This window comes from Curtobacterium sp. VKM Ac-2852, from assembly GCF_013205045.1.
Classification (GTDB): domain Bacteria; phylum Actinomycetota; class Actinomycetes; order Actinomycetales; family Microbacteriaceae; genus Curtobacterium; species Curtobacterium flaccumfaciens.
Map to the genome: position 1 here is coordinate 226,531 of NZ_JABMLI010000004.1, position 55,328 is coordinate 281,858.

Here is a 55,328-nt window from a genome sequence, read left to right on the forward strand (position 1 = left end):
TCGGCGCGTGCGGGGTCCCAGTCGGGGCCGGTGTTCCGCAGGCCCAGGGGTTCGGTGATCGACTCGCGCACGAAGTCGTTGTACGACTGCCCGGACACCGCGGCGATGACCAGGCCGAGCAGGGAGTAGCCGAGGTTCGAGTAGTTGAACGACGAGCCGGTCGGCACCTTCTGGCCCCGGTCGAGCACGAGCGCCAGGAGTTCCTGCTCGTCGGGGAACGGGCGGAGCAGGGACCAGTAGTCGCCGTCGTGTCCGTCGCGGATGACGCCGGCGCCCATCTCCATGAGCTCGCGCAGGGTGGCGTCGGCGAGCGGCGAGCCGCCGTCGACCAGTGCCGGGACGTACGTGCCGACGGTGTCGTCGAGCCGGAGCGACCCGCGCTCGGCGAGCTGCAGCAGGGCCGTCGCGGTGAAGGTCTTCGAGTGCGAGGCGATGCGGAACAGGTCGGTGGTGGTCAGGCGACGCCCGGCCTCGACGTCGGCGTAGCCCCAGGCCTCGTCGAACAGGACCTCGCCGCCGTACCCGACGGCGACCTGCACGCCGGGCACCCGCAGCTGCCACACCTTGTACGACACCCACTCACGGATGTAGGGCAGGGTCTTCCGGTACGCGGAGAGGGTGTCGGTCACGGTGGTCCTTTCGAAGGGCGGTGGTTCGAGTCTGGCGCGTCGGTCGCGACGGTGCCCGCCGCGACGCGGCGTGTGCCGTGCCGGTCAGCGCCGACGTGGGTCGAGCGCGGCGCGCAGCGTGTCGCCGAGCGCGATGACGGCGAGCACGGTCACGGCGAGGAACGCCGCCGGGGCGATGAGCATGTGCGGGGCCCGGAGGAACTGCGACGTCGCCGCGGACAGCTGCAGCCCCCACGAGATCGCCGGACGCTCCAGCCCGATACCGAGGTAGGTCAGCGACGACTCGGACACGATGACCCCGCCGACGGTGATGGTGGCGAGCACGAGCAGCGGCGAGATCGACGACGGCAGCACGTACCGGGTGGTGATCCGCCACGTCGACAACCCCATCGTCCGGGCGGCGAGCACGAACTCGGCGCCCCGGACGCTGCGGACGCTCGACCGCACGAGCCGGGCCATCGTCGGCCACCCGAACAGGGCGAGCACGAGCGACACGGTGAGCACCGACCGCTCCCCCACGCTGTTCAGCACGACGACGGCTCCGAGCAGGAACGGGAACCCGAGGAACACGTCGGTGAGCCGGGCGAGGACGGCGTCGACCCACCCGCCGACCATGCCCGCGACGGTCCCGACGACGACCGCGACCATGCCGGCGAGCAGGGTCGTGAGCACCGCGACGGCGATCGACGACCGGGTGCCCCAGACGACGTTCGCGTACACGTCGCAGCCCTGCAGGTCGAAGCCGAACGGGTGCCCGGCGGTCGGTGACGCCCCGCTCCGGCCGAGGTCGCACACCCGCGGGTCGCCGTGGCCGAACAGGCCGGCGAACAGCTGCGGGAACGCCGCGATGAGCAGGACCACCACGAGCACCGACGCGGGCACCCAGAACCCCGGCGTCCGTGCGGCGGCGAGCAGTGGCCGGCGCCGGACCCCGACGACGGGTTCGACGGTGGCGCCGAGGGCTTCGGTGGTCATCGGGAGGCTCCTGTCCGGACGCGCGGGTCGAGGGCGGCGTGCAGCAGGTCGACGAGCACGCTCGTGACGAGGAACACCAGGATGAGGGCGGTCGAGATGCCGACGACGACGGCACCCTCGTGCGAGCGGATGCCCTGGAACAGCAGGTTCCCGACGCCCGGCAGGTTGAAGATGCCCTCGATGATGACGGTGCCGCCCATCAGGTAGCCGAGGTCGGTCGCCAGGTAGGTGGCGGTGGGGATGAGCGAGTTCCGCAGCACGTGCACACCCACGATCCGGCCCGGCGCGAGCCCCTTGGCGCGGGCTGTCCGCACGTAGTCGGCGTCGAGTGTCTCGATCATCGAGGTCCGGGTGAGCCGGGACACCGCGGCCAGGCCGAACAGGGCGATCACGAACGCCGGCAGGACGTACGCGGTCGGCCACCCGGCGGTGACGCCCGCGACCGGGAACCAGTGCAGCCGCACCGAGAACACCAGCTGCAGGGCCACGCCGAGCACGAACACGGGGACCGCGCCGACGACGATGGTACCGACGAGCACCGTCTTGTCCAGCACGGTGCCGCGCCTGAGCGCCGAGACCACGCCGAGCCCGATGCCGAGGACGATCTCGAGCGCCCACGCGCTCAGCGCCAGCGTGATCGTCACCGGCCACCGCGAGGCCATCTGCTCGCCCACGGACTGCCCGTTGAAGTCGGTGCCGAAGTCACCCCGGAACAGGCCGCCCAGGTACTGCACGTACTGCAGCCACAGCGGCTGGTCCAGGTGGTACTCCGCCCGCAGCGCCCGCACGACCGAGTCGGTGAGGGGGCGCTCGCCGCCGAGCGCCTTGATCGGGTCGCCGGGCAGCGCGAACGTCATCGCGTAGATGAGGAAGGTCACCCCGAGGAACACGATGACCAGGCCGCCGAGTCGGCGACCGACGGCGAGCGTCGGACGCATCACGCGCCTCCCGAGACGGCCGCCGACACCGGACGGGAGGCGCGGGTCGGGTCCGTCACGTGCGCCGCGCAGGCGAGGATCGCCCCGTACTGCACGCCCACGAGCTTCCCCACCGGGATCGGCTGCGCACCCGTCGACGCGTCCGCCTGCCAGCGCGCGTAGCGCTCGGCCAAGCGGTCGCGGAGCCGCCGGAGCGGCGCGGACGCCGTACCGGCGGTCGTCTCCGCCTCGACGGCGCGCAGGAGCATGCCGCCGTAGCGCAGGCGGAAGCAGCGGACGAGGTCCTCGCAGCCGAAGCGCTCCGCGACGGTGGCCGTCCGGTCCGACGGTTCCCGTTCGGCACGGCGGCGGTCGGTGTCCGCCATCCCGACGAGCATCGGCACGAACGCCCGGGAGGCCTCGACGAACGGGGACGGGATCGAGAGCATCGGCGACGCCTCGTCGAGGAACGCCTGCAGTTCCACACCCGAGGCACCGAGCTCGTCCGCGCACCGACGCAGCAGGTCGGCGTACGACTCGTCGGTCGGGGTCGGGTCGTCGGCGTCGGGGTGGCTCCAGTACGGCAGCTCGGCCACCATGCAGAGGGCCCCGTGCCGCATCGCCCACGCCGCGCTCGATCCGCCGTGGATGTGCTCGCCGGGGTCGACGCCGAGTTCCTCGAGGTAGGCGTACGCCGTCTCGATGCCGTCCATCGCGAACACCGCCGGGGCGAGCTCCCGCAGGTACGGGGACTCCGGCTCCCCGGTGTCGAGCGGCAGCCCGAGTGCGGCCGGCACCGCGTGCAGCGTGTCGACGACGTCGGGCAGGTCCTCGGACAGGTAGTAGTAGACGCCGCCCATCTCGCCGTTGTGCAGGCTCACGAGCAGGTCCGGCTCGGTGTCGTCGATGAGCCGCATGAACGCGAGCGTCTCGGGCAGCACCTGGTCGAAGTACACCGACTTGTAGCTGTTCGGGAACGTCCACTCGACCTGGCTGTCCGGGGCCGGCCGGTAGAAGTGCCGCGAGTAGAACACGCGGTCGTGCGGGTCGTGGAACCACGCCTCGTTGAGCCGCATGCCGTCCGGATCGATCGTCGGGACGATGTGCCAGGTGACGTCGAGCCCGGCCACCCGCTCGTCACCGAGGGCCGTCTCGGCGAGGTGCAGCACCGTCCACGAGCCGATCGGCTCGTTCGGGTGCACCCCGCCGACCACGACGGCCGCGTGCGACCCGGTGCCGATGCGGTAGCTGTGCAGGGGTTCGCCGAGGCGGCTCGTGCCGATCCGGGTGACCGTGACCCGGTCGGGGTGCGCCGCGGCGAGCGCGGCGAACCGGGCGTGCAGGTCGTCGACGAGCGGGAAGCCGTCGCGGTCGGGGACGTCGCGGACCAGGTCGAGGACGGTGTGCTGCTCCATGCCCCGCCCTACTTCACGGCGATCTGCGCGATCACGGGGCTGCCCGCCACCGCCGGCAGCTTCGCGATCTTGTCGCTCGTGACGTACGAGTACTTGTCGAAGAAGGTCGGGACGATCGGGAAGTCCTGCAGGACCGCCTCCTGCGTCTTCGTGTAGTACCCGTTCGCCTCGTCCTGCGACCCCGCGGAGTCGGCCTTCGCGAGCAGCGAGTCGACGTCGTCGGACTGGTAGTAGCCGGTGCACGGGGAGCAGCCGCCGGCCGTGGTGAACAGCGCGCGGAGCGTGTTCTGCTGGCTGATGTAAAGCGCGCCCCAGTGGCCGAAGTGCGGGCCGGCGACGGTCTTGTCCGTGAGCTCCGAGTAGTAGGACGCCCAGTCGGTGGTGGCCTTCGCCTCGGCGTCGACGCCCAGGTTCTGCCGGATCTGGTTGGCGTACGCCTCGTACAGGGAGTCGAGGCCGGTGCCGCCCGGGTAGACGAGCGTCATGGTGCCGTCGAACCCGCCGGCGCTGGCGAGGAGCTTCTTCGCCGCTGCCGGGTCGAACTCGCAGGCGTCGCGGCAGATGCCCTCCTCGGTGCCGGACATCGACGGTGGGGTCAGCGCGGTGGCCGGGTCGTACAGGCCGCCGTAGATCGCGTCGTTGACCTCGTCACGGTCGATCGACATCGAGATCGCGCGGCGCACGTCGGGGTCGGAGTACCGGTCGTCCCACAGCGGGAACCCGAGGTAGTCGATGCCGGGGGCGTCGAAGGAGTGCAGGCGATCGCCGAAGTCGGCCTTCGCGCTCGTCATCTTGTCGGCCGGCAGGAACAGCACGTCGGCGTTGCCGGCCAGGACGTCGGTGTACGCGGTGTTCATGTCGGAGTAGCTGCGGAAGGTCACCTCGTCGGTGGCGGGCTTCGTGCCCTCGTAGTCCTTCCAGGACGTGACGGTGAACTCCTGGTCCGCCTTCCACGCCTTCGTCATCTCGTACGGGCCGTTGCCGATCGGCTTCTTGTCGTACGCCTTCAGGTCGTCGTACGCGGCCTCGGGCATCGGGTAGAACGCCGTCTGGGCCTGGCTGAGCTGCAGGGGGAACTGGCTGTCCGCGTGGGTGAGCGTGACCGTGAAGGTGTCCTTGCCGGTGACCTTGAGCCCCGACATCTCCTTGGTCTTCGGGGTGCCCTTCGCCGGGTTGAGGTCGGTGTACCCGACGATCCCGGCGAGCTGACCGCTGTTCTCCCACGCGTTCGGGCCGTAGGCGACGTGGTTCCAGGCCTTCACGTAGCTCTCCGGCGTGACGGCCTCGCCGTTCTGGAACGTCCAGCCGTCCCGCAGCGTGATCGTCCAGGTGGTGGCGTCGTCGCTCTCGACGCTCTTCGCCGCGACGTCGTGCAGGTCACCGTCGGCGTCGGTCTGGGTCAGCGGCGCGAAGACGCTCATCACCTGGTCGAAGGCCACGGTCTGCCGTCCCGGGGTCAGGTGGTCGGGCTCGCCGGTCGCGTAGACCAGGCTCGAGGGAGCGTCGTCATCGGCCGCGCCGCCCGCCGAACAGCCGGTCGCCACCAGTGCCAAGGTTGCCGCCGCGGCCAGCGCGGCGATCGTCCTGCGTCGCATGATCTCTCCTCGATCGGGTGCGGCCGGATCCCTGCCCGGTCGTCGTGGTGGGAAAGCTAGGACGGTTCGAATCCCGACCACAAGACTTCTTTCAATGCGCTCTGAGAGTTTTACCGCGCAGAAACACTGACGAAACGACGCCCGTCGCGCGACCGGGCCCGTTGTGCCACGCTCGGAACATGCGCCACACACCGCACTTCCTGATGACCGACGTCGACGAGGTCCGACGCCTCATCACCGGGAACCCGTGGGCGACGATCGTGTCCCACACCGCGGCCGGGCTGGTCGCCTCGCACTACCCGGTGCTGCTCGAGGCCCCCGGCCCCGACGACGACCCGGACGCCCTCGTGCTGGTGTCCCACGTCGGCCGTCCCGACGAGGTCGCGCACGAACTCGGACGGCACGAGGTCCTCGTCGTGTTCCAGGGCCCGCACGGCTACGTCTCCCCCGCCTGGTACCCGCCGGAGCAGTTCGTGCCCACCTGGAACCACGTCACCGCCCACGTCTGGGGCACCCCCGAGATCCTGTCCGACGACGAGAACTTCCGGGTCCTCGGCGAACTCGTCGACCACTTCGAGCACGTCATGCCCTCGCCCGTGTCGTTGCAGATCGACGAGGAGACCGCCCGCCGGATGGCCAAGGGCACCGTCGGCATCCGGATCCGCGTCACCCGGTTCGACGCCCGCGCCAAGCTGTCGCAGAACAAGGCTCCCGAGGTGATCGACCGCATCGTCGCCGGGCTGCGGGGCGACGGCCCCTACGCGTCGCCGGCGCTCGCCGACGAGATCGAGCGGGTCCGGCCGGTCCCGTCCCCGACGAACGGCCTGGAGGCACGGTGACGGACATCCTGCTCCGCACCGTCCGCAGGGTGGGCACCTCCGGTGCCCCTGCCGACGTCCGCATCGTCGACGGCCGGGTCACCGAGATCGCGCCGACCGGCACGCTCGACCCCACGAGCGTCGACACCGACGTGGTCGAGGCCGCCGGCGCCTGGCTCGGCCCGGGGCTCCGCGACCACCACACGCACTTCGACCAGTGGGCGCTCGTCCGCCGCCGTGTCGACGTCACCGGCTGCGACTCCGCCGAGGCGACCGCCGACCTGCTCGCCGCCATCGCGCGGGCGGGCGTGACGGACCGCGTCCTGGTCGGACACGGCTACCGCGACGGGATGTGGCCGCGCCCGGCACGACGCGAGCTGCTCGACCGTGCCGCACCGGGCCTCCCGGTCGTCGTGATCAGCGCGGACCTGCACGCGGTGTGGTGCAACGCACTCGCGGTCGCGCACTTCTCGGTTGCTGTCGGCCGCCCGCTCGAGGCGGGCGAGGACGGGGTCCTGCGCGAGCAGGACGCGTTCGACGTGACCGGTGCCCTGTCGCAGGTGCCGGACGACCTGCTCGACGCCTACGTGGCGGACGCTGCCGAAGCCGCGGCGGCCCGCGGGGTGACGGGCGTGGTCGACCTCGAGATGCGCTTCGGGCTCGACCGCTGGCGCCGCCGGATCCACGCCGGCACCGACGCGATCCGGGTCGCGTCCGGGGTGTACCCGGCCGAGCTCGACGAGGCCATCGCCCGGGGGCTGCGCACCGGCGACGTGGTCGACGGCACGCGGGGCCTGCTCACGATGGGGCCGTTCAAGGTGGTCACGGACGGGTCGCTCGGCACCCGGACCGCCGCCATGACCGACGGCTCCGGCGTGCTCGCCTGGCCGTTCGAGGAGCTCGTCGCGATCACCCGCCGTGCCGTCGACGCCGGACTCGTCCCTGCGATCCACGCGATCGGCGACCGTGCGAACACCCTGGCGCTCGACGTCTTCGAGACCGTCGGGGCCCGCGGCACGATCGAGCACGCGCAGTTGCTCGTCGACACCGACGTCGACCGGTTCGCCCGGCTCGGGGTCGCCGCGTCCGTGCAGCCCGAACACGCCATGGACGACCGGGACATCGCAGACCGGCACTGGGCCGGACACACCGACCGTGCCTTCGCCTTCGCGTCGCTCGCTCGGGCCGGAGCGCGCCTGCTGCTCGGGTCGGACGCTCCGGTGGCGCCGCTCGACCCGTGGGTGTCGATGGCGGCGGCCGTCGGGCGGGACCGCGACGGGCGGGACCCGTGGCACCCGGCCGAACGGCTCTCGGCGCTCGTCGCCTGGCAGGGGTCGACCGACGGGCGGGTCGGGGTGTCCGTCGGTGACGTGGCGGACCTGGTGCTCGTCGAGTCCGATCCGCTGGCGGCGCCCTCCGCCGCACTGCGCGGCATGCGGGTGCTCGGGACGGCCGTGGCCGGGCGGTTCACGTACCGGGAGCTGTGACCAGGAGGGCGGGCGGCTGCGCCTGTGCCCCGTGTGCTACTTCTGGTCCTTCGGGCACCAGTAGAGCTTCCGGCCGGCCATGTCGGCCATCCGGATCTCGGTGCCGCACACCCGGCACGGCTCGCCCTGCCGGTGGTAGACCCAGTGCCGGTCCTTGCGTGACCGCAGGGCCTTCTTGTGGTCGGCCGCGGACAGGTCGTCCATCGTCATCATCAGGCCGTCGCGGACGCCGTCGTGCAGCAGCTTCGACCAGTCGGCCCAGAGCGCCTTGGCCTGCTTGACGGTGATCTTCTTGCCGGGCTTGTACGGGTCGATGCGCTGCCGGAACAGCAGCTCGGCGCGGTAGATGTTGCCGATGCCGGCCACGACGGACTGGTCCATGAGCAGCTGCCCGATCGCGACGTTCCGACGGCGGACGTTGTCGACGAAGGTCTTCTCCGCCTCGGGCCCGTCGTCGTTCATCGGGTCGGGGCCGAGCTTGTCGAGCGCGCGCTGCACCTCGGCCGGGGTCTCCACGACGCACGCGGTCGGGCCGCGCAGGTCGGCGACGGTGTCCTCGGTGAGGATCCGCACCCGGACCTGGCCCACCGGGTCCGGCGGGAAGGACTCGATCGGGTCCTCCGCCTTCTCCTGCTCGGCCATCCGGTAGCGGGCGAGCCGCGGTGCGCCGATCGAGCTGAGCGACTCTTCGCGGTCGTCGTCGTCGGACAGCGCCTCGGCGGTGGAGATCACGCCCGCGAAGTCCCACGCCCCGTACAGCCCGAGGTGGACGCGGAGGAACAGGTCGCCCTCGAACTCCAGGAACATCTGCTTCGCCACCGCACGCGCGGCGATCATGCGCTTGCCGTCGAGCTGCGCGGCCCCGGCGGCGAAGCGACCCTGGGGGCTCGACACCTCGCAGCGCTTGCCGACGAAGTGCCGGGTGAACTGGTTGGCGATGCGGTGGACGGAGTGACCCTCGGGCATGACTACCGTTCTACCCGGTACCCCTGACGGGCCGGACTACGCGTCGATCTGGCGGCCGGCGATCAGCCCGGTGGTCTCGTACTCGGCGAGCTGGGCGATGCGGCGGGCGTGGCGCTCCTCGCCGGAGAACGGCTCGGCGATGAACAGGTCGACGAACCGGATCGCCTCGTCCTCGGTGTGCTGACGTGCGCCGATGGAGATGACGTTGGCGTCGTTGTGCTGACGGGCGAGCAGCGCGGTCGACTCGTTCCAGACGAGCGCGGCACGGATGCCCTCGACCTTGTTCGCGGCGATCTGCTCACCGTTGCCGGAACCGCCGAAGACGACACCGAGCGCCTGGACACCGGCGCGCTGGTCCTGCACCACGGCGTGCGCGGCGTTGATGCAGAACGAGGGGTAGTCGTCGAGCGCGTCGTACTCGGTCGGACCGTGGTCCACCACCTCGTGCCCGGCTTCGGTCAGGTGGGTTGCGAGGGTCTTGTTGAACTCGAGGCCGGCGTGGTCCGTTCCGAGGTGGATGCGCATGGAACCGATCCTATTCCTGCGACTCCGGGCCCCGGACCACCACGGACTACGGCGCACGGACCACCACGACGAGGTACCGGGTGGGGTCCTCACCCGGGTTGCGGTAGACGACGTCGGCGGGGTCGCCGAGCTCGATCCGGTCCCCCGCCGCCAGGCGCGTCGGCTCGCCGCCGACGACGACCTCGAGCACGCCGTCGACGACCCAGATGCAGTGCCGCAGGAAGGCGTAGGCGGACGCCGGGTAGGCCACCTCGCGGCCGGCCGGGAGGCGCACCTCGGTGACGTCGGCGGGGAACGTCGCGCTCGAGACCGGACGGCGGCGGTACCCGGTGTCGGGATCGGTCCAGGAATCGGCGGTCGCGCCGCGCTGGACCCCGCGCGCCTCATCGGGGTCCGTCACCCTGGGCACCTCGTGCTCCAGGGCATCGTCGAGGAGCTGCGAGATCGTCAGGCCGAAGGCACCGGACAGACGACCGAGGATCGTCGCGGTGGGGCTGGAGACCCCGCGCTCGACGCGGTTGATCATCGCGCGGGAGACGCCGGACTCCTCGGCGAGCTCGGTGAGGCTCCACTTCCGCTCGGTGCGGAGCCGCTGGAGGCGTTCACCGAGCGCCCGCTGCTCGGCGACCGAGGTGTCGTCGGCGCCGGTTGCGGGATCGGGGTGCTCGTCGTCTACGATGTGAGACATGACGACAGCATATGCGACGAACGGGGTCGTGATCCGCGACTGCACCCCGACCGACCTCGACGTCGTGCACGCCCTGCACGTCGACGCCGTCCTGCACTCCACCGCCATCTGGCAGGAGGTGCCGCACCCCCGCTCGTACTTCGACGCGTGGCTCGCCGAGCGCCAGGCGGACGGGTACCCGGTGATCGTCGCCGAGGTCGACGGGCAGGTCGCCGGCTACGCCACGTACTCGCAGTGGCGGCCGCACCAGGGCTACCGGCTGACCGTCGAGCACAGCGTCTACGTCGTCGAGTCTTTCCGCGGTCGGGGCATCGCGACGGCGCTGATGGCCGAGCTGGTCGCACGCGCCACCGCCGAGGGGCGGCACGTGATGATGGCCGGCATCTGCAGCACCAACACGGGGTCGATCGCCCTGCACGAGCGCCTCGGCTTCACCACCGTGGCGGTCGTGCCCGAGGTCGGTCGGAAGTTCGATCGGTGGCTCGACCTGACGCTCATGCAGCTGTCGCTGGCCTGACCTGCGCCGATCACCCCGCGCCGATCACCCTTCGCCGGGCATCGGGATCTCGAGCGGCGGCGGTGACGGTCGGAACGGCGGCGCGGTGTCACCGTGCGCGATCGGACGGTGATCGGCGAACCATGCGTACGCGACCGCTTCGTCGGATTCGGCCGGGCTCTCGTCGAGGCAGTCGTTGCACCGCGCGTGCCAGCCGGCCTCGTCGTGCCAACGGTGTGGATGACCCTTGGCGACCCAGTCCGGCGACCACTTCACGTCGAAGGCGTACACGATCTCAGCGGCGATCCCCCACGCGAGGTTCTTGAGTGCATCGTCGCCGATGCCCTTGTCCCACGAGAGCCAGCCGTTGCGGAGTTCCTCGAAGACGTTGTCCGCGAGCAGCTCGTGGTTCTTGTCGCCCCACTCGTCGCTCGAGGACCGCACGACGACCGCGGGCACGCTCGGGGTCGTCGCCGGCCCAGCATCGCTCGCCCGGTCGTCCCTGGCCTGGTCGGCGCTGTGGGTCCGCGCGTACCGCTCGCCGTCCGTCGTGTTCATCAGCCAGACCGAGTTCGCGAGGTCACCGTCGGACTCGCCGGCCTGGGGTGCACCGACGTAGCGGTCCCGAACGGTCGCGATCCGCTCCGCGACTCTCCGCTCGGGTTCGACGAACGCAAGCTCCGAACCGGCACGGACGAACATCCCGCTCGTCAGGAGACCCCGGCGGAGGCCGATCTCGACGGACCGAAGCGCCATCGCCCGGGCTCGGGTGGCGTCGGGTTCGTGGTCGGTTCGCACCATGCGGTGCAGCGCGCGGAGGTCGGTCGCGCAGCCGTTCCGATTGAACTCCGTCAGCTCGAGGAGCAGCTGTTCCTCAGGCGTCCGCGGCGATGGTTCGGCGCTCGGTGCGAGACCGTCATCGTGGCGGACGCTCCGTCGCTGCACGCGCGGGTCCTCGGCGTCAGCGGGCGGGACGACGTCGATGTACGCCTCGTGCCCGGGGAGGGGTTCACGCATCGCGGCGACGGAGCCGTCCGGCATGGAGCGGACTTCCTCTGCGGGGAAGGGGACGTACTCGAGGCCGGCGTCAGACAACGATCTCGTCTCCGTGTTCTTCGATGACGTTGCCGTCCTCGTCCCAGATGCCGTCATCCCGTGCGAAGGGGTCCAGACCGGCGGCGATCCGTCGGGCACGCTCGGCTTCGAACAGGGCATCTCCCTTCGGCGTGTCCATGATGTAGCAATCCCAGAACGGGACCTCGACGTCGCCCGGCTCGAGCGTGTAGACAGCAGCTACTCGTTCGACGATCTCGTCAGGCGTGCCCTGCCACTCGTCCCAGCCGGCACGTCCGGGCCCGTCCGGCTCGTACGTGCCGACGGACACGAGTCCCTCGGCGAGGAGACGTCGAAGGTTGTCGAGTACCCATTCGCGCGTCTCCTCGCGGGGACGATGTCGTTCGATCTCGAACGTCGATGCCCAGCCCCAGAGGTTCTCGCCCGTTCCGTTGTAGGTCGTCGCAAGGACGTAGTAGGTCAGTTCGTTCATTCGAATCCCTCTGGTTTTGCGTCATCGGGCAGTAGCAGGGCAGTGGCTCCTGCATCGCCGCGATGGAGCCGTCCGGGAGCGCACGGACTTCCTCTGCAAACAGGGCAACGTACTCAAGTCCGGCGTCAGACAACGATCTCATCGCCGTGTTCTTCGATCACGTTGCCGTCCTCGTCCCAGACCGAACGAAGTCGCGGGACAGTGTCCTCACCCGCGAGCTCGCGCCGCGATCGCTCTCGTTCGTACAGCTGCGCACCGGTGTCCGTCCGCATCAGGTAGCAGGCCCAGTACTGCACCTCGTCAGGAGCGAGATCGACCATGTAGATCGACGCGACTCTGTCGACGACGGCTTCGACGCTCCCGGTCCACGTCTCCCAGTCGGCACGCCCACCACCGTTCTCCTGGTAGTCGCCGACACACACGAGATCACGCTCGAGCAAGCGGGCGAGTACGTCGAGGAGCCACTCACGAGTCTCGTTCAAAGGCCGATGGCGTCGCTTCTCGATGTTGCCGGTCCACGCCCAGAGGTTCTCGCCGGTCCCGTCCTGAACGGACGCCAGGCAGAAGGAGGTGAACTCGTTCATCAACATCATCCTTCCGGCATCGCGTCGTCGGGCAGGTCAGGACATGGAGCCGTGCGGCATTGCACGGACTTCCTCAGCAGGGAAGGGGACGTACTCGAGGCCAGTGTCAGAAAACGATCTCGTCCCCGTGCTCCTCGATCACGTTGCCGTCCGCGTCCCAGATCCCTCCGAAGTGGTCGTCGACATGCGCCCAAGGATCTTGCCCAGCGGCCTCTCGTCGCGCTTCCTCCGCCTCGAACATGGCCACCCCGTGTGGCGTTCCCGTCACCAAGAGGTTCCACACCGTGTCGGAGCGCCCGTATCGCGCCGCTGCCCGTTCAACGAGCTCAGCGACGTCACCGCTCCAGTTCGACCACACGCCTCTGCCCGCGGCGTCGGCTTCGATCGACCCGAGGCCGACCAAGTCCGCTTGGAGCAGGTCCCGGAGGTAACCGAGGACTCGACCCTGCACGATCTCCTCCGCCTCGTGCGTCCTCTCGGCGATACCGATGTGCCACCCGTACAGTTCCGAGCCGACCTCATCGGACACATCAGCGAGTAGTTGGTATGTCAGCTCGTTCAACGGTGTTCCTCCGGTAGGTCGTGTCGTGGAGATCCCTTGGGCAGGTGGATCTTGTACTTGCTCTTCCCACCGGCGTTGATCTCGATGGTGGGTCCGCCTGACTGACTGTCTGGACGCCACTGCACCCGAGAGCCGTCAGGGAGTTCAACCGAGGTCGAATCAGGAGCTCCGCCGTCCATGGGTCTGCCCCCACGGGTGAGCTCCTTCCAGATGTCGACGAGTTCCTCCGGGGTGTCAACCTCGCCTACAGGTTTCTTCTTCGGCACCCGGCCGTACTTCCGCGCGTGTTTGATGGCTTCCGCGCCGGTCATCGGCCCGACCACGTCCGTCATGATCCCGGCGCCACCCGCGACCTCGCGGGGCTTGCCCGTGAGCGGATCGTGCGTCCAGGCCCACGCGTCCTGGTCCGCCTGCGCCATACGCTGCCGCATGGCATCGGCCGGGGTCTGCTGCTTCGTGTCCCCGCTGAGGCCGAACAGGATGCCCAGCAGCCCGAGCGCCGACAGTCCGCCGACGGCGCTGCCGGTACCGGCAGCGGTCCCACCAGCAGCGCCGAGCCACGGCCACGGGAACTGGAAGGGTGCGGAGGGGAAGCCCGGAAGCGGCATCGGCGCCACGAGGCTCGCGGTGCGCACGTCGGTCTCATCCCCGGCGAGGCCGGCGGTCGAGTCACCGCCGGTGATGGCACGGATCTGCGAAGCGAGTCGCCGCTGCCAGTCTCGCCACTGTTCGTTCCAGTCCGAGACCGCTGCCCGGAGCGTCGCGTCCTCGGCAGCGAGGCCGGGGATCTTGTCCCACGACGTGCTCGAGTCCGGCGGCTCGGGCAACGCGGCGTCGTGACGTTCGACCGCGGCGTGGAGCCCGCCGGCGAACGACGCGATCCGCTCGATCAGTGCGGCTCGTCGCGTCTGGAGCTCGGCGAAGTCGAAGGATGCCCGATCGACGACTTCGTGCAGGCGCTCGGCGCTCTCGGCGAGCTCGGTCGCGACGGCGGTCGACCGGTGGGTCATGGCGGGCATCGCTGTGCTGACGCCGGCCATCTCGAACACCGCCGGCATGGTGGACCAGGAGTGCTCTCCGTCCGATGCGGCGCTCCGCACATCGCCGGAGGCATGTCGGAGGTCATCGGCGGCGGCCAGTACGGCACCCATGTCGAAACGTATCTCGTCGAGCGACGCCGCCGAGACCACGCCGCTCATCCCTGCACCGCGTGATCGGCGGTGCTCGCCATCTGACCGTCCGCTTCGTCGACGGCGGCGAGCGCGATCGTCCCAACCGCGCTGACCGCCTGGAGGTGCGTGCCGATCCTCGACGCTGTCTCGGTGCGCCCCGACGCGAACGACCCCAGCGCCGCTGCGATCTCCGGCGATCCGCTCGCCGCTTCGGCGAGCGCGTCGAGCGCTCGCGTGACCTCGCCCGCACGTCGGCTCACGCCGGATGCCGCCGTGCGCACGTTCGCCACGGTCCTCGCGGACGCCGCGCGGTCGACGCGGTACGACTCCCCCATGTGGATCCCCATCCCCTGATACTTCACCGGCCGGAAGTGACCGTAGCAGGGACTGGAGGCGCGGTGCCAGCCCGCGCCGCGCCTCCAGTCCGTCAGTCCGTGGTGTCGAAGATCGGGCCGACGGTGCGCGAGCGCTTGAGCTCGAAGAACGCGGGGACCTTCGCGACGGCGACGACGCCGTCCCACAGGTCGAGCGCCTCCTGGCCCTTGGGGGCCGGGGAGATGACCGGTCCGAAGAACGCGGTGCCCTCGACGGCGATGACCGGCGTGCCGACGTCCTGTCCGACACGGTCGATGCCGTCCTGGTGGCTGGCGCGCACGGCGGCGTCGACCTCGTCGGTCCAGGCGTACTCGAGCAGGTCGGCGTCCAGGCCGAGCTCCGCGAGCACGGCGGGGACGACCTGCTCGGGGTCGGACTCCTGGCGGTGGTGGATGTGCTCGCCGAGGGCGTCGTAGAGCGGCTTGACGACGTCCTGTCCGAGCCGGAGCTTCGCCGCCGTGACGATGCGCGGGTAGACCTGGCCGGCGTGCAGGCGCTCCTTGTAGCTGTCCGGCACGTCCTGGTCCTCGTTGAGGACGAACAGGCTCATCACCTTCCACGTCACGTCGAGGTCGCGGTGCTCGGCGACCTCACCCACCCAGCGGCTCGTCATCCAGGCCCAGGGGCAGTTCGGGTCGAACCAGAACTCCACGGCGGTGCGCTCGGTGGTGGGGTCGGTCGGGTTGTCCACAGTCGTCTCGGTCACGATCCGAGCGTACGCGGCGTCGCTAGGCTGGAGCCCATCGTCCCGCCGGCGCACGACGCCGTCCGGGGCCCCGTACGCGGACACCGATCGTCCGCGTCCCCAGCGAAGATGGAGCGTTGCGTGCCCGGAGAGAACCTCACCCGAATCGAAGCCCAGGAGCGCGCGGCCGTCGTCGCCGTGCAGACGTACGACGTCGAGCTCGACCTGACCCGCGGTGCCGACAGCTTCGGCAGCACCACGCGGGTGCGCTTCACCGCCACCGCCGGCGCATCGACCTTCATCGACGCCATCACGAAGACCGTGCACTCGATCACGCTGAACGGCACGGCGCTCGACGTCGCCGCGGTGAACGACGGCGTGCGCATCCAGCTCGACGACCTGCAGGAGCAGAACGAGCTCGTGGTCGTCAGCGACGCGCTGTACACGAACACCGGTGAAGGCCTGCACCGCTTCGTCGACCCGGTGGACGACGAGGTGTACCTGTACTCCCAGTTCGAGGTCCCCGACTCCCGCCGCATGTTCGCGGTGTTCGAGCAGCCCGACCTGAAGGCCGAGTTCTCCTTCACCGTGACGGCGCCGTCGCGGTGGCAGGTCGTCTCGAACTCCCCGACTCCGGAGCCGCACGTCGACGGCGACGTCGCGACGTGGGCCTTCCCGCCCACCGCGCGCATCTCGAGCTACATCACCGCGCTCGTCGCCGGCCCGTACGAGGTCGTGCGCGACGAGCTGACCAGCCGCGACGGCCGGACGATCCCGCTCGGTGTGTTCGCGCGCAAGTCGCTCGCCTCGTACCTCGACCCCGAGTACGTGTTCGACATCACGAAGAAGGGCTTCGCGTACTTCGAGGAGAAGTTCGACGTCGCCTACCCCTTCGACAAGTACGACCAGCTGTTCGTGCCGGAGTTCAACGCCGGTGCGATGGAGAACGCCGGCGCGGTCACCTTCACCGAGACCTACGTGTTCCGGTCGAAGGTCACCGACGCCATCAAGGAGCGCCGGGTCGTCACGATCCTGCACGAGCTCGCCCACATGTGGTTCGGCGACCTGGTCACCATGAAGTGGTGGAACGACCTGTGGCTCAACGAGTCCTTCGCCGAGTGGGCCTCCACGATCGCCACGGCCGAGGCCACCGAGTGGACCGAGGCCTGGACCACGTTCCAGGCGATGGAGAAGTCCTGGGCCTACCGCCAGGACCAGCTCCCCTCGACGCACCCGATCGTCGCGACGATCAACGACCTCGAAGACGTCCAGGTCAACTTCGACGGCATCACCTACGCGAAGGGCGGCTCGGTCCTCAAGCAGCTCGTCGCCTGGGTCGGCATCGACGCGTTCTTCGCGGGTGTCTCCGCGTACTTCAAGAAGCACCACCACTCAAACACCGAGCTCCGCGACCTGCTCGTCGAGCTCGAGGCGACGAGCGGCCGTGAGCTGACCGAGTGGTCGAAGCTCTGGCTCGAGACCGCGGGCGTCAACACCCTGCGTCCCGAGATCGAGACCGACGAGTCCGGCGTCATCACGTCGTTCACCGTCCTGCAGGAAGCCCCCGCCGACTACCCGACGCTGCGCCCGCACCGTCTGGCGATCGGCGTGTACGCCTTCCGGAACGACGAGTCCGCGCCGTTCGGCGCCGACACGGCCTCCGCCGGCGGCAAGCTCGAGCGGGTCCACCGCGTCGAGATCGACGTCGACGGTGCCCGCACCGAGGTGCCCGAGCTCGTCGGCGTCCAGCGCGGCGACCTCGTGCTGCTGAACGACGACGACCTGGCCTACGCCAAGATCCGTCTCGACGAGCACTCCCGGCGCACCGCGATCGAGCACCTCGCGTCGATCGCGAACCCGCTCGCCCGCTCGATCGTCTGGGGTTCCGTGTGGGACGCCACGCGCGACGCCGAGTCCCCGGCCAGCGACTACGTCCGCCTCGTGCTGGGCAACATCGCGACCGAGACCGAGTCGACGACCATCCGCACGACGCTCTCGCAGCTGCTGCTCACCGCACGCAACTACGTGGCACCGGGCTCGGTCGAGGCCACGGTCCGCACCGTCGGCGACACGCTCTGGCAGCTCGCGTCCTCGGCCGAGGCCGGCTCGGACGCGCAGTTCCAGTTCGTGAAGTTCTTCGCGCAGATCCCGTCCACGCCCGAGCACGTCGCGACCCTGCAGGGTCTCCGCGACGGATCGGTCACGCTCCAGGGCCTCGAGATCGACACGGACCTGCGCTGGGAGCTGCTCGAGGGCCTCGTGCTCGCGGGTGCTGCGGACAACGCCGAGATCGACGCCGAGCTCGCCGCGGACAAGACCGCGTCGGGCGAGCAGGCCGCGGCCCGCGCCCGGGCGACGATCCCCACGGCCGAGGGCAAGCTGGCGGCGTTCTCGTCGCTGGTCGACTCGTCCGAGCTGCCGAACGCCATCGTGCGCCAGACCACGGTCGGGTTCCAGCACGTGAACAGCCCGGTGCTGCTCGAGGGCCTCGTACCGAAGTACTTCGAGGTGCTCACGCGCATCTGGGCCGAGCGCAGCTACCACATGGCGGACACCATCGTCTCGGGCCTCTACCCGGCGCCGCTCGCGTCGGCCGAGCTCCGGGACGCCGCCGCCGCGTGGCTCGAGGAGCACCCGGAGACGCCGGCGCTGCGCCGCATCGTGTCCGAGAGCCTCGCGGGCACCGAGCGCGCGCTCCGGGTCCAGGCCGCCGACGCCTGACCCCTGCTCTGATCCGGCGGGGTCTTGGTGTTCCTCCAGGGACGCCGAGGCCCCGCCGCTTAGCATCGACCGGATATGAACTTGGCTGCAGCAGACACCACCGACGTCCCGAAGTGGGCGTCCAACACCTTCACCCAGTTCGTCGACGCGTGGTACATCCCGATCACGATCGTCCTCACGATCCTCGGGGCGATCCTGGTGCGTCTGTTCCTGCGCCGGGTGATCAAGCAGGTCGTCGACCGGGTCGTGAACGGCGTCAAGAAGCGCCAGGGCGCTGAGGACACCCAGGCGCTCATCGCCTCACCCGTGCAGACCGCCCGGGTCGTGCAGCGGACCCGGACACTGGGCAGTGTGCTCGAGAACCTGGCGACGGTCATCGTCGTCGTCATCGCGCTGGCGATCATCATCCCGGTCGCGATCCCGAATGCCGCAGTCGGCATCGTCGGCGGGGCATCGCTCGTCGCAGCGGGTCTCGCCGTCGGCGCCCAGTCGATCGTCAAGGACCTGCTGTCCGGCGTCTTCATGATCCTCGAGGACCAGGCCGGCGTCGGTGACGTCGTCGACACCGGTCAGGCCACGGGCGTCGTCGAGAACGTCGGGCTGCGCGTCATGCAGATCCGCGACGTGAACGGGATCCTGTGGTTCGTGCCGAACGGCCAGATCCTGCGCGTCGGCAACCTGTCGCAGGGCTGGTCGCGCGTGCTCGTCGACATCACCGTGCCCTACGACACCGACATCGATGCCGTGCAGGACGCCCTGCTCAAGGCCGCCGTCACGATGTCGCAGGAGTCCCGCTGGCGGCAGCGGATCGTCGAGAAGCCCGAGATCTGGGGGCTGCAGTCGATCACCGATGCTGGCATGGTCTTCCGCCTGGTCGTGAAGACCCGCGCGTCCGAGCTCGACGTCGTCGGCCGGGAGCTCCGCACCCGCCTGAAGCACGCCGTCGACGAACTCGGCATCACCCTGCCCGCGATGGCGATGATCATGCCCGAGGGCTGGGAGAACGCCACCTCGATCAACGGCTTGCGCACCGTCCGGACCCAGCCGACGCCGGCGCCCACGAAGCCCCGGCGGACCAAGCGCAACATCCTCGGGCAGCCGATCCGCACGGATGACCCCGACAGCGGGAAGGCCCCCCGATGACCGACCCCACACCCCCGAGCGGCACGGGCGGGCCCGGAGCGCGCGGCTCGCTCGGCATGCCCGGCTCCCCCGGCATGCCAGGCTCGGTCGGCGTCCCGGCGCAGCCGATCACCCTGCGCGTCGGCGAGCACGGCGCTTCGGCCACGGGGTCGCTGTACGAGCGGATCGGCGGTGCCCCCACCTTCGACCGGCTCGTCCGGCGCTTCTACGAAGGCGTGCAGCAGGACGAGGTCATCTGGCCGATGTACCCGGCCGACGACCTCGAGGGTGCGATCTGGCGCCTCTCCGCCTTCCTCCAGCAGTACTGGGGCGGCCCGGGCACCTACAGCGAACAGCGCGGGCACCCCCGCCTGCGGATGCGGCACAACCCGTTCCGGATCACCTCCGAGGCCCGGGAACGCTGGCTCCACCACATGCACGACGCGGTCGAGTCGCTCGAGCTCGCGCCCCTCGACGAAGCCGAGCTCTGGGGCTACCTCGACCGCGCCGCCCACGCGATGACGAACACCTTCGACTGAAGCGCGCCCGGCGCGACGCCGGCGCGGTGGACACCGCCCGTGGCGGACGGGAGGCCCGTGGCGGCGCCGCCACGGGCCTCCCGTCCGCCGGTCCCCGCGTTCTCGTGCCCGCGGGACGCCGTCGTCTTCGGACAGCGCGTCTCAGCGCACGTACGAGCCGGAGGTGAGGTCCTCGACCAGGGACGGCCGCGACGGACGCCAGCCGAAGGCCGACCGGGCGTGTGCGCCGGACGCCTCCTGGTGCAGCAGCAGGGCGTCGGCGTAGTTCTGTCCGAGCCGATCCCGGCTCGCGTCGGCGCTCTCGGCGACGACCGGTGCACCGTGGGCCCCGGCTTCGGCGACCTGACGGACGGTCGGGTTGTCCCCGGTCGCGGCGACGATGTACCCGTCGGGCTCGCCGCGGTGCAGCGCGAGGACGTAGAGCTCGCCGAGGTCGTCGACGTGCACCGTCGTCCACCGCTGGGAGCCGTCGCCCACCAGCCGCACCGGCTGCTCGCCGTCGCTGACGAACATCGCCGGGATGCCGGCGCCGCGCCCGTACACGATGCCGGGGGCGACGATGGTGCTCCGCACGTCGCTCGCCCGCAGCAGGGCCTCGTTCGGTCCGCGCCAGGCGGTCAACGCCGGCGGGTCGATCGGCGACTGCTCGGAGATGTCCGTCGAGTCGCCGAAGGTGAAGATCCCACCGGTGTGCACGAACGGCTTCGGGGTGCCGGCCAGCGCGCCGATCGCGGTGCGGATGAAGACCGGGTCGACGCCGGGCGACGATGCCGTGTGGACCACACCGTCGTTCTCGTGCAGCAGCCGTTCGACGACGTCGGTGTCGGTGACGTCGCCGACCAGGGCCCGGCCACCGGCGTCACGGACGTGCTGGGCCTTCTCGTCGGACCGGACGAGCGCGGTGACCTCGTCGCCGTGGGCCACGAGGGAGCGGAGGACGGAGGAGCCGATGTAGCCGGACGCGCCGGTGAGGAAGACGTGCATGCGGCCAGCCAACCACGGCGGCCGGGCGGCGTCGCCGTAGCCGTCGGCGGCGTCGGCGTCGTCGTCGCTAGGAGGTCAGGGTCCAGGCGCGGCGTTTCACGAGCACGTGGCCGCGCGAGGTCGTGAGTCGGCTCCACGGACCCGTCTCGAACAGGCGGACCGGGTCGTGCCCGAGGAACCCGAGGCTCTCGCCTGCGAAGCCCGCACCGGCGGGCAGGTGTTCGACGCCCGGGACCGGTCGGCCCCAGACCTCGGCACGGATCCGCCGGACGATGGCCTCGCCCGAGTTGGACGGCACCGCGTCGGCGACCTCGGCGATGCCGTCGCGGGTGGCCCGGCGGAGGAGTTCCGGGGAGACGTCCGGCAGCGGGACCCATCCACCACGGGGCGGGGAGATGGCCGCCCACGTCACGGTGTGCACCTCGTGCGGCAGCTCGACCTCGATCGGGGTGGCCCGCGTCGGGTCGGCACCCTCGGCGTGTTCGGCGTCCTGCGCCTCGGCCAGCAGGCGGAGGCGCTCGAGGAGCGACTGCAGCGGGACCACGGTGTCGATCGACGCGGGCTCGGTGAGCGAGAACGTGCGGAGCCCGAGCACCGTCGGCAGTTCGTCGAGCAGCCCGAGCGGGTAGAGGATCGCCGTGTAGACGGCCAGGACGCCGGAGTCGGCGATGAGCCGGACCGAGCCGTCCTCGATCCGAGCGGCACGTCCGAGGTACGTGCGGAGGTCACCGAGTGAGGCGGCGTCGGGAAGCGTGAACGAGTTGCCCATGTCGTCCTCGATCCTACCGGCCATCGGCGCCGCGCAGCCTGGGCACGACGACCTGCGACGGCGGCGGGCAGCCGTTCGTAGACTGCACAGCGTGAACGGCGAACCCGACTTCCTGCGGACCCTGCGACTCGAGGACACCGGCGCGAGCACGGGCGAGACGATCCTGACCGGTGCCAGCCACTGGTCCCCCGGCGGACGGGTGTTCGGCGGCCAGGTCCTGGCGCAGTGCATCGTCGCCGCGCAGCGCACGATCGAGGGACGCGACGTCCACTCGATGCACGGCTACTTCCTGCGGCCCGGCGACATCGACGTGCCGATCACCTTCGGCGTCGAGCGCATCCACGACGGCCGGTCGTTCGCGGCCCGTCGCGTGCAGGCCTACCAGCGGGGTGTCCCGATCTTCTCGATGATCGCGTCGTTCCAGGTGCCGGACACCGGCATCGAGCACCAGGACCCGTACCCGGTGGACACCCCGGACCCGGAGTCCCTGCCGTCGGCCGCGTCGATCCTGTCCGCGATCGACCACCCGGTCGCACGCGCCTGGGCCGCGCGGTCCATCGACCTGCGACACGTCGAGGGACCGGTGTTCGTCGACGTGCAGGGCGAGCACGTGCCGCACCAGGCGGTCTGGTTCCGGGTGCAGGGCGACCTGCCGGAGGACCCGGCGCTCCACCGTGCGGTGCTCGGGTACGCGAGCGACCTGTCGATCCTCGAGCCGATCATGCGGCGGCACGGCGTCGCCTGGGGCACCCCGGGGGTCAAGAGCGCGAGCCTCGACCACGCCATGTGGTGGCACCGCGACGGTCGCGCCGACGAGTGGATCCTGTACACGCAGGAGTCCCCGAGCGCGCAGGGCGGCCGGGGACTCGCGTTCGGCCGGATGTTCTCCCGTGACGGCAAGCTTCTGGCCACCGTCGCCCAGGAGGGCATGATGCGGGTGCCTACGGCCGGCTGAACTGCACCGGTTCCTCGAGGTAGCGCTCGCACGCGGCACGCTCGGTGTCGGTCAGCCGACGCGGACGGTTCGTCGCCGCGTCGACCATCACGAGCGCCGTCGTCGCCCGGGTGTACAGGACAGCCGGGTGCTGCCCCGCCGGCGACCAGACCTCGTACGAGACGTCGATGCTCGCACCCCCGAGCCGCCCGATCCACATCTGGATGTCGAGCGGCTGACGGAGGTACGGGATGGACTCCAGGTACTCGAGGCGCTGACCGGCGATCACCGTCATGGTGCCCGAACCGGGCCGACCGTCGATGATCGGCTCGGGCAGGTCGCCGTCCGGGTCCTCACCCGGGTCTGCACCCCAGAACCCCACGATGCGCGCTTCTTCGAGCAGGCGCAGCATCGCGGAGTTGTTGACGTGGCCGTAGGCGTCGATGTCGCTCCACCGCATGCGGATGGGAGCGTGCAGTCTCGCCACGAGGGTCAGTCGCGGGTGAGCTTGCGGTACGTCGCGCGCCCGGGCTTCGCGGCATCGGCGCCGAGGCGCTCGATCTTGTTCTCCTCGTAGGCCTCGAAGTTGCCCTCGAACCAGTACCAGTTCGGCGTGCCGTCTTCGTTGAGGCCCTCCCACGCCAGGATGTGCGTGGCGATGCGGTCGAGGAACCACCGGTCGTGGGTGATGACCACGGCGCAACCGGGGTACTCGAGCAGGGCGTTCTCGAGGCTGCCGAGCGTCTCGACGTCCAGGTCGTTGGTCGGCTCGTCGAGGAGCAGCAGGTTGCCGCCCTGCTTGAGCGTCAGCGCCAGGTTCAGACGGTTGCGCTCACCACCGGACAGGATGCCGGCGCGCTTCTGCTGGTCCGGGCCCTTGAACCCGAACTGCGACACGTAGGCGCGGGACGGGATCTCGGTCTTGCCGACCTGGATGTAGTCGAGTCCGTCGGACACGACCTCCCACAGGTTCTTGTTCGGGTCGATGCCGCCGCGGGTCTGGTCGACGTAGGAGATCTGGACGGTGTCACCGATCTTCAGCGTGCCGCCATCGAGGGGCTCGAGGCCGACGATCGTCTTGAAGAGCGTGGTCTTGCCGACGCCGTTCGGGCCGATGACGCCGACGATGCCGTTGCGCGGCAGCGTGAACGACAGGTCGCCGATGATGACACGCTCACCGAACTGCTTGCGCAGGTGCTCGGCGTCGATGACCTGCGAACCCAGACGCGGACCGACCGGGATGACGATCTCCTCGAAGTCGAGCTTGCGGGTGCGCTCGGCCTCGGTGACCATCTCCTCGTAGCGGGCGAGACGGGCCTTCGACTTCGCCTGACGGCCCTTGGTGTTGCTCCGGACCCAGTCGAGCTCCGAGGACAGGCGCTTCGCGAGCTTGGCGTCCTTCTTGCCCTGGACCTCGAGGCGAGCGCGCTTCTTCTCGAGGTAGGTCGAGTAGTTGCCCTCGTACGGGTACAGGCGGCCACGGTCGACCTCGGCGATCCACTCGGCGACGTGGTCGAGGAAGTACCGGTCGTGGGTCACGGCGAGGACGGCACCGTGGTACTGCTGCAGGTGCTGCTCGAGCCAGAGCACGCTCTCGGCGTCGAGGTGGTTGGTGGGCTCGTCGAGGAGGAGCAGGTCGGGCTTCTGGAGAAGCAGCTTGCAGAGCGCGACGCGGCGCTTCTCACCACCGGACAGGTGCGTGACGAGTTCGTCCCCCGGGGGGCACTGCAGCGCGGCCATGGCCTGCTCGAGCTGGGAGTCGAGGTCCCACGCGTCAGCGGCGTCGATGTCTTCCTGCAGCGTGCCCATCTCGGCCAGGAGCGCGTCGAAGTCGGCGTCCGGCTCGGCCATGAGCGCCGAGATCTCGTTGAAGCGTGCGAGCTTGCCGTGGATCTCGCCCACGCCTTCCTGCACGTTCTCGAGCACGGTCTTGCTCTCGTCGAGCTCCGGCTCCTGCATGAGGATGCCGACGCTGAAGCCCGGCGTGAGCTTCGCCTCGCCGTTGGACGGCTGGTCGAGACCCGCCATGATCTTCAGGATCGTCGACTTGCCAGCACCGTTCGGTCCGACGACGCCGATCTTGGCGCCGGGGAGGAACGACATCGTGACGTCGTCGAGGATCAGCTTGTCGCCGACCGCCTTGCGGGCGCGGACCATCTGGTAGATGTACTCAGCCATATCTCGATGAGTCTACTGAACCCGGCCCGCTGCCGGAACGCGCACAAGGGGTGTTGCATCGGCACTCTTCGACGTACGGTTGCCTCGCCTTCCACCAGAGGCCTCGTCGTCCACACGGAGATCAGGATCAGGGACATGCCCACAACACGAATCCGCCGGCTCGCACTCCCCCTCGTCGGAGCGGTCGCACTCGCGGTCGGTCTCGTCGCACCCACCGGCGCGACGGCATCGGCAGCCACCGTCGCCCCGCACGGCACTCCGCTGGTCGAGTACACCGCCAACATCACCGAGGGCGGGGCCGGCACCGGGTACTCCTCGTACATCAACGTGCACGACGCCTACAACAACGCGTTCTCCGTGGGGATCCAGTCCGACAAGGGGTCCACCGTGAGCAAGGGTGCGCCGCGGTTCATCTGGGAGCGCGTGCAGAACGGCAAGTTCACGTACGGCTACCTCGGCCCGGCGACCCACAACGTGACCCCGGTCGGACTCCGCTTCTACCCGAACAACGTCGGGACCTTCTTCGCGAACGGCCACACGATCGCGGCGGTCGGCCTGAACCTGAAGGGGCGCCTGTTCTTCAACGTCGAGGGGAACGGCCGCCTGAACGGCGACGTCGTCCACTCGTCGATGCGCAACGTGAAGATCACGGTGCGCAACAAGCCCGGCGTGAGCGGTCTGCAGGGCACGTGGAACATGAACTTCTCGTTCCACGGCCTGAAGGCACGCCAGGTCAACTCGCCGGCGGTCCAGGGAGCGACGTTCTGGGTGGACGGCCGTGTGAGCGGCCTGCCGAAGGGCGGCAACTGGGACACGACCGAAGTGGCGGGCATCGGCATGATCACCCAGCGCTGGTGACCGTCGGATACTGATCCGCGCGACAGGCATCACGCGGCCGTGCGTTCGTGCTCCTCGGGTGCGTCCAGGGCGCGCAGGCCGTCGACCTGACCGGCGTCGTCGTCGAGATCGTGGTCGTGTTCGTCGTCCCGATCGACGTGGTCGGGCTCGACGTGATCGACCGACTCCTCGCCGTCCGCCCGGGCCTGGTCGTGCCCAGGAGCCGACCCGGCCTCGTCCGGGGTCGGGCCGCGCACCTCGCCCGTACGGGGGTCGACGTCAGGGGTGACACCCGGTGTCACCGCCGAGTCCGAGGTGTGTCGAGGCACCTTGACCCAGTTGCTGATGCCCCACGCCAGGTCGTGCCCGATGCCGTCGGCGTCGATCTCGACCGAGGTCCCACCGCGACCGTCGCGTTCCCACGTGCGGATGCGGACCCGGCCGGCGACGACGATCCGGTCGCCCTTCTTCAGGGACTTGAACACGTTCGATGCGAGCGACCGGAACGCGGTGACGGTGTACCAGTTGGTCGCGCCGTTGACCCAGGCGGCGGTTGCCCGGTCCCAACGGCGTGAGGGCGACGCGAGTCGGAGACTCGTGATGGCGATGCCGGTCTCGGTGACGAGGTGCCGGGGCTCGGTGGCGACGATTCCGCAGACGGTGATGATGTCGTTCATGCGTCGATCGTCACGGAGCCCGGGGCTGCGTCAGCGGCCCCGGGCTCGATCTGTGGCGTGTGGACCCGATCAGGCGACCTGTGGAGGACGAGTCCCCCGGGCCTCCTGTCCGGACCCGCTCAGTGGGCTCGGAACTCGGGCCGGGCGGCCAACGGTCCGAGCGCGGCGTGGACCGCACCCTTCGCGGACTCGAGGGACGGGTAGGGCCCGCCCGCCCGTCGGCGTCCGTAGAGCTCGACCTGGAAGCCGTCCGCCGCCCGGTGGATGCTGCCCACCGCACCTGCCGGACCGATGGCGACCCAGGTTCCCGTGTTGTCCGTCATGTTCGAACCACCTCCTTGTGGCCCTGCCGTCCCGGGGTCAGGACGCCAGGATGTATTGACTGTAGGCCTTCCGGACCTTGTTCACCTTGGGCAGCGCCACTGCGAGGCAGTAGCCCTGGCCGGGGTTCTTCGCGAAGAAGTCCTGGTGGTACTCCTCGGCGCGGTGGAACGTCGAGAGCGGCTCGATGGTGGTGACGATGCCGCCGTCCCAGATGTCGGAAGCCCGCTCGATCGCGCGCTCGAACAGCTCGCGCTGCGCGTCGTCGGCCGGGAACATCGCCGAGCGGTACTGCGTGCCCACGTCGGCGCCCTGACGGTTCAGCTGACGGGGGTCGTGCAGCGTGAAGAAGACGTCGAGGATCACGTCGACGGGGATCACCGACTCGTCGAACGTCACGGCGACCGCCTCGGCGTGCCCCGTCGTGCCGGTGCACACCAGTTCGTACGAGGGCTCCTCGACGTGTCCGCCGACGTAGCCGGACACCACGTCCTGCACACCCTGGAGCGTGCGGTACACGGCGTCGAGACACCAGAAACATCCACCTGCGAGCACGAACGTGGTCATGGCCACTCCCTCTCTCCGGGCCGCCGATGCAGCCACCTCGTTCCTCCACAACAGTGTGCGCGGAGACCCTGTTCCCCAGATCGGCTGGCGCCTCTCGGCGTGTCGGTGGTCCGCCGTAGCGTCGGCACCACACCGACCAGGAGGCCAGCGATGCAGACCATCACCGAACCCGCACTGCGGATCCGCACCGTCCCGCTGGCCCGTGCCCGGGGCGACTACCGCATCCTCGACGTCCGTGACGACCTGAGCCGGGTCACCCGGGCCAACGGCGAGATCGTCGGGTACGTCGACCGCATCGACGTCGCCGGCGACACCGCTTACCGTGCCCGCCGGTACGTCGCGACCGAGCGCCGGTTCGTCGAGCTGCCGAGCGTCTGGTCCGCCGACGACGCCGTGGACACCCTGCGCTGGTCATGATGTTCCAGATTGGAATCATCTGCGGTGGGATGCGCGGAACGCCGTCCGGCCTCCCCGACGCCTGAACGTTCCGTGGGTATGGTGCGCGCATGGACTGGTGGAACGACCTGACCGACTGGACTTCGTCCGACACGGGTTGGCGGGTGCTCTCGGGCGCTGTGATCCCCTTCGTCGCCATCGTCGTGGCGGGCGTCATCGCGGCGCTCATCGGGCGCAGCGCGACCAAGCGCGTCGTGGCGTTGCAGGAGCGGGAATCGAAGAACGCGGCCGTGGCCGCGATCCTGACGGCTGCGCGCAAGGCAGCTGCGTGGGGATCGCTCGGACACGACGAGCGGGCCTACGCCGACCACCTCGCCGAGGACGCCGACATCCGGCTGCGCCTGCTCCCCGTGCAGGGCGCGCCGCTGGCCGCCAACTGGGCACAGCACGAGATCGCCGACATCAAGAAGAACTCGTCGACGTTCAGCTTCCAGGCCGACCAGTCCCTCGCCGAGTTCCGAGACCGCCTGCTCGACTGGCAGGCGCGACCGAGCCGTGCGCGCAAGCTCTTCAAGGCAGACCTCGAGCGCTGGAAGTTCGAGTCCCCGGACCCCGACGCCGACCTCATCAAGCGACAGCAGGACTGGAACGCCGACCAGGCCGAACCCCCGCGCACGCAGGCGCAGGCAACGGCCCCGGCCGCTCCCGCCGAGCGTCCCACCCCGACGACGACCTCGCTGCGTCCGGCGCAGCGCCCCGCGTCCGCACCCTCGACTCCTCCGGCACCGGCCGCTGCCGCCCCCGGTGCTGCTGCGCCCGGTGCTGCTGCGCCCGGTGCTGCTGCACCAGGTGCTGCCGGCGGGACGACCCCGTCGTTCTCGGTGAACCGCAGTGCGGGCACGAACCCGAACCGCGGCACCACCGACCCGAACGCCACGCGTTCCTTCGGTGACAACACCACCCGCGTGTACGGCGACGACGAGGCTGCACCCCCGGTCCGTCCGACGCTGGGTACCCCGACCTCGCCCTCCCGCTCCCCCCAGGGACGCGGCACGGACGACACCGAGGTCGTGGACGACGCCAGCGCAACCCGCGCCTTCGGCGACACCGACCGCGCACCGCGGAACGACCGTCCGTCCTCGTCCGACCGCCCCGTCGCGACGCCCACCGCAGCCGACGCTCACGTCAACCGGGCACCCGCGAACGACGTCCCGCCCGCGTCGGCACCCCGGGTCGACACCCCCGGCGCGACGAACACCACGTCCGTCCCGACGCGGCTGAACCGGGCCCCCGCGGAGCCGGCCGACGCGAACGAGACGTCAGAGGCGCCGTACACGCAGCCGATCAGCGCCGCCGAACTCCGGCGCCGCGCCGCGGACGACGACGAGTAACAGCCACCACGACGAGCGGCAGCCAGCACGAGTAACAGCCAGCACGACGAGCGGCAGCCAGCACGACGAGAACAGGGCCGCCATCCGGAGAGGATGGCGGCCCTGTTCGTCTTCGGCGCCCCCGGCAGGAATCGAACCCGCGGCACGGTGGGTAGAAACCACCTGCTCTATCCACTGAGCTACGGAGGCGAGCAGCGTCGATTGTAGCGGCGAGCGACCCTCAGACGCTCGATGCACGCCCCGCCGCGTCGCCGCGACAGGGCTCGGCGGTCGCCCAACGGTCGGCCGCCGTCTGCTCCCCGTTCCCCTCCACGACACCCGCGCTTCGTAGCGTCCGGAGCATGCGCACCACCGGTTCCGTCCTCGCCGTCGTGCCCGCCCGTGCTGGGTCGAAGGGGATCCCCGGCAAGAACCTCCGTACGGTCGCGGGTCGTTCACTGGTCCGTCGAGCGGTCGAATCGGCACGACGTTCCGCGCGCATCGACGAGGTGGTCGTCACGACCGACGGCGACGCCATCGCTGCCGAGGCCGTCGCCGCCGGTGCCGCCGTGGTCCGCCGTCCGCCCGAGCTCGCCGGCGACGAGGCGTCCTCGGAGTCCGCGCTGCTGCACGTCCTCGACGCGATCAGCACGCCGCTGCCCGAGGTCCTCGTCTTCCTGCAGGCGACCTCGCCGTTCATCGACCCGGCCGACCTCGACGCCGCCGTCGCGCGCGTGGTCGACGGGCACGCCGACGCGGTGTTCGCCGCCGCTCCGTCACACGCGTTCCTGTGGCGGACCGCCCCGGACGGCACGGCGGTCGCGGTGAACCACGACGCTGCGACCAGGCCCCGTCGGCAGGACCGCGAGCCCGAGTACCGCGAGACCGGCGCCTTCTACGTGATGCGGACGGCGGGGTTCCTCGAGAACCGGCACCGGTTCCACGGCCGCGTCGAGCTGGCCGTCGTCGACGGTGCCGGTGCGATCGACATCGACGACGAGGCCGACCTGGCCCTCGCCGAAGCACTCGCCGAGGCCCTGGCCCCGACATCCACCACGACCCGAGACCCATCCCCGACGCGGGCCACCCCCGCACCGAACGGAGCACCATGACCGTCACCATCGGTACGTCCACGATCGGCGCGGGCCACCCCGCGTACCTCATCGGCGAGATCGGCCTCAACCACAACGGCGATGTCGACATCGCGAAGCAGCTCATCGACGTCGCTGCCGACGCGGGCCTGCAGGCCGTGAAGTTCCAGAAGCGCACCCCCGCGATCTCCACGCCGGAGCACATGAAGAACACCCCCCGCAGCACCCCGTGGGGCGACATGACCTACCTGGAGTACCGGTACCGCGTCGAGTTCGACCGCGACCAGTACATCGAGATCGGCGACCACGCGACCCTCCGCGGCCTCGACTGGTTCGCGTCGCCGTGGGACGAGCCGTCGGTCGACTTCCTCGAGGACCTCAACGTCGTCGCCTACAAGATCGCCTCGGCGTCCGTCACCGACCTCGGCATGCTCGCCGCCGTCGCCGCGACCGGCAAGCCCGTCATCCTGTCGACCGGCATGTCCACGCTCGAGCAGATCGACGCCGCCGTCGAGACCCTCGGCACCGACCGTCTCGTCCTCATGCACGCGACGTCGACCTACCCGCTGCCGGCCGAGGAGGCGAACCTCCGCATGATCGACACCCTCGCCCACCGGTACACGGGCGTCCCCGTCGGGTACTCCGGCCACGAGCCCGGCCTGCAGATCTCCATCGCCGCGGTCGCCCTCGGCGCCACGGCCGTCGAGCGCCACATCACGCTCGACCGCACGATGTGGGGCTCCGACCACGCCGCGTCGCTCGAGCCGCACGGCCTGAAGACGCTCGCCCGCGACATCCGCATCATCGAGACCGCCCTCGGCGACGGGGTGAAGAGGATCTTCCCCGGCGAGCAGGCACCGCTCGCGAAGCTGCGGCGCGTCGGCGCGTGACCGGCCCGGTCGACGGGACCCGCGCCCTGGACGGGCCGGGTGACGGTGGTGCGCCGAAAGACGGACTGGAGGCGCGCCTCCCGTCCGACGCGTCACCGCGCGTCCGACGCGTGGTCGGCCTGGTCGACACCGACTCGTTCGCGAAGTGGGGCGCCCACCTGCTGGCGAGCGCCCCGGCGGACTGGGACCTGGAGCTGCGCACCGTGGCGACCCCGCGGTCGGCGAGTCCGAAGCAGCTTCGGTCGGCGTTCCGCGGGCTCGACCGGCGACTCGCCCACCTGCACCGCGAACCGCCCGCGCCGAAGGAGGTCGACGCCGTCGTCGAGGAGCTCCGACAGGACCCGCCGGACGCCGTCCTGGTGTCGTTGATCGGACCGGTGGCCGAACTCGTGATCGACGAGGTGCACCGGCGGATCCCGCACCGGCCGGTGCTGGTGTCGGGGCTGCCGGGGATCTCGTTCCCGTCGAAGTGGAAGGGCATCTTCTTCCGCGCCCGAGCCGACCTGTTCGTGCTGCACAGCCACCGTGAGGTCCGCGCGTACGAGGAGATGGCTCGCGAGGGCGGCGTCGAGCCGCACTTCGCGCTCGCCACGCTGCCGTTCGCGCGGCGTGCCGGGGTGACCGGCAGTGCCGGCGCGACCGATCCTGTCGACGGTGTCGGTGGGACGGTTCGCGACTCCGTCGTCTTCGCGGCGCAGCCGAGTGTGCCGTCCGAGCGGGCCGACCGGGCGCTCGTCGTGCGGTGGCTGGTCGAGACGGCGCGGGCGCACCCGGAGTGGCGCGTCGTCATCAAGACGCGCGCTGCGGCCGGCGAGCACCAGACGCACCGCGAGGAGCACCCCTACCCGGACCTGGTGCCCGCGGACGCGCCGACCAACCTCGTGGTGGAGAGCGGGCCGATGGCCGAACACCTCGACCGGGCGGTGGCACTCGTGACCATCAGCTCGACCGCGGTGCTCGAGGCGGCGGCACGGGGTGTCGCCGCGCTCACGCTGACCGACTTCGGCATCGGGCGGCACCTGATCAACGAGGTGTTCGTGGGGAGCGGCCTCGAGGGTGACGCCGTCGACCTGGTCGACGGACGGTTCGGTGTCGTCCGACCGGAGTGGATGCGGGACAACTACTTCCACCCGGCTTCGGAGGACGACTGGCAGCACCGGCTCGTGGAGCTCATGGCCCGACGGGATGCCGGGGCCCTGGTGGACCGGGCGCCGGCGCGGCGGAGTCGCGGTGGGGTGCTGCGCCGTGCGTGGGAGCGGAAGAACGCCCTCGGCGGGGCAGATCGCAGCCCGCTCGGGCTGGTGGCGCTGGGCATCGGGGCGCCGATCCGGGGCGCGAAGCGTCTGGTGCGACGCGTGCGGGCGATGGTCGATCCGCCGGCACCCGTGGTGGTGGCGGCGCCGACGTCGCAGCGCGCGGGGGTCCGCGCCGCTGTGCCTGCGCCGGGGGCCGCCGCTGGCACGGCTGCGGCGCCTGCGGCGGCTGCGGCTGCGGCGCCTGCGGCGGCCGCGGCTGCGGCTGCGGCGGCTGCGGCCGCGGCGGCTGCGGCCGCGGCCGCGGCCGCTCGCTCAGAGCGCCTTGGCCACCGCGAGCAGGAGCTGGTCACGGGTCGGGACGCCGGGTGAACGGAAGACCTCGGTGCCGTCGTCCTGCCGCACGATGATCGTGGGCGTGGACCGGATACCGAGGTCTTCCGCGTCATCGGGGTGCGCCGCCACGTCGCGTTCGGTCACGGTGAGCCCGGGGACGAGCGCCGAGGCCTCGGCCGACACCCGGCGGGCGGCGGCGCACGGCGCACAGAAGGCGGACGTCCAGAGGTCGAGCTGCATGTGGTCCTGCAACGCGGCGGGTGGGGGTTCTACTCCCGGTCGAACTCGCCGCTGCGGTCGCCGCGGTCCTGCAGGTCGTCCACCGGGTCGGACTCCTCCGGCTCGTAGGTGAACTCGACCGAGATCTGGTCGAGGACCTGACGGGACTTGGTGGCGCGGTAGGTGAAGGCCGTCTGCAGGCCCTCGACATCGGCGAACACCGTGACCTCGTCGTCCAGCGCGTCGCTCGTGGCGGTGCGGGTGTCGGTCGTGCCGTCGAAGGGGCCGCCGTGGAAGATCGCGGTGTACTCGTCGCCTTCGTGGATGGTGATGTCGCTCATGCCTCCCTTCTACCAGGCGGCGGCTGGTGCAGTCAGTTCGGGCCCGTCGTTGCTCGGCTGCACCGCCGTCGCGCTTCCGTTGCGCTTTGCATAGCACAGCTATATAGTTCAGCTATGGAAACACCGCGTGAGCAGACGATCGAGACCCTCCTCGTCTCCGTCAACCGCCTGATCCGCAGCGCTGTCCAGTCGACGGGCAACACCACGTCCGCCGCGGTCTGGCGCACGCTCGGCATCCTCGAGACCGACGAGCCCCTGCGACTCGGTGAACTGGCCACCGCCTCCCGTGTGGCGCAGCCCACCATGACCCGACTCGTCGCCGGCATGCTCGCCGACGGCCTGATCAGCCGCAGCGTCGACCCGGACGACTCCCGCGGGCAGCTCATCGAACTCACCGAGGCCGGACGCGAACGACTCGCCTCCTGGCGCTCCACGCTCACCAGCACGGTCGGTCCGTTGTTCGCCGACCTGACCGACGACGACTGGGGCGTCCTGCACCACGCGGCGAACCTGATCGCCCAGCGCACCGGGACAACCCCCAACGGAACGGAGATCCCCGCGTGAACGCCCACGCACCCGCCGGCCAGTCCGGCTCCATCCTCAAGCAGTCGTCCGCGGTCTGGGCGATCGCCTTCGCCTGCGTCGTCGCGTTCATGGGCATCGGCCTCGTCGACCCGATCCTCCCGGCGATCGCGGCGTCCCTCAAGGCGACCCCTGCGCAGACCGAACTGCTCTTCACGAGCTACCTCGCCGTCACCGGTGTCGCGATGTTCTTCACCAGCTGGGTCTCCAGCCGCATCGGCGCGAAGCGCACCCTGCTCATCGGACTCGCCCTGATCGTGCTCTTCTCGGTGCTCGCGGCGACGTCGAACAGCGTGTGGAGCATCATCGACTTCCGCGCCGGCTGGGGTCTCGGCAACGCGCTCTTCATCTCCACCGCGCTCGCGACCATCGTCGGGGCAGCGTCGGGCGGCACGGCCTCGGCGATCATCCTGTACGAGGCAGCGCTCGGCCTCGGCATCGCCGTCGGTCCCCTCGTCGGAGGTCTGCTCGGCTCGGTGAGCTGGCGCGGCCCGTTCTTCGGCGTCACGACCCTGATGGCCGTCGCGTTCATCGCCATCGTCGCCCTGCTGAAGACCGGCAGCCTCGAGAAGCCCACACCGACGAAGCTCTCCGCGCCCTTCCGCGCCCTGACCCGTCCGGCGCTCGCAGCCCTCGCCGCGACCGCGCTGTTCTACAACATCGGCTTCTTCGTCCTGCTGGCGTACACCCCGTTCCCGCTCGGCTTCGGCGCGCTCGGCATCGGGTTCACGTTCTTCGGCTGGGGTGTCGGTCTCGCGATCACGTCGGTGTGGGTCGCCCCGATGCTCACCGCCCGTCTCCGGAGGACGACGGTGTTGAAGATCGCCCTGCCCCTGCTCGCGCTCGACCTGTTCGCCGCGGCCCTCGTCGTGCGTTCCCAGGTCGGCCTGATCATCTGCGTCGTCATCGGTGGCCTCGTGCTCGGCGTCCTGAACACCGTGCTCACCGAATGCGTCATGGAGGCCACCGACCTCCCCCGCTCGGTCGCCTCGAGCGCCTACTCCGCCGTCCGCTTCATCGGCGGCGCCATCGCTCCGCCCGTCGCGACCCTGCTCGCCGACGCGTACTCGCCCTCGGCGGCGTACGTCTTCGCGGGCGCGTCCGTCGCGGTCGCCTTCGTCGTGATCCTCTGCACCACGAGGGTCCTGCGTCGCGTCGACGACGGTGCCGAGCCGGAGCGTGTCGAGGCCGAGGCCATCACCGCCGGCGACATGGCCTAGCCGCCGGGCGCCCGCGACTCGCATCCGCGCCCCACTTCCCCACTTCCCCACGAACGGGCGAAATGCCGGAGTGTCCCCCTTGGGAACGCCGGCATTTCGCCCGTTCGTGCGTCCGCGCGCTCGCGCGGCTTCTCTCCCCCTCGCCCCTCCCCCTCACCCGCGCGAGCGGGCGAAACGCCCGAGTCGCCCTGCGGACGAAGCCGGGCATTTCGCCCGCTCGCGCGGTCGGCTCACGGTCGGCCGGAGCGCTGCGGCAGGCGGCGCGGACGTGACTGCCTGGAGGCGCGGGGCGGCCTGACGGGGCAGCCACGGGCCTCCAGACGGTCGCCTGCAGTGCCCCGCGGCTCACCCCGCGAACGAGCGGGCGAAACATCCGGGTGCGTCCCGAAGGCGACCGCGGCATTTCGCCCGCTCGGCTGGGCGCGGGCGTGCCAAGGCGCGACCGGCGCGCGGCCGCCGTGGGCGAGCGGGCGGAACACCGCGGTCCGTCCGCGGGGCGGCCGCGGCATTTCGCCCGCTCGCGGTGACGACGCGGGGGCCGGCGGGATCGGTGGCGGCAGGCGGGGTGGAAGCGACCGCCTGGCGGCGCGGGTTGCCCTGCCGGGGTCCCACCGGGCCTCCAGGCGGTCGCCTGCACCGCATGCGGCTCACGTGATCGACGAGCGGGCGGAACATCCGGGTGCGTCCGCAAGACGACCGCGGCATTTCGCCCGCTCGCGGATCGGACGCGCTGGACGGGTGACCGAGCACCGGCCACCGGGCCCGAGCACGGGCAGGGGCAGGCACGGGCAGGGCGGGCACAGCGGCACGTGCGGCAGGCACGCAGGGCGGGAATAGGATCGAGGACATGGCAACCGCGAATGACCGCCTCGTCTGGATCGACTGCGAGATGACCGGCCTCGACCTCGAGGTCGACGAACTCGTCGAGGTGGCCGTGGTCATCACCGACTTCGACCTCGAGCCCGTGCACCCCGGCTTCGACATCGTCATCAAGCCCGACCAGTCCGCGCTCGACAACATGAACGAGTTCGTGACGAACATGCACGTCACCTCGGGGCTCCTCGAGGAGATCCCGAACGGCGTGAGCCTGGCGGACGCCGAGTACCAGGTGCTCGAGTACATCCTCCAGCACGTCCCCGCCGAGGGCTCCGCACCCCTGGCCGGCAACACGATCGGCACCGACCGCGCGTTCCTGTCGAAGTACATGCCGCGGGTCGACGGGCACCTGCACTACCGCAGCGTCGACGTGTCGAGCATCAAGGAGCTCTGCCGCCGCTGGTTCCCCCGCGTGTACTTCAACGCACCGGAGAAGCACGGTGGTCACCGGGCCCTGGCGGACATCCTCGAGTCGATCCGCGAGCTCGAGTACTACCGCCGCGCCGGCTTCGTCGCCGAGCCCGGCCCGAGCACCGACGACGTGCGGGCCGTGCAGGCCGACGTCGTGGCGAAGTGGGAGTCACGGCTGGCGCAGCCCGCGTCCGAGTAGCGACACGGGTGGTCCGCACCCCGTCCCGCATGTACTACTATTGAGTGGTCGCGCCGGTCCGCCGGTTCGAACATGGTGGATATAGCTCAGTTGGTAGAGCGCCTGGTTGTGGTCTAGGAGGTCGCGGGTTCGAGACCCGTTATTCACCCCGGTCGAGGGAGAGTCCTGTTGCGTGTGACGCAACCGGGGCTCTCCCTCAGTGTTTGTCTGGGCACCTCCGGCGCCGTGCGGCTTCGCCGCGAGTGGTCAGCCGCGAGTGGTCAACCGCAGGTGCTCAGCCGCGGGCGGCCAGCGCGGTGTGGGACGATCCCTGCGTGATGGAGATGTCCGCCGACGCGTTCGAGCAACTCGTGACCAACGAACTCGACCTGCTGCCCGACGAGATGGTCGACGGGCTCGACAACGTGGTGTTCGTCGTCGAGGACGAGCCGGAGAACGGCGAAGAGCTGTTCGGCGTGTACGACGGCATCGCGGCGACCGAGCGCGGCCAGTACGGCTTCGGCGAACTGCCCGACCGCATCGTCGTGTTCCGGAAGCAGCACCTGGCCGAGTGCGACACCGTCGAGGAGCTCAAGGACGAGGTGCACACCACCCTCGTGCACGAGATCGGCCACTTCTACGGGATCGACGACAAGCGGCTGCACGAGCTCGGCTGGGCGTAGCGGTGAGCCGGAGCGCCGCGGCGCCCGGTGCCCGGGTTTCGGGCTCAGCGACATTCCTCGGGCCCACGGGCGCGAGAACTGTCGCTCACCGCGAAAACTCACGCCACGCCACGCCACGCCCCACCCGGCCCCGCCCCGCCCCACGGCAGCCAGCAGCCCCTCAGAACCGCGTCGGCCCCACCTCGTGGTACTTCTCCCACGCCCCCACCGGCCCCCGCCCGTGCAGCGCGTACTCCCCCACCATCCGCTCCTTGTAGACCGCAGGGTTGTGCGACGCCACCACCCGGGCGTTCCGCCAGTGCCGATCCAGCGCACGCGTCCGGTCGGCCGCGGACGCCCCGCCGACCTCGAACAGCTCGGACGCCGACTGCAGCACCCGCGGCCCGATCTCGACCTGCGCCTGGTACACGGCGTTCTCGGCCGCGTCGAGCACCACGCGGTCGACGCCGGCCCCGGGTTCGTTCGTGGCGACGACCGCGTCGAGCAGCCCCGCGGCGGCGACGACGAGTGACCGGGCGGTGAACGCCCCGGCCGACAGCCGCCCGAGCACCGCGAGCACCTGCGGGTCCTCCCCCGGCACGGCCGCGTTGGCGTGGATGTACGTGCGGGTCCGCGGTCGCACGAAGGCCACGGCGTCGTCGGACACGGCCTGCCCGATCCCGGCGAGGACCGCCAGCAGGTACAGCTGGTAGAAGGCCTGGATGTGCGACAGCGGGGCGTCCCGGTACGCCGACACCACCGACGGGTCGACCGACACCCCGTCGAACACGGTGGTGCCGGACGCGGTCAACCGCTGCCCGAACCCGTCCCAGTCGTCGATGCTCCTGACGCCCGGCGCGGAGGCGTCGACGGCGAACGTCACGCGCTCCCCGTCACGGTCCGCCGCCAGGTAGATCCAGTCCGCGTAGAGCGTGCCGGTCGAGTAGAACTTCCGCCCGTCGAGGCGGAGGGAACCACCAGACGGCGTCACCGTCGTCGAGATGTCGGCCAGGGTCGTCCCGGTCCGCTCCGAGGTCGCGTTCCCGACGATCGCGCCGCCGACGATCCGGTCGAGCCACTCGTCCCGCGACGCCGAGTGCGGCCGCAGCAGCACCAGTTCGGTGTACCCGAAGTGTCCCCGCCACAGGTGCGCGATGTTCGAGTCCGCCGCCGCCAGGTCCGCCACCAGGTGCGCGAGTTCGACCAGCGTCACGCCGAAGCCGCCGCGGTCCTCCGGCACGCGCAGCCGCCCGAACCCCGCGTCAGCGAGCGCCCGGACCTCGGCGTGCGGCAGCGGCCGGTCGCCGGGAGTGCCGGACGCGAGCTCACGCTCGACCGCGCCGTCGCGGATGGTCGCGAACACGGGCGCGAAGCGTTCGCGCAGGGTCGCCAGACGGTCGGCCGGGAGGCCCGTCACGGCTCCGTCGGTCGTCGTCGCGGCCGTCATGCGGGCACCTCCACCGCACGGGTCGCGTCGTCCGGGTGGGTCGCGTCGTCGGGGTGGGCCGCGGTCGCGCCGGCACCGCCCGTGAACGCCCCGCGCCACTGCCTGGCGGGGTGCGAGTCCGGCAGCTTTGCGTGGCCGAAGAGCTTCTCACGCAGCGTGCCCTCGCGGTACTCGGACTGCATCAGCCCGCGCTCCTGCAGGGTCGGTGCGATGTGGTCGACGAACTCCTCGTACGAGCCGGGCAGCGTCCAGTTGATGACGTTGACGCCGTCGACGCCCACCCGCTGCCAGTCGGCGAGCTCGTCGGCGATCTGCTCCGGCGTCCCGACGACCCGGGCGCGGAGCTTGGCGGACAGCCGGGCGAGGTCGGCGATGGTCGGTTCGCGGTCCCCGGCGGCCTCGCGGAGCCACTGCAGGTGCGACTGCCCGGCGTGGGTGCGGACCTCGGACAGCGGGGTGTCCGGGTCGAGGGGCTCGCCGGTGTCCGGGTCGAAGCCGAGGTTCGAGTGCACCAGGAACCCTTCGGCGGCCAGGTACTCGTCGATCTCCGCTTCCTTGGCCTTCGCCTCGGCCTCGGTGGAGCCGGTGACGAAGGTCAGGCCGAGGAAGAACGCGATGTCGTCCCGCTGCCGGCCGGCGGCCTCGGCCAGGTCGCGGGTCTCGCGGATGAGCTGTTCGGTGGCGTCCCGGTTCGAGGTCAGGATGAACTGGGCCTCGGCGTTCCGCGCGGCGAAGGCCCGGCCTGCCGGCGACGACCCCGCCTGGAACAGCACCGGGGTCCGCTGTGGTGACGGTGCCGACAGGTGCGGGCCCTGCACGTCGTAGCGCTTGCCGTGGTGGTCGATGCGGTGCACCCTGTCGGGGTCGGCGTAGCCGCGGACGGGGTCCTTCAGCACGGCACCGTCCTCCCACGAGCCCTCCCAGAGCTTCGCGCAGACCTCGAGGTACTCCTCGGCCCAGACGTAGCGCTCGTCGTGCTCCTCGAGCCGGTCGGCCCCGAAGTTCCGGGCGGCGCTGTCGAGGGCGCTCGTGACGACGTTCCAGCCGATGCGGCCCCGGGTGATGTGGTCGAGCGTGGAGACCTTGCGGGCGAAGTCGAACGGGTGCGCCTGGATGACGCTCGAGGTGAACGCGAGCCCGAGGTGCTCGGTCGACACGGCGAGCGCGGAGAGCAGCACGGAGGGGTCGTTCGAGGGGATCTGCAGCCCCTCGCGCAGGTTGGTCGAGTAGTCGCCGCGACCGGGTCCGTAGGTCCCGACGACGTCGGCGAAGAACATCGCGTCGAACTTGCCGCGCTCGAGGGTCCTCGCCAGGTCGGTCCACAGCGTCACGTCGTCGAAGTCCGCCTGCCGGGCGTCGGGGTGCCGCCACAGGCCGTGCTGGATGTGCGAGGTCGTGTTCATGACGAAGGCCGCGAAGCGCAGCGGGCGGTTCGGTGCATCGCTCATGCGTCCCATCGTGGTCGGCGGGCACCGCACGACGACAGCGACGTGACCTCCCGTTACGCGCGGTGTTCCCCGCGGCCCTGGACGCGACCATGCTCCTGAGGCATGCCGAGCCAGACCACCGTCACCGCGCCTCCAGGCCGTCCCGCCGCACCGTCGACCACCGTGACCCGTCGTCGGGTCGCCCTCGCGTCGTTCGTCGGGACGACCGTTGAGTACTACGACTTCTACCTCTACGCGACGGCCTCGGCGCTGGTGTTCGCACCGACGTTCTTCCCGTCCGTGACGCCGGCCGTCGGGGTCATCGCGTCGTTCGCGACCTACGGCGTCGGGTTCGTGGCGCGGCCGCTCGGCGGTGTGATCGCCGGCCACCTGGGTGACCGGATAGGGCGGAAGAAGCTGCTCGTCGCGTCGCTGGTGCTGATGGGCATCGCGTCCACGTTGATCGGGGTGATCCCGTCCGCCGCGACCATCGGGGTCGGCGCCGTCGTGGCGCTCGTGTTCCTGCGGCTGCTGCAGGGCGTCGCGGCCGGTGCGGAGTGGGGCGGCTCGGCGCTGCTGTCCGTCGAGCACGCTCCGGAACGGCACCGGGGGCTGTTCGGGGCGTTCACGCAGATGGGCTCGGCCGGTGGGATGCTCCTGGCGACCGGGGTCTTCACGCTCGTGCGGTCGCTGCTCGGCACCGAGGCGTTCCTGGCCTGGGGCTGGCGGCTGCCGTTCCTGTTCTCGGCGGTGATCGTGGCGGTCGGGCTCGTCATCCGGCTCGGCGTGCAGGACGCCCCGGTGTTCCAGGAGCTGCGCGCCTCGGGCGGGGTCGAACGGTTCCCGGTGTGGCAGGCGATCCGGCAGCACCCGCGGTCGATCCTGGTGACGGCGGGCCTGCGCCTCGTGCAGCCGGCGCTGTACTCGATCCTGACGACGTACTCGCTGACCTACCTCGGTAACGTGCGCGGGCCATCGGGCTCGGACGCGGGGTTGCAGGCCGTGCTCGTGATCTCGGCGGTGTCGCTCGTGTCGACGCCGTTCTGGGGGTGGCTGTCGGACCGGGTCGGGCGGCGGGTGCTGACGATCTGGTCGGCGGTGGGCATCGCGGTGCTCATCTGGCCGTTCTTCGCGTTCCTCGACGCCGGGCCGCTCGTGCTGCTGCCGCTCGTGGCGCTGATCGGGATGTGCGTGTTCCACGACAGCATCTACGGGCCGCAGGCGGCGTGGTTCGCGGAGCAGTTCCCGACCGGGCGGCGGTACTCGGGGATGTCGCTCGGGTACCAGATCGGGTCGATCTTCTCGGTGGGGCTGACACCGCTGCTCGCCGCGGTGTTCGTGCAGCTCGGGGGCGGGTCGCCGTGGATCCTGTGCGGGTACCTCGGGGTGTACGCGGTGCTGACGATCGTGGCGGCGGTGTTCGCGGTGGATCCGCGGGCGGTGGCGCGGCGGGAGGCGCGGGCGGGGGCGGGCTGACGTTTCGCGCTGGGCGACAGTTCTCGCCTTCCAGAGGCCGTGAGGTGTCGCTGAGCGCGAAACCTCGATGCTCGCCGCGGGGCGGCGCGGGCCCGCGCCCTACGTCCGCAGGACCACGTCGGCCAGGGCGGCCGGGTCCTCGGCGGCGATGAAGGCCTGTTCCTGCGCGGCCCAGCGGTCCCACTCGCGTGCGAAGACCTCGCCGTCGCGTCCGATCGCCCGGTCCCACCGCACGGCGTCGTCGGCCTCGAGCCACACCCGCAGGGACGCCAGCGGTGCCGACGCCCGGGACAACGCCCCGCACCCCTCGACCACGATCGGCAGGTCGGGGTCCACCGACGCCCAGTCCGCGGGCGCGTCGGCCGCCCAGTCCCAGCGTCGAAACCCGCTCGGCGCTCCGAGGACGTCCGTCACCACGGCATCGGCAGCCGCACGCAGGCCGTCCCACCCCGGGTACAGGTCGTCCAGGTGCACGAGCTGCGCACCGAGCTGCTCTGAGACCTGTACTCCGAGGGTGGTCTTGCCCGTGCCGGACCGGCCGTCGATGAGCACGACGGCGCGCCGACCCGTGGCAGCGGCGACACCGGCAGCAGCAGCGGCCAGGCCGGGGGCGAGGTCACCGGCGGTCGTACCCGTCGCGCGCTCGCCGTCCGTCGTGCCGGCTGCCGGCGTCGCGTCAGGCACGCCACGTCCCCACGCTCACCGCGACGGCGATCGACACCACGCCGATGCCGACCAGCACCGCCACCATCGCCCACTCCGGCCCGGCGAACCGTGCGACCCGCGCCCAGGTCCGCCGTCCGGGAGCACCGAACCCCCGTGACTCCATCGCCACCGCCAACGTCGTCGCCCGGCGCAACGCGAGCACGAGCAGCGCGAACGCCATGGTCGCTCCGCGGCGGAGCCGTCCGGAGTCGGCGAGTCCTCGGGCGCGCCGGGCCATCGCGAGCTGTCGCCAGTCGTCGACGAGCAAGGTCATCATCCGGACGGCGGCGAGCGCTCCGAGCACGAACCGCGCGGGCAGCTGGAGCACCTGCGCGAGCCCGTCGGCCAGGTCGGTCGGGTCGACCCGTACGAAGAGCGCGATGGCCGGCACACCCACCGCGACGACCCGGAGTGCCGTCGCCAACGCGAGTGTGAGCGACCCGTCGGTGACGTGCGCGAACCCGAGGTCGAACCACTCCCGCCCCGAGGGCCTGCCGTACAGCGCGATGCTCACCGCCGTCAGCGGCACCGCGACGAGCACCGGTGCGAGTCGGAGCAGCAGGGTCCGGACCGGCAGGCGCAGGAGTGGCAAGAGCGCGAGTTCGAGCGCCAGGGCGACGGCGGCGGAGACGACGTCGAGGCTGAGCACCAGGCAGACGCCGAGGGCGAGCACACCGATCAGGGAGGCGACCGGCTGGACGCCGGGGATGCCGGTCGCGCGGGCCGGCAGCGGTCGTCGCGCCGGGTCCGTTTCGTCGGTTCCGTCCGCCACGTCCGCCCCATCCGCCGCGTCCGTCCGGTCGTCCGTGTCGGTCCGGTCTGGAGGCCCGGGGCGGCGTCCGGCTGTCGGTCCCGTCTCCGGGGCGGTCGCGACCGACGGCCCCTGGTCGCGCCCGACGGTCCGGGCGCCGTCCGGCCCGAGCACGACCTCGTCGGCGTCCAGTGCCCGGACGAGATCGCGGTCGTGGGTGACCGCCACCACCGCGGTGCCGGCGTCAGCCAGGGCCCCGAGCCGCCCGACGACGGCTTGCCACGTGGCTCGGTCCTGCCCGGAGGTCGGTTCGTCGAGCACGACGACCGGCGGCCGGGCGGCGATGACCGAAGCGATCGCGAGTCGTCGTTGTTCGCCCCCGGACAGGGTGAAGGGGTTGGCGTCGGCCAGGTGTGCCAGCCCGAACTCGTCGAGCAGCGCTGTGGCTCGTTCGGCGGCGTCAGGCGCATCGAGTGCGCTGGGGCCGGCCTCGACCTCCTCGCGGACGGAGCGGGCGACGAACTGGTGCTCGGGGTCCTGGAACACCGTGCCGATCCGGGCGGCGAGTTCGCGGCTCGTCCAGGTGTGCGGCGCTGCGCCGAGACCGTCGGCGAGGGTGTCGGTGGCGCTGAGCTCGCCGGCGGCCGGTGCCAGCAGGCCCGCGAGGGTCAGCCCGAGCGTCGACTTGCCGACGCCGTTCGGGCCGGTGACCGCGAGGACCTGCCCTGCCCGGAGCCCGAGGTCGATGCCGTTCCCGACCGCTTGCTTCCCCCGTGCCGTGCCGAGCCCCCGGGCTTCGAGCAGCACCGCCGCCTCGCCGCGCTTCCCCGCGCTGGTCTCTCCCTCGCCGCGCTCCCCCGCGCCGAGCGGGCGGAATGCCGCGGTCGCCCCGCCGGACGTCCCGGGCATTTCGCCCGCTCGTCCGCGCGACGTCATCTCACGCGCTCCCTCGTCGAGCGCCGCCTCGCCGCGCTCTCCCTCGCCGAGCGGGCGGAATGCCGCGGTCGCCCCGCTGGACGCTCCGGGCATTTCGCCCGCTCGTCCGAGCGCACGCGGCAGCCGCCGAGCCGAACCACGCGCCGGCTCGGCACCGGGCACCCAGACCCCGGCCGCCGTGAGCACCTCGCCGTGGTCCGCCAGCACCCGGGCCGGCGGACCGTCCGCGACCACGCCGCCGCCCGGTTCGAGCAGCACGAGCCGATCGACCAGGTCCAGCCAGGTGCCGATCCGGTGCTCCACCACGAGCAGCGTCGCCCCGGTCTCGTCGAGCAGCGCCCGGACGGCGTCGTGCACCTGCGCCACGCCGTCCGGGTCGAGGTTCGCGCAGGGTTCGTCGAGCACGAGCGCACCCGGCCGCATCGCGAGCACGCCCGCGAGCGCCAACCGCTGCCGCTGCCCACCGGACAGCTGCGCGGTGGAACGGTCGAGCGGCAGGTCGAGGCCGACGACGTCGAGCGCCGTCCGCACCCGGTCCCAGGTCTCGTCGCGGGGGACGCCGGCGTTCTCGCAGCCGAAGGCCACGTCGTCGCCGACGCGGGACATCACGGTGTGTGCCTCGGGGTCCTGCATGACGAGACCGACACGCCCGCGGACCGCGCGGGGGTCGGCCTGGTCGACAAGGAGTGTCCCCTGCACCGAAGCAGCGGTGTCGTCGGTGGCGTCGGGCTCGTCGGGCAGCACGCCGGCCACCGCTCGCAGGAGCGTCGACTTGCCGGCACCGGACGGCCCGACGACGGCGACCCGCTCCCCCGGCTCGACGGTCAGGTCGACGTCACGGACGGCCCAGGCGTCTCGCTCCGGGTACCGCCAGCCCCAGCCGCGGAACACGATGCGCGCCCCGCGGACGCCGGCACCTGCGCCGGCGTCGCCGCCGGTGGAAGGGGACGTCGCCGACGGAGCGCGCACGGTCACACCAGGGCGCGGGGCTCGCGGCGGCTGTGCTCACGGCCGGCCGCGAAGGACGACAGCACCCCGGTGCGGGCGAGAGCCCGGACGATCAGCCACGAGCCCGCCCCCGCGATCACGGCACCGGAGATGACCGCACAGATCACGTAGACGACCTTGAAGGCGACGTCGAGCCCCGGGTACCAGAGGACGGTGTCGTTGATGCCGAGCGCGAGTCCGGCCGCGGCACCGGCGAGCACGACGACCGGCAGGCGGTAGACGCGGTACAGGAACAGCGCGAGGACGATCTCGGCGCCGAGACCCTGGACGAGTCCGGCCTCGAGCGTGAGCCATCCCCACTGGGTGCCGAACAACGCCTCGACCGAGGCGGCGACCATCTCGCCGTAGAGCGCGGCGCCGGGCTTGCGGACGACGATCGCGACGATCGGACCGGCGAGCAGCCAGACCCCGCCGAACAGGGCCTTCGTGCCGGGGAGCACGAGGTCCATGACGGCGCTGATGGGCTCGTAGCCGAACTCCCAGAGCCGGAAGACGACTCCGAGGGCCACCGCGAGGACACTCGCGACGACGATGTCGACGACCCGCCAACGCAGCGATCGCCGCGGAGCGGTGGTGACGGTTGTGGACGTGCCTGAAGGCATGCTGCTGACTCCTCCCTGCGCCGGCATGATCCGGATCAGGTTCGACGGTCGGAGCGCCGATCGCTCCCTCTCAGCCCGGCGGTCCCGGACTCCCGTGTGTGTGCCAGCAGTCTAGACGCGGTCGCGACCGCGTGACGGACGGGAGGCCCGTGGCGGCGTCGCCACGGGCCTCCCGTTGCGTCAGGTGGTCACTTCTTGAGCGCGCGCACCAGCTTGCGGAGGACACGCCCGGCCACCCACACGAAGGGGATGCCGACGACGATCAGCGAGATCGGGTTCGGCTCGAACACGAGGTCCTTGCCCGGCCGGCGGACGTAGGCGCCGACGGGGGCCGACAGGCCACCGCCACCGCCGCCACCGTTCTCGTCGTCCCCGCCGCCTCCGAAGCCGAACCAGCTGACGGACACGGGGATGAGGGTCTGGTCGCCGACCTCGACGGGTTCTCCGTAGTTCGTGGAGACCCCGAGCGGGCGGACCTGGTCTGCGATCTTCGAGACGATGTTGGCCATGCGCGCGACGCTACTCGTCCGTTCCTCCACAGGCCGCGGGGCGCATCACGCATCCACAGCTGGGCCTTGTCTGCGGACGCGGACGAGCGCCGCCGATATGTTGGCCGCACCCACACCTGGAGGACCGTTTGCACACCTGGCCCGGAAACCCGTACCCGCTCGGGGCGACCTACGACGGGAGCGGCACGAACTTCGCGCTGTTCTCCGAGGTCGCCGAGCGCGTCGAACTGTGTCTGTTCGATTCCGACGGCAACGAAGAATGCGTCCGCCTGCTCGAGGTGGACGCCTACGTCTGGCACGCGTACCTCCCCAACATCGGCCCCGGGCAGCAGTACGGCTTCCGCGTGCACGGTCCGTACGACCCGGACTCCGGCGCGCGCTGCAACCCGTCGAAGCTCCTGCTCGACCCGTACGCCAAGGCGACCAGCGGCGAGATCGACTGGGACCAGTCGCTCTTCTCGTACACGTTCGGCGACCCGGACTCGACCAACGACGAGGACTCCGCGTCGCACATGATGAAGGGCGTCGTGATCAACCCCTTCTTCGACTGGCAGGGGGACCGTCCGCCGCGCACGCCGTACGGCGAGACCGTCATCTACGAAGCACACGTCAAGGGGCTCACCGAGACCCACCCGGACGTGCCGGAAGAGCAGCGCGGCACCTACGCCGGCGTCGCCCACCCGGCGGTCATCGAGCACCTGCAGCGCCTCGGCATCACCACGCTCGAGCTCATGCCGGTGCACCAGTTCGTGAACGACTCGACCCTGCAGGACAAGGGGCTGTCGAACTACTGGGGCTACAACACCATCGGCTTCTTCGCGCCGCACTCGGCGTACTCGTCGTCGGGCGACCAGGGCCAGCAGGTCCAGGAGTTCAAGACGATGGTGCGCGAGCTGCACCGCGCCGGCATCGAGGTCGTCCTCGACGTCGTCTACAACCACACCGCCGAGGGCAACCACCTCGGCCCGACGCTGTCGTTCCGCGGCATCGACAACGCGGCCTACTACCGCCTGGTCGACGACGACAAGAAGTTCTACATGGACTACACGGGCACGGGGAACTCGCTCAACGTCGGGCACCCGCACTCGCTGCAGCTCATCCTCGACTCGCTCCGCTACTGGGTGACCGAGATGCACGTCGACGGGTTCCGCTTCGACCTCGCCTCGGCACTGGCCCGCGAGTTCTACGAGGTCGACCGGCTGTCGGCCTTCTTCGAGCTGGTGCAGCAGGACCCGATCGTGTCGCAGGTCAAGCTCATCGCCGAGCCGTGGGACGTCGGCCCCGGTGGCTACCAGGTCGGCAACTTCCCGCCCCAGTGGTCCGAGTGGAACGGCAAGTACCGCGACACCGTCCGTGACTTCTGGCGCGGTGAGTCGTCGACGCTCGGTGAGTTCGCCTCGCGGATCTCCGGCTCGGCCGACCTGTACGAGCACGACGGCCGCACGCCCAAGGCGAGCATCAACTTCATCACCGCGCACGACGGCTTCACGCTGTACGACCTGGTGGCCTACAACGAGAAGCACAACGAGGCCAACGGCGAGGACAACAACGACGGCGAGAGCCACAACCGGTCGTGGAACTCCGGAGCCGAGGGCCCGACCGACGACGAGGCCGTGAACGCCCTGCGGCTGCAGCGTCGCCGGAACTTCCTGGCGACCCTGCTCCTGAGCCAGGGTGTGCCGATGATCGCGCACGGCGACGAGCTCGGCCGGTCGCAGTCCGGCAACAACAACGTCTACGCGCAGGACTCCGAGCTCAGCTGGATCGACTGGGACAGCGCGGACGAGGACCTCATCCAGTTCACCGCCGACGTGGTGAAGCTGCGGCACGACCACCCCACGTTCCGCCGGACCCGGTACTTCAACGGCCGTCCGGTCCGACGTGGCGAGGGCGAGCCGCTGCCCGACGTGGTGTGGCTGACCCCCTCGGGCGACGCGATGGACCCCGAGGACTGGGACTCCGGCTTCGGCAAGAGCGTCGGCATGTACCTGAACGGCGAGGGCATCCGCGGACGCGACGCCCGTGGTGAGCGCGTCACCGACGTCGGCTTCATCACGTACTTCAACGCCCACGACGACGTCGTGACCTTCACGCTCCCACCCGAGGAGTACTCCCCCGGCTGGACCGTCCGGATCGACACCGCCGACCCCGGCGCCCGCGACGAGGTGCTCGACGCGGGTACCCCGCTCGACGTCCCCGCCCGGTCGATGATCGTGCTGCGTGCCGAACCCGACCACGAGGTCACCAGCACCCCGGTCGACGCCGAGCAGGACGGCGCCCCCGCACCGGACGCCCCGCAGGACGCCGTCACACCGGTGAACCCGGCCGGTTCCACCGCACCGAGCGGAACCGCCCGATGACCGCCGGAACGCCCGGCGCAGCGAACCGCGTCCCCGCGTCGACCTACCGGCTGCAGGTCTCGGCCGACTTCGACCTCGATGCCGCACGCGACCTGGTCGACTACGTGCACGACCTCGGCGCCGACTGGCTGTACCTGTCGCCGGTGCTGCAGGCCGAGTCCGGGTCGAACCACGGCTACGACGTGGTCGACCACACGCGGGTCGACACCGACCGTGGTGGCGACCAGGCGATGCGGGCGTTGGCCGAGGCCGCGCACGCCGTCGGCCTCGGGGTCATCGTCGACGTGGTGCCGAACCACGTCGGCGTCGCGACCCCCGAGTCGAACCCGTGGTGGTGGTCCCTGCTCGAACTCGGGCAGGGCTCCCCCGTGGCCTGGGCCTTCGACGTGGACTGGGAAGCCGGCGACGGCAAGCTCCGCGTCCCCGTGCTCGACGACCGGCTGCTCGACGCCGTCACGCTCGACACGTCCGACGCCGAGCGTCCGGTGCTCCGCGTCGGCGAGACCGCGTACCCGACCGCCCCCGGAACGGTGCACGACGGCGACACCGTCGAGACCGTGCACGACCGCCAGCACTACGCGTTCGTGCACTGGAAGCGCGCCGACCACGACCTGAACTACCGCCGGTTCTTCGCGGTGAACACCCTCGCGGCGATCCGCGTCGAGGAGCCCGAGGTCTTCGCGGCCTCGCACGGGGTCATCGGCGGCTGGTTCCGCGACGGACTCGTCGACGGCCTGCGCATCGACCACCCGGACGGTCTGTACGACCCGGCGGGCTACCTGCAGGACCTGGCGGAGCTGACCGGCGGGGCCTACACCCTCGTCGAGAAGATCCTCGAGCCGGGCGAGCAGCTGCCGAGTTCGTGGCCGGTCGACGGCACCACCGGGTACGACGCCCTCGGGGTGCTCGACCGCGTGTTCGTCGACCCCGCGGGCGAGCAGGCGCTGACCGCGGCGTCGGGCGCCGAACCGACCGACTGGCAGCAGCTCACGCACGACACCCGACGGGGCATCGCGGACGGCATCCTCGGCAGCGAGGTCGAGCGGCTCGCACGCCTGCTCGCACCGAGCGCCGTGACGGAGACGATCACGCACGAGCGGGTCGTCGACGCGGTCGCCGAGATCGTGGCCTCGTTCGACGTGTACCGCACGTACCTGCCCGAGGGCGCCCACCACCTCATCACCGCGCTCGAGCGCGCCGCCGAGGCCCGCCCGGACCTCGACGACGTCATCGACCGGATCGCACCGGCACTCGTCGACCCGACGAACGCGGCAGCGGTCCGACTGCAGCAGACCAGCGGCATGGTGATGGCGAAGGGCGTCGAGGACACGGCGTTCTACCGCACCTCGCGCCTGTCGTCCCTGAGCGAGGTCGGCGGCGACCCGAGCGTCTTCGCGGTCTCAGTCGCGGACTTCCACCAGGCCCAGCGCGAACGGCTCGGCAGCTGGCCGCACACCATGACGACGCTCACCACGCACGACACGAAGCGCAGCGAGGACACCCGCGCCCGCATCGCCGTGCTGGCCGAGCTCGGCGACGAGTGGGCCGCCACCCTCGAGCGTCTGCAGTCGCTCGTGCCGTTGCAGGACCGCGTGTTCGCCGACCTGCTCTGGCAGGCGATCGTCGGCGCCCGGCCCGCGAGCCGTGAGCGTCTGCACGCGTACGCCGAGAAGGCCTCCCGCGAAGCCGGTGACAGCACCACCTGGACCGAGCCCGACGAGGCGTTCGAGCAGCAGATGCACGCGATCGTGGACGCCGCGTTCGACGACCCGGACGTGGTCGCCGTGCTCGACGCCCTCGACGAGCAGATCGACGCCGCCGGGTGGTCGAACGGCCTCGCCCAGAAGCTCGTGCAGCTCACCGCCCCGGGTGTTCCCGACGTCTACCAGGGCACCGAGTTCTGGGACCGCTCGCTCGTCGACCCCGACAACCGTCGTCCGGTCGACTACGCCGAGCGGCGTCACGTGCTCGCCGAGCTCGACGGCCCGGACGACGACGGCCCCGAGGACCTGCCGACCATCGGAATCGACGGTGCCGCGAAGCTCCTGGTCACGACCCGCGCACTGCGCATCCGTCGGGACCACCCGGAGCTGTTCACCCGGTACCTGGAGCTCGAGGCCACCGGCAGCGCGGCCGACCACGTCATCGCGTTCGACCGCGGCGGTGCCGTGACGATCGCGACGCGTCTGCCGATCGGCCTCGGCCGCGTCGGCGGTTGGGGCGACACCCTGGTGCACGCCGTCCCCGTCGAGCGCATCGACCTGCTCACCGGCCGACGCGTCCCCGCCGACCGCGGGATCGCGCTGGCCGACCTGCTCACCACCTACCCGGTCGCGCTCCTCGTGCCCGCCGACGCGGTCGGTGCAGCCGGCCACGCCGACGCGGTGACCGCCGTGTCCGACGCGAGCGGTGCCTCCCGGCCCGCCGCCGGCCGCACGCCGGACGCCACCGAGACCGACGCGCAGGCCGAGATCGACATCCTGGAGGGTCACGCATGACCGCACCTGACCGTTACGCCGTCTGGGCGCCCGAGCCGGACCGGGTCCGGCTCGTCGTCGACGACGTCGAGTACCCGCTCACCAAGGGCGACGACGACTGGTGGTCCACCGACGCCGTGATGCCGGTCGTCGGCGCACGGTACGGGTTCCGCATCGGCGACGACGACGCGGTCCGACCGGACCCGCGCAGCCGCTACCAGCCCGAGGGCGTGCACGGCCCGTCCGAGGTCGTCGACCCCGCACGGTTCGCGTGGACCGACGAGTCGTGGACCGGACGCCCGGCCCGCGGCGCCGTGATCTACGAGATGCACGTCGGCACCTACACACCCGAGGGCACGCTCGACGCCGCCGCCCAGAAGCTGGACCACCTGGTCGAGCTCGGGGTCGAGTTCGTCGAGCTGCTCCCCGTCAACGCCGTCAACGGCGAGTGGAACTGGGGCTACGACGGGGTCGGCTGGTTCTCCGTGCACGCCCCGTACGGCGGCCCGGACGCCTACGACCGGTTCGTCGACACGGCGCACGCGCTGGGGCTCGGGGTCATCCAGGACGTCGTCTACAACCACCTCGGACCGAGCGGCAACTACCTGCCGCTGTACGGCCCGTACCTGCTGGCCGGGCTCGGCAACACCTGGGGTGACTCGGTGAACGTCGAGCACCCCGAGGTGCGCCGGTACGTGCTCGACAACGTGCGCATGTGGTTCCGCGACCACCACGTCGACGGGCTCCGGCTCGACGCCGTGCACGCGATCCGCGACACCACCCGCCCGCACGTGCTGGCCTCGATGGCCGACGAGACCGACGCCTACTCGTCCTTCATCGGGCGTCCGCTGTCGCTGATCGCGGAGTCCGACCTCAACGATCCGGTGATGTTCCGCCCGCGCGAGGCCGCCGGGTACGGCCTCACCGGGCAGTGGTCGGACGACTTCCACCACGCCGTGCACGTGGCGCTCACCGGCGAGACGAACGGCTACTACGCCGACTTCGCTCCGCTGTCGGCGTTGGCGAAGGTGCTCGAGGACGGCTTCTTCCACGACGGCACCTGGTCGTCGTTCCGCGGCAAGCGGCACGGCCGGCCGATCGACCGCGGGACCTCCCCCGCGACGGCCCTGGTCGTCGCGAACCAGAACCACGACCAGATCGGCAACCGCGCCGCCGGCGACCGGCTCGCCGCGACGCTCGACGACGAGGGGCTCGTGATCGCCGCGGCCCTGACGCTGCTCGGGCCGTTCACGCCGATGCTGTTCATGGGCGAGGAGTTCGCGGCCTCGACACCGTGGCAGTTCTTCACCTCGCACCCGGAGCCCGAGCTCGGCAAGGCCACCGCCGAGGGGCGCATCGCCGAGTTCGCCGAGCACGGGTGGGACGAGTCAGCGGTGCCGGACCCGCAGGACCCGACGACGTTCACCAACTCCAAGCTCGACTGGGCCGACGTCAGCTCGGAGCGCGGTGCGGCGATCCTGCGTGCCTACCGGGTGCTCATCGCCCTGCGGCGCACCGACCAGGCGTTCGTCGACCACCGCTACGAGGCGAACGCCGTCCGCTTCAGCGAGGACCGGCGTTGGCTGGTGCTCACCCGCGGGCTGCTCGGCCCCGATGTGGCTCCGGTGCACGTCGTGGTGAACTTCGCCGACGACGCAGCCGAGGTCCCGGTGCCCGACGCCGTGGGCGAGGAGCTCTACGGCTTCGGCGCGACCGAGGTGGACGCCGGCGTCGTCCGGTTCCGCGGCCGCGGCGTGGTCGTGCTGCGCTAGCCGACCGCGTGCTGCGCGAGCCAACCGCGAGCCGCAGCTCCGCACGCACGAACTCCGCACGCACGAACGGCGACGAACCCACCGGGTCCGTCGCCGTTCGTGCGTTCGTGTGTTCCCGCCTCAGGCGGCGTGGTCGGAGACCGCGTGCGCGTTCTTCCGCACCGAGGGCAGCTTGCGGTGGTCCTTGAGCAGGGACCGGGTCTCGCGGATCCGGCGGTCGATGCCCCACTTCGTCACGAGCGCCAGGCTCTCGCGCACGATGTTGCCGCTCATCTTCGAGACGCCGAACTCCCGCTCGGTGAAGGTGATCGGCGTCTCCACGACCCGCAGACCCGCCTCGAGTGCACGCCAGCACAGGTCCACCTGGAAGCAGTACCCCTTCGACGCCACACCGGCGAGGTCGATCCGCTCGAACGCCCGCGACGTGAAGACCCGGAACCCGCCGGTGGCGTCGCGCACCGCGATGCCCAGGGCGAAACGCGTGTACAGGTTGCCACCGCGCGAGAGCAGGAGGCGGTACCAGGGCCAGTTCTCGACCTTGCCGCCCTTGATCCACCGGGAGCCGAGCACCAGGTCGTTCGAGTCCGCGAGCTCGAGCATCCACGGCAGGTACTCGGGGTGGTGGGAGCCGTCGGCGTCCATCTCGACGAGCTTGGCGTAGCCGTGTTCCAGACCCCACGCGAAGCCCGACAGGTACGCGCCCCCCAGGCCGTCCTTGACGGTGCGGTGCATGACGTGCACCCGATCGGTCTCGCGGGCGATGGCGTCCGCGATGTCGCCGGTGCCGTCCGGTGAGTTGTCGTCGACGACGAGCACGTGCACGGAGTCGTCGGTCGCGGCCAACGTGCGCTCGACGATCGGCCGGACGTTCTCGGCTTCGTCGTAGGTCGGGATGATGACCAGGGTCTCGCTCATGGTGCTCCTCGTGCTCGCAGTCGAATGTATCGCTGGCTTGGTGGGTCAATCCGACGAGAGGTCTGCGAACACGATCAGATTGTCCGTGTAGTGCCCGGTGGCGGTGTCGAACGTGCCGTCGCAGGTGATGAGTCGGAGTTGCGGAGTAGGGGTGGGGCCGTAGACGTCGCTCGTCGGGAACGCCGACTTGGCGGCGCGTTCGGAACGGTCCACGGTGAAGGTGCGGGTGCTGCCGTCGGACATCCGGACGTGGACCTCGTCGCCGGCGACCAGTTCGTCGAGTCGGAAGAACACCGCGGCGCTCGTGGGACTGTCGACGTGACCGGCGATGACGGCGGGGCCGACCTCGCCGGGGACGATCCCGTCGCTGAACCAGCCCGCGCTGTCCCAGTCGACGGGCGGGTCGAGTTCTCCGGCAGCGCCGCGGTGCAGGTCCTCGAGCGAGGACCGCACGCCGATGGCCGGGATCGACACGCTGACCGGTGTGGCCGTCGAGCGGGCCTCGGGTGCGGCCGGATCCTGGAACCCGTCGGTGCCGGAACCCGAGGACGAAGAAGACGACTGCGACGTGGACGACTGCGACGGGGACGCTGACGCCGACGACGCGGCACGCTCCCCCGCGCCGCCGCCCACCGTCGACGCGACCGCCACCCCGGCCACGCCCCCGACCACCACGACGGCGGCGACCACGGCACCGATGACCACGCCTCGGCGCCGGACGGCCGAGACGCGCCCGGCGCTCCGACGGCCGCTCACGAGCCGGCTCCGACGTCGCTGGCACAGCCCCCGAGCACGTCGGAGGTCAGCATCGTCGAACCGATGGCCAGCCAGGCGTCTCCGTAGTAAGTCGGTGTGGTCGCCGCCGTCCGGGCGGCCCGCTCGAGGTCGTCGGCAGCCGCACGGGAGGAACCCGCGGCCTGCTCGGCAGCGGCCCGCGCGGTGTAGGCCAGCGCGTTCGTGTCCTGCGTCACCGGGGTGCCACCGAGGTCGAGCTGCGAGGCGAGCCGCGTCGTCCGTCCGAGCGTGGGCGCGAGGGCCGCCGCGAGCTCCCGGTCGGGCGCCGAACACGCCTCGGCGTACCGGAGCGGCGTCCGCATCGCGTCGTACCCGTAGAGCACGCGCCCGTCCCCACCGACGGGCGGCATCGGGTCCACCGATCCGTCGGCGTGGACCTGGGACCAGTCGCTGGGCAGGTCGGAGGCGTCCAGCACGGCGGCCGTCACGGCGCGCGAACCCCGGTTCAGCGCGTTCCAGCGGTCGTCCCCGGTGGCGTCCGCCAGCACCGAGAAGGCCACGGGCGAGGCGTACGAGGCGTTGTACCGGTAGGGCTCCTGATCCGCCCACGGTCCGGGCAGCAGGATCGTGCCGAGGTCCGTCCGGGCCGTCTCGTGCTGGAGGATCCCCGCCGCGATGCGCTTCCCCGCGGCGGTGTACCGGTCGTCGTCCCAGGCCTTCCCCGCGAGCACGAGGGCCCGAGCGGCGTCGAGGTCGGCGTCGCTCGCGGACTGCTCGTCGGCGACGCCCCCGTCGGACGTCCACCGCCACGCCAGCAGGTCGTCGTCGGTGAGCAGGTGGTCCCTCGTCCACTCCCAGATCGCGTCGAAGCGCGCACGGTCGTCGTTCGCGTAGGCGATGAGCAAGCCGTACGCCTGCCCCTCGCTGACGGTGTCACCACCCTGGTCGGTGCGGACGACGCGACCGTCCTCGACGTAGCGGTCCAGGAACGCCGACCGCAGCTGCTGCGGCGAGCGCGCCGCGTCGGGCGCGGTGGTCGAGGTCGGGGTCGCCGTGCCGCGAGCGGCGGTCGTGGTGCTCGACGACCAGGGGCGGACCGCGACGATCGCGACGACGATGGCGACGATGACGGCCGCCGCGGCGGCGACCGGTATCCAGGTCCTGCGGGTCATGCTGGCCTGCCTCTCCGGGGATGGTGGGGGGGGGGTCGAAGAGGAGGCACGGATCACGTGGGCCGTGCAGCGCACGTGATCCGTGCCTCCAGTCCGGGGCGTCAGCGGAACAGCGAGCGGAGCATCG

The 55,328-nt window shown here is 71.2% G+C and carries 55 protein-coding genes, 2 tRNA genes, 1 pseudogene and 1 riboswitch (2 of these 59 only partly in view); of the genes and pseudogenes, 22 read left to right on the forward strand and 36 right to left on the reverse strand.

Annotation, left to right across the window (positions count from 1 at the left end):
* The 5 genes from HQQ79_RS16105 to HQQ79_RS16125 form a co-directional block, all read right to left on the reverse strand.
* On the reverse strand, window positions 1-629 hold the start of the coding sequence (locus HQQ79_RS16105) for a serine hydrolase (protein WP_367948117.1). It extends 781 nt beyond the left edge of the window; the window shows 629 of its 1,410 coding nt (coding positions 1-629); it begins with the start codon at window positions 627-629; its stop codon lies off the left edge, out of view.
* An 84-nt stretch (window positions 630-713) separates the two neighbouring features.
* Entirely contained in the window at window positions 714-1,604 is an 891-nt protein-coding gene (locus HQQ79_RS16110; protein ID WP_071246671.1) for an ABC transporter permease, read from the reverse strand.
* Window positions 1,601-2,542, reverse strand: a complete 942-nt coding sequence (locus HQQ79_RS16115) for an ABC transporter permease (protein WP_027464675.1) — start codon at window positions 2,540-2,542, stop codon at window positions 1,601-1,603. Before HQQ79_RS16115 ends, HQQ79_RS16110 begins: the two co-directional genes overlap by 4 nt.
* Window positions 2,542-3,936 carry a M14 family zinc carboxypeptidase gene (locus HQQ79_RS16120; RefSeq protein WP_173035627.1) on the reverse strand — a complete coding sequence of 465 codons (1,395 nt, stop codon included), beginning with the start codon at window positions 3,934-3,936 and terminating at the stop codon, window positions 2,542-2,544. Before HQQ79_RS16120 ends, HQQ79_RS16115 begins: the two co-directional genes overlap by 1 nt.
* Before the next feature lie 8 nt (window positions 3,937-3,944).
* Window positions 3,945-5,531, reverse strand: a complete 1,587-nt coding sequence (locus tag HQQ79_RS16125; protein WP_216852637.1) for an ABC transporter substrate-binding protein — start codon at window positions 5,529-5,531, stop codon at window positions 3,945-3,947.
* 179 nt (window positions 5,532-5,710) lie between these two features.
* Here HQQ79_RS16125 and HQQ79_RS16130 point away from each other — a divergent pair, with 179 nt between their 5' ends.
* Together HQQ79_RS16130 and HQQ79_RS16135 are read left to right on the forward strand one after the other, a co-directional pair.
* The gene (locus HQQ79_RS16130) at window positions 5,711-6,370 is read left to right on the forward strand and encodes an FMN-binding negative transcriptional regulator (protein ID WP_173035629.1); all 660 of its coding nucleotides are present in this window, start codon (window positions 5,711-5,713) and stop codon (window positions 6,368-6,370) included.
* On the forward strand, window positions 6,367-7,836 hold the full coding sequence (locus tag HQQ79_RS16135; RefSeq protein WP_173035631.1) for an amidohydrolase family protein: 1,470 nt from the start codon (window positions 6,367-6,369) through the stop codon (window positions 7,834-7,836). Before HQQ79_RS16130 ends, HQQ79_RS16135 begins: the two co-directional genes overlap by 4 nt.
* A 36-nt stretch (window positions 7,837-7,872) precedes the next feature.
* Here HQQ79_RS16135 and HQQ79_RS16140 read toward each other — a convergent pair whose 3' ends face one another.
* From HQQ79_RS16140 to HQQ79_RS16150, 3 genes are read right to left on the reverse strand one after another with little or no spacing between them, the layout of a single operon-like run.
* Window positions 7,873-8,802 carry an Fpg/Nei family DNA glycosylase gene (locus HQQ79_RS16140; RefSeq protein ID WP_173035633.1) on the reverse strand — a complete coding sequence of 310 codons (930 nt, stop codon included), beginning with the start codon at window positions 8,800-8,802 and terminating at the stop codon, window positions 7,873-7,875.
* Between the two features lie 36 nt (window positions 8,803-8,838).
* The gene (locus tag HQQ79_RS16145) at window positions 8,839-9,327 is read right to left on the reverse strand and encodes a ribose-5-phosphate isomerase (protein ID WP_027464669.1); all 489 of its coding nucleotides are present in this window, start codon (window positions 9,325-9,327) and stop codon (window positions 8,839-8,841) included.
* A 46-nt stretch (window positions 9,328-9,373) separates the two neighbouring features.
* The gene (locus tag HQQ79_RS16150; protein WP_173035635.1) at window positions 9,374-10,015 is read right to left on the reverse strand and encodes a helix-turn-helix domain-containing protein; all 642 of its coding nucleotides are present in this window, start codon (window positions 10,013-10,015) and stop codon (window positions 9,374-9,376) included.
* On the opposite strand from HQQ79_RS16150, the gene HQQ79_RS16155 reads away from it, so the two are divergent.
* Window positions 10,014-10,532 carry a GNAT family N-acetyltransferase gene (locus HQQ79_RS16155; RefSeq protein ID WP_173035637.1) on the forward strand — a complete coding sequence of 173 codons (519 nt, stop codon included), beginning with the start codon at window positions 10,014-10,016 and terminating at the stop codon, window positions 10,530-10,532. The genes HQQ79_RS16150 and HQQ79_RS16155 overlap by 2 nt on opposite strands.
* A gap of 24 nt (window positions 10,533-10,556) precedes the next feature.
* Here the strand turns inward: HQQ79_RS16155 and HQQ79_RS16160 are convergent, their stop codons facing one another.
* From HQQ79_RS16160 to HQQ79_RS16190, 7 genes are all read right to left on the reverse strand, one after another.
* Complete coding sequence (locus HQQ79_RS16160; RefSeq protein WP_173035639.1) at window positions 10,557-11,606, reverse strand: hypothetical protein; 1,050 nt, start codon at window positions 11,604-11,606, stop codon at window positions 10,557-10,559.
* Window positions 11,599-12,057, reverse strand: coding sequence for a hypothetical protein (locus HQQ79_RS16165; protein ID WP_111057871.1), 459 nt, complete (start codon window positions 12,055-12,057; stop codon window positions 11,599-11,601). The genes HQQ79_RS16160 and HQQ79_RS16165 overlap by 8 nt, the downstream gene beginning before the upstream one ends.
* Window positions 12,058-12,182: 125 nt before the next feature.
* A complete protein-coding gene (locus HQQ79_RS16170) occupies window positions 12,183-12,641 on the reverse strand; it encodes a hypothetical protein (RefSeq protein WP_173035641.1) in 459 nt (152 codons plus the stop codon).
* Window positions 12,642-12,747: 106 nt separating this feature from the next.
* On the reverse strand, window positions 12,748-13,203 hold the full coding sequence (locus HQQ79_RS16175; protein WP_173035643.1) for a hypothetical protein: 456 nt from the start codon (window positions 13,201-13,203) through the stop codon (window positions 12,748-12,750).
* Window positions 13,200-14,402 (reverse strand): hypothetical protein, encoded by a 1,203-nt coding sequence (locus HQQ79_RS16180; RefSeq protein WP_173035645.1) that lies wholly within the window; start codon window positions 14,400-14,402, stop codon window positions 13,200-13,202. The genes HQQ79_RS16175 and HQQ79_RS16180 overlap by 4 nt, the downstream gene beginning before the upstream one ends.
* The gene (locus tag HQQ79_RS16185; protein ID WP_173035647.1) at window positions 14,399-14,722 is read right to left on the reverse strand and encodes a hypothetical protein; all 324 of its coding nucleotides are present in this window, start codon (window positions 14,720-14,722) and stop codon (window positions 14,399-14,401) included. The genes HQQ79_RS16180 and HQQ79_RS16185 overlap by 4 nt, the downstream gene beginning before the upstream one ends.
* An 80-nt stretch (window positions 14,723-14,802) precedes the next feature.
* On the reverse strand, window positions 14,803-15,456 hold the full coding sequence (locus tag HQQ79_RS16190; protein ID WP_259577230.1) for a DsbA family protein: 654 nt from the start codon (window positions 15,454-15,456) through the stop codon (window positions 14,803-14,805).
* Window positions 15,457-15,576: 120 nt separating this feature from the next.
* Between HQQ79_RS16190 and pepN the strand changes: the two genes are divergently transcribed.
* From pepN to HQQ79_RS16205, 3 genes are all read left to right on the forward strand, one after another.
* On the forward strand, window positions 15,577-18,156 hold the full coding sequence (gene pepN, locus HQQ79_RS16195) for an aminopeptidase N (protein ID WP_173035648.1): 2,580 nt from the start codon (window positions 15,577-15,579) through the stop codon (window positions 18,154-18,156).
* Between the two features lie 75 nt (window positions 18,157-18,231).
* Window positions 18,232-19,299, forward strand: coding sequence for a mechanosensitive ion channel family protein (locus HQQ79_RS16200; protein WP_173035650.1), 1,068 nt, complete (start codon window positions 18,232-18,234; stop codon window positions 19,297-19,299).
* Window positions 19,300-19,355: 56 nt separating this feature from the next.
* On the forward strand, window positions 19,356-19,817 hold the full coding sequence (locus HQQ79_RS16205) for a globin (protein WP_250899132.1): 462 nt from the start codon (window positions 19,356-19,358) through the stop codon (window positions 19,815-19,817).
* Between the two features lie 141 nt (window positions 19,818-19,958).
* Here HQQ79_RS16205 and HQQ79_RS16210 read toward each other — a convergent pair whose 3' ends face one another.
* Window positions 19,959-20,801, reverse strand: a complete 843-nt coding sequence (locus HQQ79_RS16210; protein WP_173035652.1) for an NAD(P)H-binding protein — start codon at window positions 20,799-20,801, stop codon at window positions 19,959-19,961.
* A gap of 67 nt (window positions 20,802-20,868) precedes the next feature.
* Window positions 20,869-21,594: a hypothetical protein gene (locus HQQ79_RS16215; protein ID WP_331279956.1), complete on the reverse strand. Its 726-nt coding sequence runs from the start codon at window positions 21,592-21,594 to the stop codon at window positions 20,869-20,871.
* 67 nt (window positions 21,595-21,661) lie between these two features.
* On the opposite strand from HQQ79_RS16215, the gene HQQ79_RS16220 reads away from it, so the two are divergent.
* Complete coding sequence (locus HQQ79_RS16220) at window positions 21,662-22,525, forward strand: acyl-CoA thioesterase II (protein WP_083404324.1); 864 nt, start codon at window positions 21,662-21,664, stop codon at window positions 22,523-22,525.
* Here the strand turns inward: HQQ79_RS16220 and HQQ79_RS16225 are convergent.
* Window positions 22,512-22,964 (reverse strand): thioesterase family protein, encoded by a 453-nt coding sequence (locus HQQ79_RS16225; protein WP_035807619.1) that lies wholly within the window; start codon window positions 22,962-22,964, stop codon window positions 22,512-22,514. The genes HQQ79_RS16220 and HQQ79_RS16225 overlap by 14 nt on opposite strands.
* Window positions 22,965-22,996: 32 nt before the next feature.
* Complete coding sequence (ettA, locus tag HQQ79_RS16230; RefSeq protein WP_027464653.1) at window positions 22,997-24,682, reverse strand: energy-dependent translational throttle protein EttA; 1,686 nt, start codon at window positions 24,680-24,682, stop codon at window positions 22,997-22,999.
* Window positions 24,683-24,817: 135 nt separating this feature from the next.
* Here ettA and HQQ79_RS16235 point away from each other — a divergent pair, with 135 nt between their 5' ends.
* Window positions 24,818-25,540 carry a hypothetical protein gene (locus tag HQQ79_RS16235; protein WP_173035654.1) on the forward strand — a complete coding sequence of 241 codons (723 nt, stop codon included), beginning with the start codon at window positions 24,818-24,820 and terminating at the stop codon, window positions 25,538-25,540.
* 29 nt (window positions 25,541-25,569) lie between these two features.
* Here the strand turns inward: HQQ79_RS16235 and HQQ79_RS16240 are convergent, their stop codons facing one another.
* The 3 genes from HQQ79_RS16240 to msrA all read right to left on the reverse strand — a co-directional run bounded on the left by HQQ79_RS16240 (window position 25,570) and on the right by msrA (window position 27,084).
* A complete protein-coding gene (locus tag HQQ79_RS16240; protein WP_173035656.1) occupies window positions 25,570-26,196 on the reverse strand; it encodes a single-stranded DNA-binding protein in 627 nt (208 codons plus the stop codon).
* A gap of 119 nt (window positions 26,197-26,315) precedes the next feature.
* Window positions 26,316-26,519, reverse strand: a complete 204-nt coding sequence (locus HQQ79_RS16245) for a hypothetical protein (protein ID WP_027464651.1) — start codon at window positions 26,517-26,519, stop codon at window positions 26,316-26,318.
* Window positions 26,520-26,556: 37 nt separating this feature from the next.
* Window positions 26,557-27,084 carry a peptide-methionine (S)-S-oxide reductase MsrA gene (gene msrA, locus HQQ79_RS16250; RefSeq protein ID WP_173035658.1) on the reverse strand — a complete coding sequence of 176 codons (528 nt, stop codon included), beginning with the start codon at window positions 27,082-27,084 and terminating at the stop codon, window positions 26,557-26,559.
* A gap of 150 nt (window positions 27,085-27,234) precedes the next feature.
* On the opposite strand from msrA, the gene HQQ79_RS16255 reads away from it, so the two are divergent.
* Window positions 27,235-27,501 carry a hypothetical protein gene (locus tag HQQ79_RS16255; RefSeq protein ID WP_017886047.1) on the forward strand — a complete coding sequence of 89 codons (267 nt, stop codon included), beginning with the start codon at window positions 27,235-27,237 and terminating at the stop codon, window positions 27,499-27,501.
* An 89-nt stretch (window positions 27,502-27,590) separates the two neighbouring features.
* On the forward strand, window positions 27,591-28,871 hold the full coding sequence (locus HQQ79_RS16260; protein WP_173035660.1) for a hypothetical protein: 1,281 nt from the start codon (window positions 27,591-27,593) through the stop codon (window positions 28,869-28,871).
* A 116-nt stretch (window positions 28,872-28,987) separates the two neighbouring features.
* Here the strand turns inward: HQQ79_RS16260 and HQQ79_RS16265 are convergent.
* A tRNA-Arg gene (locus tag HQQ79_RS16265) sits at window positions 28,988-29,060 on the reverse strand.
* A 152-nt stretch (window positions 29,061-29,212) separates the two neighbouring features.
* On the opposite strand from HQQ79_RS16265, the gene HQQ79_RS16270 reads away from it, so the two are divergent.
* The 3 genes from HQQ79_RS16270 to HQQ79_RS16280 are packed head-to-tail and all read left to right on the forward strand — an operon-like array spanning window position 29,213 to window position 32,456.
* Window positions 29,213-29,962 carry an NTP transferase domain-containing protein gene (locus tag HQQ79_RS16270; protein ID WP_173035662.1) on the forward strand — a complete coding sequence of 250 codons (750 nt, stop codon included), beginning with the start codon at window positions 29,213-29,215 and terminating at the stop codon, window positions 29,960-29,962.
* Window positions 29,959-30,831 (forward strand): N-acetylneuraminate synthase family protein, encoded by an 873-nt coding sequence (locus HQQ79_RS16275; protein WP_173035664.1) that lies wholly within the window; start codon window positions 29,959-29,961, stop codon window positions 30,829-30,831. The genes HQQ79_RS16270 and HQQ79_RS16275 overlap by 4 nt, the downstream gene beginning before the upstream one ends.
* A complete protein-coding gene (locus HQQ79_RS16280) occupies window positions 30,828-32,456 on the forward strand; it encodes a DUF6716 putative glycosyltransferase (protein ID WP_173035666.1) in 1,629 nt (542 codons plus the stop codon). Before HQQ79_RS16275 ends, HQQ79_RS16280 begins: the two co-directional genes overlap by 4 nt.
* On the opposite strand, the gene HQQ79_RS16285 is transcribed toward HQQ79_RS16280, so the two are convergent.
* The gene (locus HQQ79_RS16285) at window positions 32,400-32,660 is read right to left on the reverse strand and encodes a thioredoxin family protein (protein ID WP_027464648.1); all 261 of its coding nucleotides are present in this window, start codon (window positions 32,658-32,660) and stop codon (window positions 32,400-32,402) included. The two genes, HQQ79_RS16280 and HQQ79_RS16285, sit on opposite strands and share 57 nt — an antisense overlap.
* Window positions 32,661-32,689: 29 nt before the next feature.
* Window positions 32,690-32,980 carry a hypothetical protein gene (locus tag HQQ79_RS16290; protein ID WP_027464647.1) on the reverse strand — a complete coding sequence of 97 codons (291 nt, stop codon included), beginning with the start codon at window positions 32,978-32,980 and terminating at the stop codon, window positions 32,690-32,692.
* Window positions 32,981-33,094: 114 nt separating this feature from the next.
* On the opposite strand from HQQ79_RS16290, the gene HQQ79_RS16295 reads away from it, so the two are divergent.
* The 5 genes from HQQ79_RS16295 (at window position 33,095) to HQQ79_RS16315 (ending at window position 36,930) form a co-directional block, all read left to right on the forward strand.
* Window positions 33,095-33,544: a MarR family winged helix-turn-helix transcriptional regulator gene (locus HQQ79_RS16295; RefSeq protein ID WP_173035668.1), complete on the forward strand. Its 450-nt coding sequence runs from the start codon at window positions 33,095-33,097 to the stop codon at window positions 33,542-33,544.
* The gene (locus HQQ79_RS16300) at window positions 33,541-34,782 is read left to right on the forward strand and encodes an MFS transporter (RefSeq protein ID WP_173035670.1); all 1,242 of its coding nucleotides are present in this window, start codon (window positions 33,541-33,543) and stop codon (window positions 34,780-34,782) included. Before HQQ79_RS16295 ends, HQQ79_RS16300 begins: the two co-directional genes overlap by 4 nt.
* Before the next feature lie 847 nt (window positions 34,783-35,629).
* Entirely contained in the window at window positions 35,630-36,268 is a 639-nt protein-coding gene (gene orn / locus HQQ79_RS16305; RefSeq protein WP_173035672.1) for an oligoribonuclease, read from the forward strand.
* Between the two features lie 75 nt (window positions 36,269-36,343).
* Window positions 36,344-36,416 (forward strand) — tRNA-His (locus tag HQQ79_RS16310).
* A gap of 169 nt (window positions 36,417-36,585) precedes the next feature.
* Window positions 36,586-36,930, forward strand: coding sequence for a metallopeptidase family protein (locus tag HQQ79_RS16315; protein WP_254066356.1), 345 nt, complete (start codon window positions 36,586-36,588; stop codon window positions 36,928-36,930).
* Window positions 36,931-37,090: 160 nt separating this feature from the next.
* On the opposite strand, the gene HQQ79_RS16320 is transcribed toward HQQ79_RS16315, so the two are convergent.
* Window positions 37,091-38,356, reverse strand: coding sequence for an acyl-CoA dehydrogenase family protein (locus HQQ79_RS16320; protein WP_173035676.1), 1,266 nt, complete (start codon window positions 38,354-38,356; stop codon window positions 37,091-37,093).
* Complete coding sequence (locus HQQ79_RS16325) at window positions 38,353-39,804, reverse strand: LLM class flavin-dependent oxidoreductase (protein WP_173035678.1); 1,452 nt, start codon at window positions 39,802-39,804, stop codon at window positions 38,353-38,355. Before HQQ79_RS16325 ends, HQQ79_RS16320 begins: the two co-directional genes overlap by 4 nt.
* Window positions 39,805-39,906: 102 nt before the next feature.
* On the opposite strand from HQQ79_RS16325, the gene HQQ79_RS16330 reads away from it, so the two are divergent.
* A complete protein-coding gene (locus HQQ79_RS16330) occupies window positions 39,907-41,259 on the forward strand; it encodes an MFS transporter (RefSeq protein WP_173035680.1) in 1,353 nt (450 codons plus the stop codon).
* A gap of 99 nt (window positions 41,260-41,358) precedes the next feature.
* Here HQQ79_RS16330 and HQQ79_RS16335 read toward each other — a convergent pair whose 3' ends face one another.
* The 5 genes and pseudogenes from HQQ79_RS16335 to HQQ79_RS16350 all read right to left on the reverse strand — a co-directional run bounded on the left by HQQ79_RS16335 (window position 41,359) and on the right by HQQ79_RS16350 (window position 45,770).
* On the reverse strand, window positions 41,359-41,943 hold the full coding sequence (locus tag HQQ79_RS16335) for an ATP-binding protein (protein ID WP_367948118.1): 585 nt from the start codon (window positions 41,941-41,943) through the stop codon (window positions 41,359-41,361).
* Window positions 41,936-42,889, reverse strand: coding sequence for an energy-coupling factor transporter transmembrane protein EcfT (locus tag HQQ79_RS18765; RefSeq protein WP_367948122.1), 954 nt, complete (start codon window positions 42,887-42,889; stop codon window positions 41,936-41,938). Before HQQ79_RS18765 ends, HQQ79_RS16335 begins: the two co-directional genes overlap by 8 nt.
* Before the next feature lie 9 nt (window positions 42,890-42,898).
* A pseudogene (locus HQQ79_RS18770) lies at window positions 42,899-44,545 on the reverse strand (ABC transporter ATP-binding protein); the annotation flags it as partial.
* Window positions 44,546-44,622: 77 nt separating this feature from the next.
* A complete protein-coding gene (locus tag HQQ79_RS16345; RefSeq protein ID WP_027464637.1) occupies window positions 44,623-45,261 on the reverse strand; it encodes an ECF transporter S component in 639 nt (212 codons plus the stop codon).
* Window positions 45,256-45,367, reverse strand: a riboswitch (TPP riboswitch). Its footprint overlaps the gene before it by 6 nt.
* Window positions 45,368-45,449: 82 nt before the next feature.
* Entirely contained in the window at window positions 45,450-45,770 is a 321-nt protein-coding gene (locus HQQ79_RS16350; protein WP_027464636.1) for a hypothetical protein, read from the reverse strand.
* A gap of 128 nt (window positions 45,771-45,898) precedes the next feature.
* Here HQQ79_RS16350 and glgX point away from each other — a divergent pair, with 128 nt between their 5' ends.
* From glgX to treZ, 3 genes are read left to right on the forward strand one after another with little or no spacing between them, the layout of a single operon-like run.
* The gene (glgX, locus tag HQQ79_RS16355; RefSeq protein ID WP_071246620.1) at window positions 45,899-48,130 is read left to right on the forward strand and encodes a glycogen debranching protein GlgX; all 2,232 of its coding nucleotides are present in this window, start codon (window positions 45,899-45,901) and stop codon (window positions 48,128-48,130) included.
* Window positions 48,127-50,628, forward strand: a complete 2,502-nt coding sequence (treY, locus tag HQQ79_RS16360; protein ID WP_173035684.1) for a malto-oligosyltrehalose synthase — start codon at window positions 48,127-48,129, stop codon at window positions 50,626-50,628. Before glgX ends, treY begins: the two co-directional genes overlap by 4 nt.
* Window positions 50,625-52,379, forward strand: coding sequence for a malto-oligosyltrehalose trehalohydrolase (gene treZ, locus HQQ79_RS16365; protein ID WP_173035686.1), 1,755 nt, complete (start codon window positions 50,625-50,627; stop codon window positions 52,377-52,379). Before treY ends, treZ begins: the two co-directional genes overlap by 4 nt.
* A 120-nt stretch (window positions 52,380-52,499) precedes the next feature.
* Here treZ and HQQ79_RS16370 read toward each other — a convergent pair whose 3' ends face one another.
* The 4 genes from HQQ79_RS16370 to HQQ79_RS16385 all read right to left on the reverse strand — a co-directional run.
* Window positions 52,500-53,294 (reverse strand): polyprenol monophosphomannose synthase, encoded by a 795-nt coding sequence (locus tag HQQ79_RS16370; RefSeq protein WP_173035688.1) that lies wholly within the window; start codon window positions 53,292-53,294, stop codon window positions 52,500-52,502.
* A gap of 45 nt (window positions 53,295-53,339) precedes the next feature.
* Entirely contained in the window at window positions 53,340-54,050 is a 711-nt protein-coding gene (locus HQQ79_RS16375) for a class F sortase (protein ID WP_173035690.1), read from the reverse strand.
* On the reverse strand, window positions 54,047-55,201 hold the full coding sequence (locus HQQ79_RS16380; RefSeq protein ID WP_173035692.1) for a glycosyl hydrolase family 8: 1,155 nt from the start codon (window positions 55,199-55,201) through the stop codon (window positions 54,047-54,049). The genes HQQ79_RS16375 and HQQ79_RS16380 overlap by 4 nt, the downstream gene beginning before the upstream one ends.
* 101 nt (window positions 55,202-55,302) lie before the next feature.
* Window positions 55,303-55,328: the end of a DUF4397 domain-containing protein gene (locus tag HQQ79_RS16385; protein ID WP_173035694.1), read on the reverse strand. The gene runs 799 nt beyond the window's last position; the window shows 26 of its 825 coding nt (coding positions 800-825); its start codon lies beyond the right edge, outside the window — the gene reads right to left on this strand; the stop codon is at window positions 55,303-55,305.

Bases quoted from the DNA above. Each gene is read 5' to 3' on its own strand.
- orn (WP_173035672.1), top strand. From the start codon at position 35,630: ATGGCAACCGCGAATGACCGCCTCGTCTGGATCGACTGCGAGATGACC.
- HQQ79_RS16170 (WP_173035641.1), bottom strand. From the start codon at position 12,641: ATGAACGAGTTCACCTCCTTCTGCCTGGCGTCCGTTCAGGACGGGACC.
- HQQ79_RS16145 (WP_027464669.1), bottom strand. From the start codon at position 9,327: ATGCGCATCCACCTCGGAACGGACCACGCCGGCCTCGAGTTCAACAAG.
- HQQ79_RS16130 (WP_173035629.1), top strand. From the start codon at position 5,711: ATGCGCCACACACCGCACTTCCTGATGACCGACGTCGACGAGGTCCGA.
- HQQ79_RS16125 (WP_216852637.1), bottom strand. From the start codon at position 5,531: ATGCGACGCAGGACGATCGCCGCGCTGGCCGCGGCGGCAACCTTGGCA.
- HQQ79_RS16120 (WP_173035627.1), bottom strand. From the start codon at position 3,936: ATGGAGCAGCACACCGTCCTCGACCTGGTCCGCGACGTCCCCGACCGC.
- HQQ79_RS16205 (WP_250899132.1), top strand. From the start codon at position 19,356: ATGCCCGGCTCCCCCGGCATGCCAGGCTCGGTCGGCGTCCCGGCGCAG.
- HQQ79_RS16115 (WP_027464675.1), bottom strand. From the start codon at position 2,542: ATGCGTCCGACGCTCGCCGTCGGTCGCCGACTCGGCGGCCTGGTCATC.
- HQQ79_RS16270 (WP_173035662.1), top strand. From the start codon at position 29,213: ATGCGCACCACCGGTTCCGTCCTCGCCGTCGTGCCCGCCCGTGCTGGG.
- HQQ79_RS16245 (WP_027464651.1), bottom strand. From the start codon at position 26,519: ATGACGGACAACACGGGAACCTGGGTCGCCATCGGTCCGGCAGGTGCG.
- HQQ79_RS16155 (WP_173035637.1), top strand. From the start codon at position 10,014: ATGACGACAGCATATGCGACGAACGGGGTCGTGATCCGCGACTGCACC.
- HQQ79_RS16380 (WP_173035692.1), bottom strand. From the start codon at position 55,201: ATGACCCGCAGGACCTGGATACCGGTCGCCGCCGCGGCGGCCGTCATC.
- HQQ79_RS16330 (WP_173035680.1), top strand. From the start codon at position 39,907: ATGCCGAGCCAGACCACCGTCACCGCGCCTCCAGGCCGTCCCGCCGCA.
- HQQ79_RS16285 (WP_027464648.1), bottom strand. From the start codon at position 32,660: ATGCAGCTCGACCTCTGGACGTCCGCCTTCTGTGCGCCGTGCGCCGCC.
- treY (WP_173035684.1), top strand. From the start codon at position 48,127: ATGACCGCCGGAACGCCCGGCGCAGCGAACCGCGTCCCCGCGTCGACC.
- HQQ79_RS16255 (WP_017886047.1), top strand. From the start codon at position 27,235: ATGCAGACCATCACCGAACCCGCACTGCGGATCCGCACCGTCCCGCTG.
- HQQ79_RS16370 (WP_173035688.1), bottom strand. From the start codon at position 53,294: ATGAGCGAGACCCTGGTCATCATCCCGACCTACGACGAAGCCGAGAAC.
- HQQ79_RS16240 (WP_173035656.1), bottom strand. From the start codon at position 26,196: ATGAACGACATCATCACCGTCTGCGGAATCGTCGCCACCGAGCCCCGG.
- treZ (WP_173035686.1), top strand. From the start codon at position 50,625: ATGACCGCACCTGACCGTTACGCCGTCTGGGCGCCCGAGCCGGACCGG.
- HQQ79_RS16290 (WP_027464647.1), bottom strand. From the start codon at position 32,980: ATGAGCGACATCACCATCCACGAAGGCGACGAGTACACCGCGATCTTC.
- HQQ79_RS16275 (WP_173035664.1), top strand. From the start codon at position 29,959: ATGACCGTCACCATCGGTACGTCCACGATCGGCGCGGGCCACCCCGCG.
- msrA (WP_173035658.1), bottom strand. From the start codon at position 27,084: ATGACCACGTTCGTGCTCGCAGGTGGATGTTTCTGGTGTCTCGACGCC.
- HQQ79_RS16180 (WP_173035645.1), bottom strand. From the start codon at position 14,402: ATGAGCGGCGTGGTCTCGGCGGCGTCGCTCGACGAGATACGTTTCGAC.
- HQQ79_RS16185 (WP_173035647.1), bottom strand. From the start codon at position 14,722: ATGGGGATCCACATGGGGGAGTCGTACCGCGTCGACCGCGCGGCGTCC.
- HQQ79_RS16140 (WP_173035633.1), bottom strand. From the start codon at position 8,802: ATGCCCGAGGGTCACTCCGTCCACCGCATCGCCAACCAGTTCACCCGG.
- HQQ79_RS16325 (WP_173035678.1), bottom strand. From the start codon at position 39,804: ATGAGCGATGCACCGAACCGCCCGCTGCGCTTCGCGGCCTTCGTCATG.
- HQQ79_RS16200 (WP_173035650.1), top strand. From the start codon at position 18,232: ATGAACTTGGCTGCAGCAGACACCACCGACGTCCCGAAGTGGGCGTCC.
- HQQ79_RS16150 (WP_173035635.1), bottom strand. From the start codon at position 10,015: ATGTCTCACATCGTAGACGACGAGCACCCCGATCCCGCAACCGGCGCC.
- HQQ79_RS16225 (WP_035807619.1), bottom strand. From the start codon at position 22,964: ATGCGGTGGAGCGACATCGACGCCTACGGCCACGTCAACAACTCCGCG.
- HQQ79_RS16350 (WP_027464636.1), bottom strand. From the start codon at position 45,770: ATGGCCAACATCGTCTCGAAGATCGCAGACCAGGTCCGCCCGCTCGGG.
- HQQ79_RS16320 (WP_173035676.1), bottom strand. From the start codon at position 38,356: ATGACGGCCGCGACGACGACCGACGGAGCCGTGACGGGCCTCCCGGCC.
- HQQ79_RS16165 (WP_111057871.1), bottom strand. From the start codon at position 12,057: ATGAACGAACTGACCTACTACGTCCTTGCGACGACCTACAACGGAACG.
- HQQ79_RS16210 (WP_173035652.1), bottom strand. From the start codon at position 20,801: ATGCACGTCTTCCTCACCGGCGCGTCCGGCTACATCGGCTCCTCCGTC.
- HQQ79_RS16295 (WP_173035668.1), top strand. From the start codon at position 33,095: ATGGAAACACCGCGTGAGCAGACGATCGAGACCCTCCTCGTCTCCGTC.
- HQQ79_RS16215 (WP_331279956.1), bottom strand. From the start codon at position 21,594: ATGGCCGGTAGGATCGAGGACGACATGGGCAACTCGTTCACGCTTCCC.
- HQQ79_RS16345 (WP_027464637.1), bottom strand. From the start codon at position 45,261: ATGCCTTCAGGCACGTCCACAACCGTCACCACCGCTCCGCGGCGATCG.
- HQQ79_RS16235 (WP_173035654.1), top strand. From the start codon at position 24,818: ATGCCCACAACACGAATCCGCCGGCTCGCACTCCCCCTCGTCGGAGCG.
- HQQ79_RS16260 (WP_173035660.1), top strand. From the start codon at position 27,591: ATGGACTGGTGGAACGACCTGACCGACTGGACTTCGTCCGACACGGGT.
- ettA (WP_027464653.1), bottom strand. From the start codon at position 24,682: ATGGCTGAGTACATCTACCAGATGGTCCGCGCCCGCAAGGCGGTCGGC.
- HQQ79_RS16110 (WP_071246671.1), bottom strand. From the start codon at position 1,604: ATGACCACCGAAGCCCTCGGCGCCACCGTCGAACCCGTCGTCGGGGTC.
- HQQ79_RS16315 (WP_254066356.1), top strand. From the start codon at position 36,586: ATGGAGATGTCCGCCGACGCGTTCGAGCAACTCGTGACCAACGAACTC.